Below are 57,671 nucleotides of genomic sequence, written 5' to 3' on the forward strand. Positions count from 1 at the left end.
CGACCAGATTGGCCGCCCGGTTATAACCTATCTTGAATTTTCTCTGTACGGAGGAAATAGAAACCCGACGCCCTTCTGTCACGAACGCAACGGCTTCATCGAAAAGCGCATCACCTTCACTGTCCCCACCCTCAGATAGGGTTGGAACCCCAGGTAGATGTTCGCCTTCAGCGCCGCTAAGAACATCATCCACATAGACAGGCTCACCCCGGGCTTTCCATGCACTCACTACCCGGTGGACTTCATCATCATCCACAAAGGCGCCGTGAACACGCACGGGAAGCCCCGAGCCAGGAGGTAGATAAAGCATGTCGCCATGCCCAAGAAGCTGCTCCGCCCCGCCTTGGTCAAGAACGGTTCGTGAGTCAATCTTGGAGGACACTTGAAATGACATACGGGTCGGAATGTTGGCTTTGATCAAGCCAGTAATCACGTCCACCGAAGGTCTTTGGGTTGCCAATATTAAATGAATGCCTGCTGCCCTCGCCTTCTGTGCAATTCGAGCAATCAACTCTTCAACTTTTTTGCCCACAATCATCATCATGTCGGCAAATTCGTCAATTACTACAACGATAAACGGCAAATGCTCAAGTTCGGGGCGTTCTTGCTCGTCATTCGCCAAAAATTCGTCTGGCTTCCAGAGGGGGTCAAGTAGCGGTTCACCTGCTTCCGCCGCATCTTTTACCTTGCGGTTGTAGCCCGCAAGGTTACGCACGCCCAGACTTGCCAATAGTCGATACCTGCGTTCCATTTCGGCCACACACCAACGCAGTGCATTTGCGGCCTCTTTCATATCGGTAACCACCGGAGCCAGTAGGTGAGGAATGCCGTCATAAATGCTGAGCTCCAGCATCTTGGGGTCTACCATAATGAAACGAACATCTTCAGGCCCGGCCTTCAACAGCATGCTTAACAGCATGGCATTAACCCCGACCGACTTACCGGAGCCAGTGGTACCGGCAACCAACAGGTGCGGCATTTTTGCCAGATTCGCAACCATGGGGTTGCCGCCGATGTCGTTACCCAGCGCCATGGTTAACGCCGAACTGGATTCACTGAACACTCTTGCGCTGAGCACTTCGCTAAGGCGAACTATTTCCCGCTTTTCGTTGGGAATCTCGATACCCACTACCGACTTACCCGGAATAACTTCTACAACTCTCACACTTAAAACCGCAAGAGAGCGAGCCAAGTCTTTGGCAAGGTTGGAAATTTTACTAACCTTGACGCCCGCGGCAGGTTTAATCTCAAAGCGAGTGATAACCGGGCCGGGGTTTACTTCAACTACCTCGGCAGAAACACCAAAATCACCCAGCTTTTCCTCAAGCAGGCGCGACATATGCTCCAAAGCTTCTTCGGAATACCCACTCTCCTTTTGCTCTTCAGGCGGGTCGAGCAGCGAGATAGGAGGAATGGGGCTTTCTATATCCTCAAGAAGAGACGGTTGAGAATTTTTACCAGTCTTTACTTGTCCTGACTGCTCGTCTTTCTTGAAAGGCGATATTTTCAGCGAACGACCTTCCGGTGTTTTACCCTTATCGGCTGACGGCTTCTGATCACGGGTTTTCACGGGCGCCTCATCCCGGGAACTGAAGCTTTCGAGCCGTGCGGGTTCTGGACCACCTCCCGCAGAGAAACCTTCAAGTGCTGGCTCTATGCGCTCATCCGCCGGTTTTGTAGGCTTGGCTTTCGCCTTGTTACCTGACCCGAACCCGGGAAGGCTATGCCACCAGCGTTTATTTGGCGTGTCCGCGCTATTATCTGTACTCGATGAAGCCAATGATGCGGCAGATTTTGCTTTTTGAGCCGGTGGGCTCTGCGAAGGTTCCGGGATCTTCTCGGGGGTGGCCTTTGTTTTATTAGATTGCATTAGGCCTTTAAGATATTGCCCAAACCGCAATGTCAGCCCGCCAAGTTGATCCATAAGCCAGAACCATGAAAGCCCGACCGTCACAGTCAGTGCAAACAAAAAGATGGCAATAAGCAGAAGTGTGGTCGCAGGAAGGTTAAAAAACCGAACCATCGCGTCTGAAACGACAGTACCAAGCACCCCGCCCGAGGAAGCGCCTAAGCCAAAAACAGAATAAAGCGAAAGCAAGCTCGTAGCGGACAATAGGATTAGCAAAAAACCGCCAAAACGCATCAAAAACAGCGGCCAATGCAGATCCAGAGACTCGTTCCGAAGGCGGATAAGCATGATGGCATAGCCTGCGACCATCATCGGAAACAAATAGGCTACGTGGCCGAAAAAATCCATTAATAGGCTTGCGAGCCAAGCACCGGATCGTCCTGCCGCGTTAAGCACACTCGTCTCGTGACCGATGCTGGCCCAACCCGGATCTGCAGGATTGAAGGTAACCAGTGCCATAGCCAGATAAATGCAAAAGGCTATGAGCCCAATTACCGCACCTTCACGGGCACCCTGTGCAGCAAGGCGGCGAAAACGCAGTTGCTTGTCTGTAAGTTGCTGGGGTGATTGCTTCGCTTTTGCAGATTCGGCCATGAATGCTCAAACGTTAAGTGTTGCTTGCGTTCTGAAGAGTCTGAAAACCCCGGTACAAATCTGTTTTCAGATCTTCGACTGCTTCTATTCCCACCGAAACCCGTAAGAGGTTTTCGGTTATACCCGCTCTGGCTTTATCTTCCGGAGACAAGCGCCCGTGGGTAGTGGTCGCCGGATGTGTAATGGTGGTCTTAACGTCGCCCAAGTTCGCAGTAATTGAAATCATCCGGGTCGCATCGATAAACGTCCACGCTTCTTCCCGACCACCCTTCAAACAAAATGACAGCACCCCACCAAACCCTTTCTGCTGTTTTTTTGCAAGAGCGTGCTGCGGATGGCTTTCGAGTCCGGCGTAGTAAACGTGCTCTACTTCCGGCTGCTGCTCTAGCCACTTAGCCAACTCTAACGCATTGTCACAGTGGGCTCGCATACGGATTGGTAAGGTTTCCAAGCCTTTGTGGAATACCCAGGCATTGAACGGGCTCATAGTGGGGCCAGCAGACCTTAAAAAGCCATACACTTCGTCCATAAGCTTGGCCGGACCGACCACCACACCGCCTACACAGCGGCCCTGACCATCCAAATACTTGGTTGCCGAGTGGATAACGATATCCGCACCATGTTCTAAAGGCCGCTGTAATACCGGCGTTAGGAAGCAGTTATCGACCACGAACAATGCGTTATTATCATGGGCAAGCTTTGCCAACGCCGCCATATCGGCCACTTCGCAAAGTGGATTAGACGGGGTTTCAACAAACAGCATACGAGTATTTGAACGCACTGCCGAATCCCAATCTTGTGTATCCGTCAGGCTCACAAATGTGGTTTCAACACCAAACTTAGCCATGTATTTCTGGAACAGCACATTGGTGGTTCCGAATACACCCCGTGAGCAAATCACATGATCACCACTTTTCAGCAGTGCCATACAAGTGCTGAGAATGGCAGCCATACCTGAAGATGTTGCAACCGCTCGATCGCCACCTTCCATCGCAGCTATGCGGCCTTCGAACGCCTGAACCGTAGGATTGGTAAACCGGGAATAGATGTTACCCGGCTCGTCGCCACCAAAACGAGCCGCCGCTTGGGCCGCACTACCGTAGACAAAGCTCGATGTGGGAAAAATAGCATCGCTGTGCTCAAGCTGAGCGGTACGCAGTTGCCCTGCCCTCACCGCCAAAGTATCCAGAGACATACCCTCAAGATCCGATTCGGGAATCTGGACAGTTTCTTCGCGATGAAAAGTCATGAGCGTCTCCTGATAAGGCTCGGTAATCAGTCTTCGTCGTTGTGGAGGTCAATAATGCCGTTATCGCCAGAGACGGATTCAACGCCTCCAGAACGTTTTAAGTCATTTCGAGCTTCATCGAGGCGATTGAGGTATGCCGCGTCAATATCTCCGGTTACGTACTCGCCGGTAAATACCGAACATTCCCAGCCATCGATATTGTCATTCACGTCACTTACACACGTCACCAGATCTTCAAGATCCTGATACAGCAGCCAATCAGTACCTATAAGCTCGCCAATTTCGTCAACAGTCCGGTCGTGCGCAATTAGTTCAGTGGCTGATGGCATATCGATACCGTAAACGTTGGGGTAACGAACCGGGGGCGCTGCCGATGCAAAGTACACGTTTCTAGCGCCCGCATCTCTGGCCATCTGAACAATTTCTTTGCAGGTGGTGCCTCTAACAATGGAGTCATCCACCAACATTACGTTTTTACCTTTGAACTCCAGATCAATAGGGTTCAGCTTCTGGCGCACAGACTTTTTGCGCATGGTTTGGCCGGGCATGATAAACGTGCGGCCGATATAGCGATTCTTAATAAAGCCTTCGCGGAACTTCACCCCCAAACGGTAAGCCATCTGCATGGCTGATGTACGACTGGTGTCAGGAATTGGCATAACCACATCAATATCGTGATTTGGGCGCTCCCTTAGCACTTTATCCGCCAGAGTTTCACCCATGCGCAGTCGTGCTTTGTATACCGAAACACCATCGATTATGGAGTCAGGACGCGCAAAATAGACATGCTCGAAAATACATGGGTAGAGCTTAGGCTGCTGAGCACATTGCTGGGTATAGAGTGTGCCATCAGTCTCAATGTAGACCGCCTCACCTGGAGCGATGTCCCTTACCAGAGTGTATCCGGCAGCACTAAGGGCAACACTCTCAGATGCGATCATATATTCCTTTCGACCGCTTTCAGAGGTTCTCTCCCCATAACACGCGGGGCGTATGCCGTTAGGATCACGGAAACCTACAATGCCGTAACCCGTTATCATGGCAATAGCCGCGTAGGCTCCACGACAACGTTGATGCACGGCGCGCACAGCAGAGAATATTTCCTCTTTTGTCGGGTCAAGCTTGCCCAGTTTTTGTAGCTCGTGGGCAAAAACGTTCAACAGTACTTCCGAGTCAGAATTAGTATTGATATGGCGCAGGTCAGTTCGAAACAGGTCCTGGCTCAACTCGTCGGCGTTGGTAAGGTTGCCGTTATGGGCCAGAGTAATTCCGTAAGGACTGTTTACATAAAAAGGCTGAGATTCTGCAGAACTGGCACTACCTGCAGTGGGATAGCGTACGTGGCCGATACCAACATTGCCTACCAACCGGTGCATGTGGCGGGTATGGAATACGTCCCGTACTAATCCATTATCTTTGCGCAGGTAGAAGCGTTCATCCTGAAACGTAACTATGCCCGCCGCATCCTGGCCCCGGTGTTGAAGTACAGTCAGCGCATCATAGAGCGACTGATTGACGTTGGAAGTACTGACGATGCCGACAATGCCACACATGGATAGAGTAATCTCCGGGTGTTAATTCTGAATGTTAGCGGGATGCAGACGTGGGTTCCACGGCCGTTTGGGGTTCCGGTTCGAGAAAACGGGCAAATTCGTCACCGAATGTTCGCCGGGACCAATCTTCAACTACCGCCAGACGGTCAATCATGACGGACGTCCTCCACCAGGTATCCTGAGCCAGAGGGGTGTAACGGACAAATGCTATCGCGACAATGACCACAACAAGCCCGCGCAACAGTCCAAAGCCCATACCCAAAACCCGGTCAGTGGCCGATAGCCCTGTAGCACGTACAAGATGACCGATCATATTGTTGATAATAGCGCCAACAATGAGGGTTCCGAAAAAGAGAATGGCGAAGGCTGCGATCAGTCGCACTAACGGCGTTTCTACCGTGCTCTCAAGCAATGCTTGCATTTGAGGGTGAAAAGTACGGGCAAGTATGAAGGCGCCCACCCAGGTCACCAGAGACAAGGCCTCTTTAACAAAGCCTCGTTTCAGACTGATGAGAGTGGAAACTGTAATGAGGGCGATGAGGACCCAGTCAATCCAGATCAGCGCTTCCATGAAAGTCCCGGTGAATAAAAGGAAGCGCGAATTCTATCAGGAAACCCCGGTTCGCCAAACCGCCTGAATGATATAAAGCAGAACAAAAACGTTATTTATCGCCGGAGGTGACCAAACTATTGAGGCTGAACGCCTCATCCAGAGCGCGCTTAGCGGCTTCTGCTTTCGACTTTTCGGCGAAAGGCCCACTGAAAACCCGTGTAAGCGTCACATCACCTCGAACAACTTCTTGAAGATGAGAGCTATACCCCTTATCACGAATCTTGTCACGAAGCCGTCGGGCATTGTCGCCATTACCAAAGCTACCTAACTGCACCACCCACGCGCCCTCCAACGACCGCGTAAATTCCGCTCGATCCTGCTCGGCTACGACTTCGGGCTCGTTCGGCTCCGGCGCGGGTGGTTGGATATCCTTCGCGACCGACACCGGGGTTTCTTGCGGGATACTTTCAGCGGGTGCCGGTTGTTCCTCCGCATTTTCGGCTTTGTTGCTCCTGCCCGCCACGGACTCGGTAACTGGCGCATCGCCTTCTAGAATCCTGAAACCCTGATCGTCTTTCTCCTTAGATGGCGAAGCGTTCTGCTGATACGTAGGCGGGGTTACCAGATCAGACTCCGGCGCTTCCACTTCCGGGAAAGGAGGCTCCTCGGGAATGTTGATTGAGGTAGAGGTGCGCTCTGAGTGAGGCTCATCGAAGACCATAGGAACAAAGATAACAGCCAGCGAAATAAGAACCAGCGCTCCAATGATTCTTTGCTTCAGTCCATCCACGTGTCTTGGCTCCTCACTCGTTTTTTCGTAAAACATACTAACTGCCTGCTTGCCATAACTCAAAGCTCTGCAACTTGCTATGGACAAAGTTTAAGGCGGGGCAACTTCGCTTATAACAAGCAACGAGCGCGTCTCGGCAACGGTAAAAAAAGAGCCAAAAACAATAATTATGTCGTTCGAAGCCGCTTGGCCCAGTGCTGCAGTAATCGCAGCTGTCACAGAACCGTGCATGAACACCTCTTTCAATGGACAGGAATCTAGCTTTTCGGCCAAGGCTTCCGAACTTAGCCCACGGGGTACATCAAGCCCTGCAAGATGCCAGCAATCTACAATCGGTGCCATCGTGCGAGCCACGCCTACCACGTCTTTATCGGCGAGCGCCGCATACACTGCGTGAACCTTTCGGGTCCCGCACTTAAGAACCTGCAACTGCGCTGAAAGCCAACGGGCGGCATGGGGGTTATGCCCTACATCAACATACAAGTCAGGTTCGTGCCGAAGGTGTTCGAAACGCCCCGGAACATTAACATTGGTCAGAGCTGTTTCGATTACAGATATTGGCGTGTCGGGCGCAAGGATTCGCATAGCCATAACTGCCGCTGCCACACTTTGAACCGGCAAAGGCCCTCTGGGCATTCTAATAGTCTGTCCCTGAGTATGCAGGGTGACAGATAACCCACCTGCGTCAGGGGTCGTTTCCTCGATAGTGTAGTCTTTGCCGACTCTTTGAAGCACCACCTTCTGGGCGGTTGCCTGCTGAATAACGGAACGAGGCGGGTCCATGTCGGCAACAATTGCCGGTATACCTGGACGAAGGATGCCAGCTTTTTCGAAGCCGATAACCTCACGGTTATCCCCGAGAAAAGCCACATGATCGATATCCACGGAAGTGATAATCGCAAGATCCGCATCAATCACGTTTACGGCATCAAGTCGCCCGCCAAGGCCCACTTCAAGAATCCAGTCATGAACACCTGCTTCAGCAAGAACAACAAACGCTGCCAAGGTGCCAAACTCAAAGTAGGTCAATGTTACGGAACCACGGGCAGATTCAACCTTTTCAAACGCAGAGATGAGAGTCGCATCGTCAACATCCTTGCCACCAATACGGATGCGTTCGTTGTAATTCTGGAGGTGCGGTGACGTGTAGGCGCCGGTGCTTCGCCCTGATGCATGCAAAAGCGATTCAAGCGTAGCTACTGTACTGCCTTTTCCGTTGGTTCCAGCAACGGTAATCACTCGCGCATTAGGCTTACGCCTGAACAGCTTGCGTAGTACCAGAAGCACTCGATCAAGCCCGAGGTCAATTTCGGTAGGGTGAATCGATTCTAGCCAGAACAGCCACTCGTCAAGATTAGCGCCAGCCCCCGGTGCTTTCGGGGACTGTGATTTCGGATTACTCGGCTGGGACATCAGCGTCGGGCTTTTCCGTTATCTCAAATTCAATGGGCTCGTCTGTTCCCGGCCGATCTTGCCCAGTGAACTTCGCCAATACGTGAGCAATGCGGTCACGCATTTGGTGGCGATGCAAAATCATGTCGATAGCCCCGTGCTCCAGCAGGAACTCGCTGCGCTGAAAGCCCTCAGGTAATTTTTCACGCACCGTTTGCTCGATCACCCTCGGGCCCGCAAAGCCAATCAATGCGTTGGGCTCCGCAATATTGAGATCACCCAGCATTGCCAAACTTGCGGACACGCCACCAAACACCGGGTCTGTCATTACCGAGATATACGGCAAGCCTTCTTGCTTCATGCGCTCCAGCACGGCTGCGGTTTTGGACATCTGCATCAACGAGAGGATGGCTTCCTGCATCCGAGCGCCACCACTAGCAGAAAAACAGACCAGTGGTATACGTTCTTCAAGCGCAACATTGGCGGCCTGCACAAACTTCTCACCTACAACCTGCCCCATGGAGCCGCCCATAAAGCCAAACTCAAATGAGCAAGCAACTAACGGAACGCCCAGAGTTTTACCTTTCATAGCAACCAGCGCATCTTTCTCACCAGTGGCCTTCTGGGCTTGCACCAAGCGATCCTTATAACGCTTGGAGTCCTTGAATTTGAGCCTATCCCAGGGTTCGAGATTTTCTCCAATTTCTTCCCGGCCATCCTCATCAAGGAAAATATCTAGGCGGCGGCGGGCAGCCACTCTCAGGTGATGATTGCACTTGGGGCAAACATCCAGATTTTTCTCCAGCTCCGGCTTGTAGAGAAAGGCTCCACATTTGGGACATTTTTTCCAAAGCCCTTCAGGCACACCTGTTCTGCGATTGGATTCCGAGCGAATTTTGCCCGGCATTATCTTGTCCAGCCAGTTACTCATGGTTTCATCCTGTCCTTTGATTCCGGTCTGCCCTCACCCTTCACCTTTCGGCTCAGGAAGCCAGACTATCCAGCGCTTCACGCATAGGGTTGAGCAGATCCGTCAGCGCCCTTTTAAGCGCTACGATATCGGTCTGATTTCCGGCTATTGTATCCACCAGAACACTGCCAACAATTACACCATCGGATACCCGCCCTACGGCTGCCGCTGTTTCTGCATCGCGAATACCAAAACCAACGCCAACGGGCAGAGCTGTCAATTTGTGGATATGGGCTACCTTGGCAGCTACTTCATCCACATTTATTTTGGCAGCACCGGTTACGCCATTAAATGAAACATAGTACACATATCCGGAAGAGTGATCGGCAATTGCCCGAATTCTTTCATCGGTTGTGGTTGGCGCCAGCAAGAAAATCGGATCCAAACCCCGTTGCGCAAATAACGGCGCAATTTGCTCAGCCTCTTCCGGTGGTAAATCCACCGTGAGAATGCCGTCAACACCCGCCTTTACTGCCGCATCTGCAAACGCTTCATAACCCATGGCTTCGATAGGGTTAAGGTAGCCCATCAATACCACCGGAGTGGTGTTATTGGTTTTTCTGAACTCGCTCACCATCGCCAGAACACCGCGTAAAGACGTGCCATGCTTGAGTGCACGCTCACAGGCCAGCTGAATCACCGGTCCATCGGCCATCGGGTCCGAGAACGGCACACCCAGCTCAATGATATCAACACCGGCATCCACCATGGCATGCATCAGTCCCACAGTCTCGTCGGGATGTGGGTCACCGGCGGTAATAAAGGGAATAAGTGCCTTGCGGCCCTGTCCTTTGAGGGTCTGGAGAACCCCTTCGATTCGGCTCATGCCTGCTCCTGTCGGTTAATCAGACCATTATTTACAGTTCGATACCATCCAGCTGCGCAATGGTATGGATATCTTTGTCGCCGCGACCGGATATATTAATTACGACCATCTGGTCTTTATCCATCGTAGCCGCAAGCTTTACAGCGTAAGCAACCGCATGAGCCGTTTCCAGCGCAGGCATGATGCCTTCAACTAGAGTCAACATGCGGAACGCTTGCAGGGCTTCGTCATCGGTGACCGACACATAGTTGGCCCGGCCAATATCCTTCAACCAGCTATGTTCCGGCCCTACCCCCGGATAATCCAAACCAGCACTGACGGAATGCGTGCCCGCGATTTGGCCATTCTCATCTTCCATAAGATAAGTACGATTGCCATGAAGGACGCCTGGTCGCCCGGCACACAAAGGCGCCGCATGCTGCCCGGTTTCAATGCCAAGCCCACCGGCTTCTACACCATAGAGTTGCACAGACTCGTCGGTAAGGAACGGGTAAAACATTCCGATCGCATTAGAGCCGCCACCCACACAAGCAACCAACGCGTCCGGCAGCTTTCCGGCTTTTTCCAGAGACTGGTTACGGGTTTCACGCCCGATAACCGACTGGAAATCGCGAACCAGCAAGGGGTAAGGGTGCGGTCCTGCGACGGTACCAATAATGTAGAAGGTATCGTCAACATTGGTCACCCAGTCACGCATAGCGTCGTTCATTGCATCTTTGAGTGTGCGGCTACCGCTCTCGACAGCGTGAACTTTTGCACCAAGCAGCTTCATGCGGTACACGTTCAACGATTGTCTTTGAACGTCCTCAGCGCCCATAAAAACGTGACATTCCAGACCTAAACGAGCGCAAACTGTCGCTGTCGCAACGCCATGCTGCCCAGCACCTGTTTCCGCAATGATCCGCTTTTTGCCTAAAAAGCTGGCAAGCAAAGCTTGACCAATGGTGTTGTTTACCTTGTGCGCACCTGTGTGGTTTAAATCTTCCCGCTTCAACCAAATCTGCGCGCCGCCGGTTTCGCGGGTCAGTCGCTCGGCAAAGTACAAGGGGCTTGGTCGGCCAACATAATCTGCGAGGTCTTTGTCAAACGTTGCTTGAAATTCGGGATCCTTCTTGAGCCGCAAATATTCCCGCTCAAGGGTCATTAGGGAATCCATTAGCGTTTCGGAAACGAATCGTCCGCCAAAAGCACCAAAATGCCCTTGCGCATCCGGCAGTGCCGTCAACATTTCTTCAGTCAGTTTTACAGACACGATGAACCTCTCTGTTAGACACGGTGAGCCTCTCTGTTAGCCACAATGCGTTCTTGTATCAAACTCGGTGAGCTTCTTTAATAAATTCAGACATTTTCTCGATGTCTTTGATACCTTTGCTCTTTTCAACACCACCACTGACATCAACAGCCCAAGGCCTTACCTTCTTTACGGCGTCGAATACGTTATCAGATGACAACCCACCGGCCAATATGAGGGGCAAGGTGCGCTCAGGCGGAATCAAATCCCAATTGAACGACTGCCCGGTACCGCCAAATCGCACTGGATCCCAAGCATCAACCAACAGCCCGGAGGCAAGATAATAGTCACTGAACGCTTTTTCGATTTGGCCGGCCTGTTGAACTCTCACTGCTTTGATCCAGCGCCGTTCGAACTGCGCGCAAAAACCTGCTGACTCGTCGCCGTGGAACTGCAGCAAATCCAATGGTATGCGCTTCAGAACATCTCTAACTTGCGCTTCCGGAGGATTAACAAACAGGCCAACGAGGGACACAAACGCAGGAATATGTCGTGCAAGCACCTCGGCTTGCTCTATAGTCACGGCGCGGGGGCTGGGCTCATAAAACACTAAGCCTATCGCATCCGCTCCGCTCGCAACCGCCGCTTTGATATCCGAAACACGGGTCAAACCACAAATTTTGACTCGTGTTTTCATGATGCGTCTACCGGCTTCTGTTTCGGGTGAATGTGAGTTGGGCGAACCGGGCTGTTTTCTGACGGGCTGAACCAGGGTCTCAGGAAACCAGGGCCGCATTCAGCGGCAGGTATGCCGAAACCATCGGGATAACCAACATCCACCAGATACAAGCCGTGGGGCGGTGCGGTTACGCCAGCCAGCCTGCGATCCTTTGCAAGTAGTATGTCATGAATCCAGCGTGGCGACTGATTTCCAGCACCTACAGCCATAAGAGCCCCAGCGATGTTCCGAACCATGTGATGCAGAAACGCATTGGCCTGCACATCAATTACGACGAAGTTCGCTTTCCGGGTTACCTTTATTTGCTCGAGGAAGCGTATTGGCGTTCGAGATTGACAGCCCGCAGCACGGAACGACGAAAAATCGTGCTCCCCGACCAATGCTTGGGCGGCGTCATGCATTAGCTCGGCATCCAGCTCGCGAAACGTCCAGCTTACCTGACCTCTCTGGATACCAGGGCGCACGGCGCTGTTATAGATGACGTAGCGGTAGCGTCGGTACACAGCTGAAAAGCGCGCATGGAAATCCTCGCGAGCATTCCCTGCCCAATGCACAGCGATATCAAATGGCAAAGCGGTGTTAATACCCATAACCCATGAACGGAGCGGTCGAACGGCTGAAGTTTCAAAATGCGCGATTTGGTAACTCGCGTGCACCCCAGTATCCGTTCGGCCCGCACACACAAGGTTAACGTCATGATTGGCCACTTTCTCAACAGCTTTTGTAAGCTCTGCTTCTACCGAACGAACGCCGGATTTCTGTAGCTGCCAGCCATGGAAACCCCGGCCATCGTATTCGAAAGCCAAAGCAACGCGCCCGGCGCCGATAGCATTATCCGTTGTGAGTTCCTGAGGATAGAGAAACAAATGTAAATCCGGAAAGTATGTTGCTGTAAAAACAAAGCGCCGACTGCTACCGGGAAACTCCCGGCGTCAGTCAGCGCTTGCTGCCTTAATTATCTGATTATAACGAATTAGGACAGTTTTTTAAGCAGATCCTGAGCTTCGCTTTTCTGTCCGTCATCACCCTCTAGGGCAACTTCTTCCAAAATGTCACGCGCCCCATCACTGTCGCCCATCTCAATATAGGCCCGTGCCAAGTCAAGCTTGGTTGCGGCCTCGTCTGTCCCTGCAAGAAAATCGAAGTCATCATCGTCGCCAATATCATCTTCATCGATATCAGCAAGCGGTGAGCTTGATGCCTCGCCCTTCACTTCATCAGACGCTACGGGCAAATCTTCATCCAGAAAAGAGCCATCAGCGTCCGGAACAGAGTCGTCAACGTCAGGAGCAGAGCCTTCAGCTACTGATAGAGAGGCATCAGCGTCTTCTGAGAGCGCATCGCCAAGGTCCAGCTCGTCATCCAAGTCATCCAAAGACGGCTGTTTATCTTCTAACCCGGCATTGGCTGAGTCGGCTGGGTCCGAGAACTCTTCCATCAGGGCAAGATCTTCATCGGAGACATCCAATTCAAGATCATCCAAAGTGGACTCTTCCATCTCCGAGCCACCAAGCTCTTCCTCTTCGCCCGCAACCTTGTCCAACTCTGCATCGAGTTCATCCAAGAAAGACTCATCCAGAGCACCAAGGTCTGAGCTTAATGCATCTTCAACTTCTGGGTCACTCCCTAGCTTATTATCAGCTTCACTTTCTAACTCGTTCTCTAGCTCATCAAGTGACGTCTCGGATTCAAACTCATCATTTAGTTCGAAACCTGATAGCTCATCAAGCTCACCGAGGGATTCATCCAGCGATTTCTCGGACGACTCGTCCAGACCGAAGCCTTCGAGAGACTCCTCAAAAGAATCTTCCGAATCGTCAAGGTCTATCTCGAGTGAAGAAAAGTCGCTTTCCTCGTCCAACAGATCAGTTGCCGACGTTTGCTCGGAGTCTGTAACGTCCGACTCCTGCGGATCTGCCGCTTCGTCTTTTGCTTTCGGCAGCTCTAACCCTGATAGATCGTATTCGATCAGATCGTCTGACTCGTTCTTTTCTTCCTGATTCGTTTCGTCGTCGGCCTTGGCGTCTGCCGCGTTTTCTGCACCTTCAATGGTATCGGAATCAAAGTCGGACAAATCCGAGTCAAAATCGCCGAACTCGTTCTCAACCTGTTCTTCGCGGCCAGCGTCGTATTGATCTGCCACGAGCTCGTCAGATAAGGACGAACCGGAGCGAAGCTGAGACTCTAGGTCGTCAATGCTCGGCATTGATTCAGCTTCCGCAAGGCGGGTGCGCAGCTCGTTAGCCTGCGCAAGCGCTTCGTCATCTCCTAGTGTCTCGATTTCCCCAAACTGTTTCTCGAAGGAGTCGCGCTCTTGATTGTCAGCGTAGACAGCTAGAAGCTTCAGGCGAAGATCTGTGCGACTTGGCTCGCGGGAGATAGCTGCTTCCAGAACTTGCGTCGCCTGATCATAACGACCGTAGGCTATGTATGTATCCGCTTCTTCCAGAGCGTCGCTATTACCATCGCTCTGCGTTGTCTCATCGTCATCCAGACTCAGATCGAAGGTATCGTCAGGCCCGCCAGATTCACTATTGAGCTGCTCATAAAACTCTTTCTCGCGGTTAGCGTTGCGGCGGGCGAGGAGCAAAAGAACCAACAACAGAATAACCAAACCGCCTCCAAGAGCGATCTGGTACATAGTGTTATTGGCAATCGCGTCAATCACGTTACCTGGGAAGCCCTTGTCAGCAACTGGCTTAGGCGCAGGCTCAGGCTTGGTTTCAGGTGCCTCTGATGCTGCCGGCTGCTCTGGCTGTGCGACTGTCACCGGGGCTGCGTCGCTTCCTGCAGCATTCATATCCTGCTCGGCATCAGTCATGTCGTCAGCAGGCTGAGCCTCGGGAGCCAATTCTGTAGCTTCGGCCTCTTCACCGGCAGTCTCTTCATCAGAGATACCGTCCATACCAGTGATATCCGATTCGCCAGACAGGGCCTCTTCAGTGCCGGGCTCGGCGGGCACCTCTGCTGACTCCGCGACTCCATCTTCAACAGAGGGGTCACCAGTCTCTTTCGGTTCCGTCTCTGCCATAGGATCCGCAGTATCGGGAGCGGCTTCCGCGAGTTCAGAGTCTGTAGTGGCTTCACTTGTACCCGCAGTGGAATCAGCAAGTTCAGAATCCGGAGTTGCTTGATCAGGTGCTGTATCGCCAGCCGCAGCGCCTTGCTGCATCTCTGCTAACTGGCTGTTTTTGAGCTCTAGTAAACGTTGCAGCGTTTGTACCTGATCCTGAAGATCGTCAACCCGAGTGTTGAGTTCTTCGTTCTCACGCCGAGAGCTTTCAAGCTCTTCCATAGCAACGGCGGTGCCGGCATCGACACCGCCAGGAAGCTTGCCGTCGCCACCAGCAGAGCCACCATCGGTCTCACTGCGGCTGCCAGTATCATCGGCAACCAGCAGTTTGAGCTCGTCGCCACCAGAGGAAGTTTGGCCAGCAGCGCTGGTTTCAGACGGCTGGGCGGGCGTAGCATCTACTGTGCGCTTGGGCTGCTGGAATTCTTGGTTCTGCTGGGCTACCGCACGGGTTGCCTCTGAACGACTACGGTTGCGGATCTGATCTGCGGTTGGAACACGCAGTACCTGACCTCGTTTGAGCCGGTTGATGTTATTGCCAATGAACGCATCGGGATTCAGGTCTTGCAATGCCAGCATAACCTGCTGCATTGAGAGACTGTTGTCCGGCCTAACGGCGGAAGCGATGGTCCAAAGCGTGTCATTTGCACCCGTAGGTCCAAAAGTATCAGACCCGTAGCCACGACTCTGAGCCCGCTCTGCCCTAGCCTCTCGGCGACCAGAGTCGGCACCGCGGTCCGGTGCAGTTGTTCGGGCTTGTGCTGAAGGGGCACGCACCTCTTCAGACACACCGGACTCTTCGGCGTAAACGGGGGGATCTACTAAAACTGCGTATTCACGCATTAGCCGACCATTGGGCCAGGTTAGTTCCAGCAAGAAGTTAAGATATGGCTCTCGCAGGGGCTCCCGGGAACTCACATTCACCATCAGGCTGCCATCGGCGCCCGTAACCACGTTAAAACGGAGTTTGCCTACAAATGGGCTTCGCTGCAGGCCCAGTCTCTGATAAGCCATGTCCGGAGCGATGTTCACGAACACATCACCGGGATCTACGCCCCGACTTTGCGGCAGAACAATCTCTGCTTCCATGGGTTCATTCAGATAGGACTGAAGTTCAATTTCACCCAGCCCAAGGGCCTGAGCAACCCCGGATCCGAGCCCTCCCGCCAGAGCCAGTGCAACCGCAAGCTTGCGTACCTTCATGCTTTTTCCTTTCCAGTCTCCGTTATCCGATACCGTTTTTTGCACAGCACCGAACGAGGTGAGGTGACTTTCGTCTGGATACTTCAGATTTAATATGTCGAAGCTGTCGAAACTTTAACGTTCAGTTCGGCAAGTATTGTAGATAAAACCTCTTTTATCAATCAATCAGCCGCATTCCTTGCACCATTTTTTTATTAGTTGCACGGAACTCCCTAGTGTTCCTGAAAATAACAGGGGCGGAGACTGAAATCAGCCTCCGCCCCCTAACCGGCTTTCTGAAACCGGACACAGTTGGCATTAATTGCCTCCGTGTAACATTTCTTAACGCGCTTGCAATATCCGTAACATACGCCGTAGAGGCTCAGCAGCGCCCCATAGCAGCTGATCACCCACGGTGAACGCAGAGATGTACTCTGGCCCCATAGCGAGCTTTCGAATACGCCCTACGGGCACGCTCAGGGTGCCTGTAACCTTGGCAGGCGTCAGCTCTTCGATGGTTGCATCACGATCATTAGGTATGACTTTCACCCAGTCGTTGGCTTTCGCCAGAATCGACTCGATTTCTGCAACCGTTAGATCTTTCTTGAGCTTGATTGTGAGCGCCTGGCTGTGGGAACGCATGGCGCCAATCCGCACACAGATTCCATCAATTGGAATCGGATTGTCTGAGCGACCAAGAATTTTATTGGTCTCAACACCCGCCTTCCACTCTTCTTTACTCATGCCGTTATCAAGTTGCTTATCGATAAACGGTATCAGGCTACCAGCCAAAGGAACTTGGAAGTGCTCGGTGGGAAATCCATCAGAACGCATGGTTTCAGTAATCTTGCGGTCGATGTCCAAAATCGCAGAGGACGGGCTGGCCAGCTCGTCATTAACACTGCGGTTCAGCTCACCCATCTGGTTCAGCAATTCGCGCATGTTTTGCGCACCGGATCCAGAAGCCGCCTGATAAGTCATGGGCGATACCCACTCGATCAGGTCTTGCTCCAGCAGACCACCAAGAGCCAGCATCATCAAACTTACAGTGCAGTTACCACCGATGTAGTCTTTAACGCCTTTATCGAGCGCCGCATCGATCACATTGCGGTTCACCGGATCCAAAACAATAACGGAATGATCCGCCATGCGAAGCGACGATGCCGCATCAATCCAGTAACCTTGCCAGCCTGCGTCACGTAGCTTCTGATAAACCGCGCTTGTGTAATCACCACCCTGACATGTCAAAACCACATCCAGAGTTTTAAGGGTTTCGATATCGAAAGCATCCTGCAAAGGCGGCACGCCGTCTTTACCCACATCCGGAGCTGGCTGACCAGCCTGAGATGTGGTGAAAAATACTGGTTCGATATCAGCGAAATCATTTTCTTCGCGCATGCGCTGCATGAGCACTGAGCCCACCATGCCGCGCCAACCTACAAGTCCAACTCGCTTCATGTGCGACCTTTGAACCTCGCGTTATGCCCGCCCACAACCTATATCGCTGGCTGGGACAGGATGAATGATCCCGCAGCAACCGCGTCGTGTTGCTGTCGGGGATTATCGTAATTTACAGAGCAGCCAGTACCGCATCACCCATTTCGCGGGTAGAAACCCGGGTACCGCCTTCCGACATAATATCTGCCGTGCGCAGCCCCTGATCCAGTACCTTGTTCACAGCCGCCTCGATGGCCGCCGCAGCCTTTTCTTCATCAAGGCTGTACCGCAACATCATGGCAGCACTGATAATTGTAGCGAGAGGGTTGGCAATACCTTTGCCCGCTATATCTGGCGCCGACCCGTGGCAAGGCTCATACATACCCTGCTTTTCCGAATTCAGCGATGCTGACGGCAACATGCCAATAGAACCTGTGAGCATGGCTGCTTCGTCTGAAAGAATATCACCAAACATGTTTCCAGTCACAATCACGTCGAACTGCTTGGGTGCACGGACCAGCTGCATAGCCGCGTTATCCACGTACATGTGAGAGAGCTCTACGTCCGGATACTCACTCTTCAACTCATTCATGATTTCACGCCACAAAACGGTCACTTCAAGAACATTGGCTTTATCGACGGAGCACAGTTTCTTGCCACGCTGCTGCGCCGCCTCAAACGCAACCCTGCCGATTCGGCGAATTTCAGATTCCGTGTAGGCATAGGTGTTATAGCCCTGACGCTCGCCGCTTTCGAGCTGACGAACACCGCGCGGCTGGCCAAAGTAAATCCCGCCTGTGAGCTCACGTACAATCATGATATCCAGACCCGAAACCACCTCGGGCTTGAGAGAGGATGCAGACGCAAGTTGCGGATAAAGAATAGCCGGGCGCAGGTTAGCAAACAGCTCCAGATTCGAGCGCAAGCCAAGCAGCCCTTTCTCAGGGCGTTTTGCCATAGGAAGAGCGTCCCACTTTGGACCACCTACGGCGCCCAACAAAATCGCATCAGCCTTGCGGGCCATATCCAGTGTGTCGTCCGGCAAGGGATTGTCAGCTTCATCCAACGCAGCTCCACCAACGAGGCCGGTATCAAACGTAAGCTTCAGATCAAATTTTTCATTAATGGCGTGCAGGATTTTTTCGGCTTCCGCAACAATTTCAGGACCTATGCCGTCACCCGGCAGAAGAAGTACATTTCTGGACATGATGAGCTTCCAAATTTTGGTAAACCGGGCCACTTTGGCACGGTGAATTAACTATCGCCAGGTGAAGATTCACGCACCCGGCTTGTATGGGGCCTATGTATCTCAGCTGTTCACCGAAACGCAGACTACCGGCCAGCGCCAAATAGCCAAGGAGCTGTTTGGCGGCGCTGATCTTCATAGGATTTGATCAGCTCTGCGTCTTCGAGAGTTACGCCGATATCATCGAGACCATGCAACAAGCAATGGCGACGGAAATCATCCACATCAAACCCGAAAGACTCACCAGACGGCGTGGCCACGGTTTTCGCCTCCAGATCTACTGTCAGCTTGTAGCCTTCCGAAGCCTCAGCCTCTTGAAACAACTTATCGACAATTTTTTCTTCGAGAACAATAGGTAAGAGACCATTCTTAAAGCAATTGTTATAAAAAATATCGGCAAAGCTCGGAGCGATAATAACTCGAAAACCGTAATCATCAAGTGCCCAGGGGGCATGCTCGCGACTTGAACCACAACCAAAGTTGCTTCTGGCCAAGAGTACGCTAGCACCCTTGTAGCGGGGCTGATTGAGCACAAAGTCCGGGTTCAGAGGGCGCTGAGAACTGTCTTGATCAGGCTTGCCTTCATCGAGATAACGCAACTCATCAAACAGGTTGGGGCCAAAGCCCGTGCGTTTGATAGATTTCAAAAACTGCTTGGGAATAATCATGTCCGTATCCACATTGGAACGGTCCATGGGGGCGACAATGCCTTGGTGTTGCGTAAATGCGCGCATGGTTCTGTTCTCTCCTGTGGCTCAGTTCAGCAATTCGCGAACATCAACAAAGTGACCGGCGATTGCGGCGGCGGCTGCCATGGCAGGGCTCACCAAATGCGTCCGACCCCCAAAGCCCTGACGGCCCTCGAAGTTACGGTTAGACGTGGAAGCGCAGTGCTCACCCTGCCCCAACTTGTCGGCGTTCATAGCCAGGCACATGGAGCAACCCGGATCACGCCACTCAAGGCCAGCCTCAATGAAAATCTGATCAAGACCCTCAGCTTCCGCCTGTGACTTCACCAAACCGGAACCCGGCACAACCATCGCCTGCTTCAGGCTTTTCGCAACCTTACGCCCTTGCACCACAGACGCGGCCTCACGCAAATCTTCAATGCGGCTATTAGTGCAGGAACCGATAAAGACCCTGTCGAGCATTATATCTGTGATCGCCTGATTTGCCTGCAAGCCCATATACTTAAGAGCACGTTCGATGCCTTCGCGCTTAATGGGGTCTTCTTCTTTAGCTGGGTCAGGCACATTACCTGTAACGTCTGCAACCATCTCCGGAGACGTACCCCAACTTACCTGCGGCATAATTTCCGCACCGTCCAACTCAACAACCTTGTCGAACTCCGCATCCAAATCACTGTGCAACGTGCGCCAGTATTTAACCGCGGCATCCCACGCATCGCCCGTGGGTGAGAAAGGCCGACCTTTCACATAATCGATGGTCGTGCCATCTACAGCCACCATACCCACCCGAGCACCGGCTTCAATGGCCATATTGCAAATGGTCATCCGACCCTCCATGCTCAGATTCTGAATCGCCTCACCACCAAACTCAATAGCGTGTCCGGTACCGCCTGCAGTGCCGATTTTACCGATGATCGCCAACACGACGTCTTTACCGGTAACACCCTTTCCAAGCTGGCCATTTACCGTCACCAGCATATTCTTCATTTTCTGCTGCACCAAACACTGGGTTGCCAGCACATGCTCAACTTCAGACGTACCTATGCCATGGGCAAGGCAACCAAATGCACCGTGAGTAGACGTATGGGAATCACCGCACACAATGGTCATACCCGGCAGCGTAGCACCCTGCTCTGGCCCAATAACGTGTACAATACCCTGACGCTGATCCATGATCTTGAATTCAAGAATACCGAACTCATCGCAGTTCTTACCCAGCGTTTCTACTTGGATACGAGATACCGGATCAACAATGCCCTCAACACCCTTCGCTCGATCTGTAGTCGGAACGTTGTGGTCTGGGGTTGCCAAATTAGCATCAATGCGCCACGGCTTGCGATTAGCCAAGCGCAGACCCTCAAAGGCCTGCGGTGAAGTTACTTCGTGCAACAACTGACGATCAATGTAAATCAGCGCAGAACCATCGTCCCGCTGCTTGACCAAATGATCGTCCCACAACTTATCGTATAAGGTCTTACCCGCCATGATTCTCTCTCACTCTCTGGAGGTACATTTTTTTAGTGCTATCTATGGCTATTCAGCCCGAATCTCGCACCTATCATACAGCCACAAAAAACATAACCGCAATTCATGTTTATCATTCATCGCATTCCTTTCGGTTATACGATAGCCTTTGCTGACAAACACTGCAGGAATACAAACCGTGGACTCAAACGCCCTCAAAGCCTTCATTACAATTGTCGACCAAGGCTCCTTTTCTGAGGCTGCCGAGCTGTTACACCTAAGCCAACCCGCCATCAGCAAACGCCTTGCAGCTCTAGAAAACCAACTTGGCGAAACACTCATCGACCGAAGCCAAAGACAAATCCGCCTCACCGACTCCGGAAGCCGACTACTACCCCACGCACGCAAAATCCTGGACGAAATCCACAACGCCCGCATCGCCCTATCGCCAAACTCCGGCGTACTGGAGGGTGAGCTACACATCATCGCCAGCCACCACATAGGCCTTCATCACTTACCGAAATGGCTAAGACGGTTCAAACGTGAACACCCCCAGGTAACCATAAACCTTCAGTTCATGGAATCCGACGCTGCCTACGAACAAATGCGTAAACGCAACGCCGAATTGGCCTTCGTAACACTCAGCGACAGCATGCCCGCAAGCTTCCACGTATTCGCCCAATGGCCAGACCCCATGGCCTTTGTCGTGGGCACCGACCACCCACTGGCTGCAATAAAAACACCAAAGCTCGCTGATCTGGCACAGCACCCGGCCCTACTTCCGGATACCTCAACATCAACCTACCGCGTAGTAAGCCGCTTATTTCTGGAGGCAAACCTACCCCTGCACCCACAAATGCCCACCAACTACCTAGAAACCCTCAAAATGATGACCAGCGTCGGCCTCGGATGGAGCGTATTACCACTGCGCATGGCAGATGAAAGCCTGAAAGTGCTTGAAGGCGTACTAGCGAAAGGAACGGAAACTGGAAACTCGGTTACACGGGCTCTTGGCGGCATTGGACTAACCGGCCGGCAACCGGGTAACGCCGCGAAGGCGATGCTGAGGATTGTTCAAGAAGAAGAGGGAAATCCGAGCAAGAGTTAGCGAGTGCCAACCCAGCATAGTCGGGTAAACCACGGCCTGTGGTGATCCGGTCAGGTAAGGCTGTTCAAAAATCTGGAGCGCCAAGGATGGCGCGACGAAGCCCTACATGGATGTATTTACGGGCGTTTTTTGAACAGCCTTACCTGACTGGATCGCTACACCTAAGCTATCAGGTTCAAAGCTGCCCAATAACCGGCGTAGCAACAGAAACATCACCATTCTGACCACGATGGCGCAAATAATGATCCATCAACACAATCGCCATCATCGCCTCAGCAATCGGCGTAGCCCGAATACCCACACAAGGATCGTGCCGCCCAGTCGTAATAACCTCCACCGGATTACCGTGCACATCAATACCACGCCCCGGCAAACGCAAACTCGACGTCGGCTTCAGTGCAATACTCGCCACAAGTGGCTGCCCTGACGAAATGCCCCCAAGCACACCGCCAGCATGATTCGACAAAAAGCCCTCAGGCGTCATCTCATCCCGATGCTCCGTACCCTTTTGAGTAATGCACCCAAAACCCGCACCAATCTCAACGCCTTTCACCGCATTGATACTCATCAAAGCATGCGCCAAATCCGCATCCAAACGATCAAACACCGGCTCACCCAACCCCGGCGGCACACCTTCAGCTACCACATTAATCCGTGCACCAATAGAATCGCCTTCCTTGCGAAGAGCATCCATATAGGCCTCCATCTCCGGCACTTTATCGGCATCAGGACAGAAAAACGGATTTTGATGCACTTGATCCCAATCGAGCTTCTCTGCTCGCACCGGCCCAAGCTCCGACAAATACCCACGGATACGAATACCCAAACGCTCCTGCAAAAACTTCCGAGCCACCGCACCGGCTGCGACACGCATAGCCGTTTCACGGGCCGAAGAACGGCCACCACCACGGTAATCCCGCACCCCATACTTATGCATATAGGTGTAGTCGGCATGAGCCGGGCGGAACTGCTCTGAAATTTTTGAGTAATCTTTCGAGCGCTGATCTGTATTTTCAATCATCAGCCCAATGGGCGTGCCCGTAGTTTTACCCTCGAACACCCCGGAAAGAATGCGAACCTCATCCGCTTCACGGCGCTGGGTAGTATGCCGGGAAGTGCCGGGCTTACGGCGATCTAGATCTGCCTGCATATCGGCTGCCGAAAGCTCCAACCCCGGTGGGCAGCCATCAATAATACAGCCCAGAGCAGCCCCATGGCTCTCGCCAAACGTTGTAACGGTAAACAGTTTTCCGAAAGTATTTCCTGACATAATTCAATATCTTGTAAAAGTGATGTAAGAAATTAGATTAACGATTGCTCTGCCACTGACGGAGGTCCTGCTCGGTAATCGCAAAAACACCGTCGCCGCCATTATTGAACTCCAGCCAAGTGAACGGAAGTTCCGGATACGCCTCATCCAGAGCTACCCAGCTATTCCCAACCTCGACTACCAGCAGGCCGCCGGGCGTAAGATGCTCCGCTGCTCCGGCAATAATCCGATGGGCAATATCCAAACCATCATCGCCTGCTGCAAGCCCTAGCACCGGCTCATGATGAAACTCATCTGGCATATCACCGATATCTTCCGCATCAACATAGGGCGGATTACTGACAATGATATCGTACTGACCGGTGATATTCGCGAACACATCCGACTCTACCGTGCGCACCCGGCCATGAAGCTCATGCAAATCAATGTTGGATTCTGCAACTGCCAGAGCTTCAGGCGAGATATCCGACAAATCAACGGCGGCATTCTCAAATACCCAGGCCGTTCCTATGCCGATACAGCCGCTTCCGGTGCAAAGATCGAGAATTCGCTCAACAGGCTTATCGCCAAGCCAGGGCTGGAATCCGTTTTCAATCAGCTCCCCAATTGGCGAGCGTGGCACTAAAACCCGTTCGTCCACATTGAACGGCATACCCATAAACCAAGCTTCACCCAATAGATACGCTAGGGGAACACGCTCGTCGATGCGACGACGGAGGCGCTCAAGAATAAGCAAGCGCTCTTCCCGGGTCAGCCGGGCATCCAGAAACAGGGTGTTGTTTTCTAGCGGTAGGTGCAGGCTGCGCATCACCAATTGCACGGCCTCATCCCACACGTTATCCGTGCCATGGCCGAAAAAAACCGGCGAAGCGGCAAACTGTGAAGACGCGTAACGAAGATAATCGCGAACGGTGTGAAGGTCGTCAATCGGGCTGGTCACAAGCACTGCTTCCTGTCATGTCGGATTCAGCGCGGATTATACGCTGTTTCAAGGCCTTGCTGCAGCCACCAAATTAGGGTTCAGCCTTATAGGCTCATACAGCCAAAGGCCCGGAGCTGTTCCGGTTTTCTTCAAACCGGTCCAAAGCCGCAGTCATGCGCTCACGCCCCAATTGAATCAGTTCCGGAGCCTTATGGAAGTCATAAATACGGCAGGAGTTTTTAGGGATGTTAACCAGCAAATCTGGTGGGTAACCAGCAAGCTTGTATTGCACCAGAGCGCTCTGCATGGTTTCAATGGTCAAGTTCACAACGTCGAACTTGCCGAGGCCCAGCTTGTCCCAGTTGATTGTTTCGTGTTCTTCCTGACGTTTGTTATTGTCTTGTTTATTCCGGCTCTTTTTCTGCACTTCTTTCGAGATTTTATCCTCAGGGCTTTCCTCATCACCCGGCTTTCCCGCGCTCAGGGATTTTAACGTGTCCCAGTCAAACCAGCGGGTGGCTTTATCGCGAAACCTATCCACCCATTCATCCGGGTTCTCGTTAGCAGCCTCATCCTCACTGTGCATAAAGGCGGCATCGGGCAACCTTTGCCGCCGATCTTCTTCACCGCTGAGATTCACTGCAAACACGAGATCAGCATGGGCTGAAATGGTCGGAATAATAGGCAGCGGATTTAGCAATGCCCCATCAACCAGAACTCGGCCATCCAAAACCATGGGGGTGACAACGCTTGGAATAGCGACGGATGCCCGAATGGCCCTGTCTAAAGGGCCCTCTTGAAACCAAATTTCCTTATGAGCCAACAAATCCGTTGCAACGGCGGTGTAATGCAGGGGCAGATTTTCAATTCGAGTATCTCCCAGCATCTCCCGCACGACTGAGAAGATCTTTTCCCCTCGAATCGCACCAACTGAGTTGAAGGTTAGATCCAGCAATTTGAGCACATCAAATTGGCCAAGCCCAGTTACCCAGTCTTTGTAATCTTGCATCTTGCCCGCTGCATACATACCGCCCACCAGAGCACCCATGGAGCAGCCGGAAATAGCCACAATGTTGTAGTCGCGCTCGGCAAGAACTTCGATAGCACCTATGTGGGCATAGCCTCTAGCACCGCCACTGCCCAAGGTTAAGGCAACAGTCTGGCGTTTGCGTTCAGGAGGCTTAGGCTCAGCGCTGGCGTTCGACTCTACGGCCGATAGGTCTGAACTCTCCAGAACCTTGGATGCATCATTATCAGGCACTTGACTACCTCGTTAAGGCTTCTTCGTTAGATCTACTGCGTTACAACCATTACTTCAACCCGATCGCCTTGGCGGGTAGGATCCGAAACAACCACCGACGGTCCCACAATAACCAATTCCTGCTGTTGTCTGGAAACACCGGTTTTCGCCAAAACCTCGGAAAGCGACTCTGCCGCCTTGCGGGCTCGCTCCATGGCGCGGATGAAAGATTCATTCTCACCAAGTGCGGAGTAACCAACAAGAATCACCTTGGCACCCTCAATCCGGGCAAGATCGCCAACTTTTCTGCGATCCGTGGCCTGCCAGTTAAACCGGTAGGTAACGCCGCCCTGCCAAGGTACAACCACCGGCCCCACAATACGGTTATTAACCGAGCCAAGACCCGGAACTGAAGCGCCAGCCGCAACCTTCATGTGCTCTACCCAAACGTACTCTCTAAGATTACCCCGGGTAACTGTATATACAGACGTCAGCCAACGACTGCCATCGTCGGCTACGACACCTGCCACCAAATAATCTTGGGTGCCATCCCTACCGTAGAGAACTGGTTGATGAAAGATCTGGTTTGCCCACACGTTGCTGCGGCCACACCGAATGCCCGAGCACTCGAACAAGATTTGCGCGCCACGATCACGCAGCAGCCCAAGGTAGTGTTCCAACGCTTCCCGGCGGTTGGCATCCCGTGAAATCTGGTAGAGGCGACCCTCCCCAGACACCGGTAACCGGGCCATGGTTTCTGAGCGAATCTCGTTGTTAACCTCCCGTACCGGGCTGAACAATACAAGGTGGCCGGACGACTCGATAGGCGCCGTCTCTTCGAGCGTGGACTGAGCAAATGGCTCCGGCGCAGATTCCGGCAACGCAGCACTGGCAACAGCCGAAGCTGTTGATAGCAGCACAGAAGTCATAAAGCTCAATACAAATAACTTTGGCAAGGTATTACTCATTCTCAAGAAAGTGTCTGACAGCATCGACAACCGGGCGAGTATGCCCATCAAGGTGACAATGATGCCCGCCAGGCACATCAACCGTGTGCAAATTTGGCATGGCGTCCGCACGGCTATCAAGCCCTTCTCTATTAGCCAGCAGCCCTTCCTGAGCACGCACAAACAGAGTTGGTGCCTTAACAGCCTTTAGCGAAGCCAAGACTTGCTCCTCTGTCATCATCAATGGAGACGGGTGCCTTAACCGCGCATCTGTGCGCCAACCGTAACCGCCGTCTTCAGGCTTCAGGTTCCTACGAATCAACGCCAGTGCCGCTTCGTGGCTTAGCGGGCTTAACCCGCCCTCACGAACCTTAGCTGCCGTCACAACGTCCGGATAAACCGCTGGCCGACCGGAACCTGCGATGCGTTTTTTGATGGACTTACGAAGCTGTGGAACCGTCTCACTGACTGGTCGACTAAGTGCGCCGAGACTGTCGATCATAACCAGCTTGCGCACCCGCTCCGGAAACGCCGCAGCGTAGAGTGCACCCACAATTCCGCCTAATGAATGGCCAACCACATCCACCTGTTCGAACTGCCCGGATTCGCAGAAGTGCGTTTCAATCAGTTCGGCAAGGTCCGCAACGTAATCCATTAACTGGTAACTTTGCCCAGCCGGGCGATGGCCGGAATGCCCGTGACCTGCCATATCCACAGCATACAGCGACGACCACTGCGCCAATTCCGGCGCTATTTTGGAGAAAGTCAGACTGTTATCCAGCCAACCATGAAGCATAATCACGGGCAACTTGGCAGGTTTCGGAGCATCCGGTACTGGCCAACTGAGACCTGCAAGCGTGATGTGCCTCAGCGGCCACACCATCTCACACGCCCCTACCGAACTACCCGCATCAGCGGTCGAAAGGGCAAGATCGTTCATCTGGGAAGCGGGCCTCACATTGTGTGTGTCGGGCGGTCAGAGCTGAGCGAGCCTGCAAGATAGGATTCAATCTTGGTCTTGGCGCTTTCATCATCGCCATTGAACTGAACACCAATGCCAGCCGCACGATTCCCCTGCGCGCCTTTAGGCGTAATCCAGATAACCTTGCCTGCAACAGGCAGCTTTTCGGGCTCATCCATCAGGTTTAGTAGCAGAAACACTTCATCGCCGAGCTGGTATTGCTTTTGGGTAGGTATAAAAAGACCGCCCTGACGAATGTATGGCATGTAAGCGGCGTACAAAACCGCTTTATCCTTAATCGTCAGGGTAAGAATGCCGCTGCGCGCACCAAATCCGGGCCCCATATCTGACACCTTCTAAAAATGAATGTTAAAACGTTAAACAAATCGTGCGGGAGAAAAACACCTGATCATGCGTTATAACTTCAGATGATAGCAGGTGTTCCTGCTAAACGCGCAATCAGGACGCCCGACGCTTGGTGGGCATCAGCTCCCGCCAAGCAATTAGCAACCGACTGGCCTCGAGCTCAGGGTTGACGTTATATACGCCAGCCGCCCGGGTCTCGCGAACCTGATCCAATAACTCATGGGCACGCCAGGCCGGGTTTTTACTCGCCAAAAAAAACAGCATTTCCTCAGCTTCGTGATCGTTTGCTGTACCTCCGGCACATAACCGGGCCAAGTCCGAGGCCCAGCCTTCAAACAGCCAAAGCATGTCTTCCAACCCCAATGCTTTAAAAGCCTTTGCAGCCTCAGCTACCGCGACCTGACCTTTCATAAACTGACGAAACTTGTCGAACGCCTCATCACGCAGTGCCGGAAACTCGCCTGTGGCGTATTCCAGCGCCAAACGCGGTGCATTACCCGCCAGCATTAGCGACTTGGACATAAGCTCTGGAGAGGGCTGCTTGCCACCTTCAAGCTTCGCCACCTCGCTAACAAGCCACTGCTCGGCCTGCTCAGCGGAGGGAACAGGAATGGACATTACCTGACACCGAGAACGTATGGTTGGCAAAACAGGCCGACCACTCTCCTGCAGAAGTATAAGAACAAAATCGGGTACCGGCTCTTCGAGGGTTTTCAACAGAGCATTGGCAGAGTTGATATTAAGTTGGTCCGCGCGGTCGATTACGGCAATCTTGCGACTGGCAACTTGCGGAGAGGATACGGCAAAAGCCGAGAGCTGCCGTATCTGCTCAATTTTTATCATCCGGGACTTTTCCGGTGCATACACCCGAACATCCGGATGACTGGATGCCGCGATCAGCTGGCATTGGCGACACTGGCCACAGGCAACCGGCGTACCGGCTTCCTTATTCAAGGGCGCAGCACACAACAGCAAGCTTGATACTGCATCCGCCCAGGCTCGCTTACCCACACCACACTCACCGGTCACCAAGAGCGCATGGGGCAGTCTACCTTCAGAAAGGCGATTTTGAATCGTCTGCCAGGGCTTTTGAAACCAAGGCATTTTAAAAGTTATATCAGTCACTGTGCTTTCCTGAATGGGCAAGGCTCCGGGAGTTTGAACGCTGGGTTTTACTAGCTTTGCGAAGCTGTCGCTTCATGGTGGCAAGCAGTCTGCGCATGCGCTGTACATCATCACTGCCATCCCGAGCCGCGGCCGATTTGGATTGCGGTCTATAATAGTGGCTGTTGACCATCCGAGCAAAAAGCCGTGCGGCATCTGCCACCGCCGGTTCTGCAGCCGCCAGCCGGGAGGCCAAAGCAGACGGTGTTTCGCCACTCCTGACAGGCACCCCTGCGCGCTCACATAGCTGATACCAAGCGCCCAAAACACGGCCGTAACGATCCCGGCTTGCACCCCGGCGCATTTGCAGCGCCGATATCAAACCAGCTATAAGCAGCCCCACTCCGACAATACCGGCGGTAATATACCCAAGCTCCTTGATACCTAAGCCGCCGGGCAGCCGGGACATTAGATCCATCTGGCTTTGACCCTGATAGCCAACTACCCAGCGCTGCCATTGATAGTTAATCCGATCGAGCTGCTGACTTGCCCACCGAATAAGCGCCACATCCCCATACCGTTGGGCAGAAGCCCACTCGTTCTCGAGGAATGAGCCTTCCTCGGCCACGGCATCCCGTAAACCGGATTCAATTCTGTTTGGCGCAATTGCAGCGGTAGGGTCAATACGAACCCAGCCTTGCCCTTCTACCCAAGCTTCGACCCAAGCGTGGGCATCGTACTGGCGCACTACAAGGTATTCGTCACCCGCACCACTTTCACCGCCCTGATAGCCAACCACAACCCTTGCAGGAATGCCTGCCGAGCGCAGCACAAACGTTGTCGCGCCAGCATAATGTGCGCAGAACCCGCGCATGTCGTCGAATAGCAGGCTGTCGATGCCGTCATTGGGCATTTTAGGCGGGCGCAAGGTGTAAAAATAAGGTTGCTCCCGGAACCGGTTAAGGAGAGATCGAATGACGCCCACATCACTATTGGAGTGCCGCAGGTCTGCTGCCAATGCACGCGCTCTCGGGTTTCCGTAAGCCGGGAGTTGCAGATACCGGCGGGCTTGCCCTGGCTCTAACTCGGGCACTGTTTGCTCTGGCGAGTTGTCACGGGCCAGCCTATACCGGACCGGACTATCCGCTGGGCGGCGGAAGCGGAACAGATCGTCTGCTTCTTTCCCAACGTTGTCTGAAACCGCCACTGAGCTTTCGAGTGCAAATGCCCAGCGCTGATCGGTGGGCTCCATCAAAACATCGTATTCTTCCGGTTGCAGTTCACCAACACCACCATCCACATTCACCCGCCCCGGTCGACGGTAAGTCTCATAGCCGCCCTGACGCCAGGTTCCATCATCAAGGGTATCCAGAATAAGTCCTCGCCAGTATCTATCCCGGTAGGCGGGCATGGGGCCACCAAAGGTTACCCGAAAAGCCCGGTCACTGCTTTGCGCGAGGCTGGATATGTCTCCAGGGCGCATAGTGTCGCTTATACCCGTACGCGCACTGCCAGACACCAAAGGCACGCTCCACAAAGGCTCCATACGGGGGAAAAACACAAACAGCAATACAACAATCGGCAGGACTTTTAACAGCATGACACCTAACCTGCGCCACCCCGCCTTCATACCACCGGGAAGCTCCGGTGCATTGAGCACCTGCAACCCGATTAACAACAAACCAATGGCGGCAATGTTCACTAGCGCCCAGTGAATTTCCTGATGGAACAAAAAGTTCACCGTCGCCAGATACACCAAAATATAGAACAGCACATAGAAATCCCGGGCAGTGCGGGTTTCGAGCCACTTCAAGCCAACCGTCAGTACAAAAAACGAAGCCGCTGTGTCTACGGTAAAACTGCCTTGAACGCGAAGGAGATAAACCGCAATCAGTGACAGCAAAATGCCCGTGCGCAGCCAACGCCCCGGCAAGCGCACACGGCCCTGCTGAGTCAGCCAGCGCCAGCCAGCCAAAACAACACATATCGCCACCAACCACACTGGAAGCCGATCAAGCTGAGGCGTCAATAGCAACGCAAAGCTAACCATCAGCCACAGCAGCGCGCGCGAAGGCAGCGTGTCGCTTTGCGTTTCTGGCTCCTGCTTAGGGCGATTCCAAAAACTCATATCACGGCTCCCGGCTTCACTCTTCTACCTGAATCTGTCTTCCGGCGGGTCCCATAGGGCGCACCCAAAGCCTCCCGTGGTTTTTCTTCACCCCATACCGCCAAAGCTCTGAGGCAGCGGGCTGCATGGGCTGGGCCAGAATCCGGTTCTATCACCTGCCCCGGCAAGTTTAGACCGAAGCGGGCTCCGTTCTTACCGCGTTCAACCACCAGCCAAGCTAGGTAGCTGAGTCGAACCTCATGGTCAGTGCCAGCAAAGGCATTGAAATCCAGCCAATGGGGGCTGCCTTTATCGGCCTCCCAGTCCGCCACCACCATTTGCCCGCTGCGGGCAAAACGCTTCCACATGACACGCTGACTCATATCCCCATCGCGCCACGGGCGCAGCTCAGCATGGTCGTTCCCTTCCGGAGATCGCGAGCTGGCTGTTTGTTCACCATCATCAACCGAGCTGGCCACGTCAGGAGCCGCAATGGGTCGGGGAAACACCACAGCTGCGGAGACCGGACGCATCCAAGACCATGCCTTAAGCAAACCAAAGGGGAAACGGGTTTCAATTCGGATGCTGTCTGGGCGGAGATACCCCCGAAAAGCAGAGTTTACTGGCAGAGCAACATCGGCAGACTGCCCCGAGGATACATGGCCGACTCGAACCGAACTGTCACCGTCAGACAGAGTGACGGCTATGGCGTCGTCTTTGCCTGCTGCCGCCCGTAAGCGGAAGAGAATATCATCGCCAGCGAACCCCTCGCCTGCTTGAACAAGTGTTAGCTCAAGGCCCGCAAGGTTTCGGTGGGTTTGGTGCATAGCGCCTACAAATACAGCGCCTAGTAGAAAGGTTACGAGGTAAATCAGGCTATTTTGGTAGTTAATACCGGTAATCAGCATGATCAACAATAGTACGCCGAACACCACACCGGGCGCCGTTGGCAAAATGAAAAGGTTTCTCTGGGTGAGTAACTGGACATCAGAGCGCGGAATCCGACGGTTTATCCAGCGCTGCCAGCGGCTACGAATTAGTCTGCTCATCATGCCCCTAAGGCCGTAAGATTTAAGTAAAGTTCAACACGAAACGATAGCCGCCATGGTAACCCTCTTCGCAAGGCTTTTATAACTGTACGGCAAATCAAGGATGCTGATCACAAACTAGCACTCACACGCTTGAAAAGCGGCGAAACAACCTGAATACTGAAAATTAGCACCGGAATTCGGTCAGATAGAGATGCGTACTGATTGCTGTAACCTCAGACACACCTCGTACCTGAGCTCATCGCAGCAAGAGGCCAGACTATGAACCACCAAAACTTGCCTGCCGGGTACACCTCCCGCGCAGCGACCTTCACCAAGAACACCACCAACATTGCAGCAGCGATTGCCGCAGTACTTGCCTCAGTGGCTTCAGCTCCAACTGTCGCAGGCGTCCAGACCATGACCTCCGATGAAATGGTCGACACCTACGTGAAAGATTCTGCAGTTATTGTAGTACCAAGAGAAGGCCGAAAATCGGAAGCTGACCGCCAGCGCATTATCCGAGCTCTAACTATTTCCCCCGGCGAGCCGGTTATTACCGAAGCGGAAGAAGAAGCTTACCGGGAAGCACTGCAACGATTGACCGAGGAAGGTAATTCAGACGCCCTCGCAAACGCAGAAGAAGAATTCCTGCGCCGTGCACTGCTACTCCCTCAGGACGAGCTAGCCAGAGCCCAGCCTCCCGCAGAGTTTACGCCCAACCTTCCACCGCTTGTTTTTGGGCAGCAGATGCAGATTCCGGATGAGCCTTTTACACAGTCGTTTCTGAACGATCAGTTAGGCATAGGCTTTGATGGGCAGAATCTGAATTTCTCGATTGGCACACCGCCAGGTATAGACCGGATACAGCTGCCGCAAGGGATTAACGAAGGCCCGATTCAGCTAACGCCAAGACCGGGTGGTGGGTTTGATCTATCAATCAAGGTGCCGGATCAGTAGAGAATCGAGCACTTTATAAGATAAACCCCGAATCAAAAAACGGCAGCTTGAAGATTCAAGCTGCCGTTTTTTATTGCTGCCCGGACTACCTTTTCCGATTGTGCTCTACCGGAACGAAAAACGCCCCGCAATGCGGGGCGTTTTAACACTACTGGTGTTCAGGTCAAATTAGTGACCGTATACAGCCAGCTTGGTGTCGGTTACAGCCAAGTTATCGATGGCCAGTGAACCGATGGAAGTACCACCGATTTCAACAGCACCGATAGTTACGTCCATGTAGACGTTGTTCACGTCGATACGCAGAACGTCAGTTGCAGTGGATGCACCCAGACCAGCACCTTTGTAGATATCTAGATTTACATTAGCAAATCCTGCGAGTACTTGGGCTTCCTGTGAAGTTGGAGCAAGTCCAAATTCACCGTCAGCGTCAGCAGCCATTACAGATCCGTCGCCATCGTAGTCGAAGTTTCCGCCTGCACCGCTAATAGTGAGATCACGGATGCCAACACCCATAAACTCAACGTCGAAGTCCATGTCGGTAACGTCAAACGCTGCTACAAGGTTCAGGTGGTCAGTTGCGGTATCAACCTGAATATCCAGCTGCGCCAAGTTACCGTAACCACTCAAATTAGAGATTAGCGTTGTGCTGTCTGAACCGGTGCTGCCAGCTAGCAGCTCCATGCTGCCAATTTCCAGACCCCAGTCGATCGGAGCGCCGTCAAGAGTGCTAACGTGGATTTTAGCGTCGCCGTCATCAAGAACGTCGATATCAATTTTCAATTGGTCCAACAGGTCACCGTAGCCAGCTGCTGCGCCGTCAGCGGTGACACCAGCACCACCAAGTACGATGTCGTTTACTGCGAAGGAACCTTCGTCCGTATACTTGAACTGACCAATGCTTACTTTGGTTTCCAGCTCAATGGTCACACCGGCCTGACCGGTTACGTCGCCCATTGCGGTGTCGTTCATAGCTTGCAGTTCAGCGTTGGCTGCAAGAGGTGCTGCAGCAATAGCTGCTACTAGAGCAATTTTTTTCAGGCCTTTCATTTTGTTCTCCTTAATAAACTCATACTTATTATTGGTTGAGTTTTTAATTTTGGGTGTGAAGTCCGTTACTCCACGATTCCATTTAAGATTGTTTTACAGTCCTAGTCCGTGACTCCATTCACACTTCCTTAACACAACCTTTACACCCCGTAACAAACCACGATTGCGTCTCAAATCAATTTTCGCTTCTCGCACCAGCCGGTTTGCTGTCATGGAAAATTTGAAAAGGCTTTTCACTCGTCACCGGCTCTGCATACGAGACATTGCCGTTATCTACTTGATATGGAATAACCTTGTTACCCGAGATGCCCAATCGATGCTCGAACTCCACAACGAGTGCTTCGTCTTCGCTGCCCTCGCGGATTTTCCCAGTGTATAAGATAACTGAGGCATGAATTTTCCCGGGACGCGCAACGGATTTTAAAGCGGCGCGATACATAAGAATTCGTATCTGCGCGGGTGCACCCTCGGCCTGCTCATCGATATTGATGCGCTTAACTGTTTTGCCGTCTTCTAAAAGCATCCATGCAGCGGGCATATTGGGTTCTGAATCCGTCAATGTCTCCGTATACTCATCCGTCGCCTGCTTCGTTAAATAGAGTATTTGCTGCTGACCGAGGACTGCGTATTTAGATAGTTCTTTCTTAATCGCCATCTCCTGCTCCTCAGTCAATTCACCCGAAGGCGCCGTCTGTGCGTTAGCCATAGGCGCACCAATGGCAACAATCAGCAAAAGAGCGCGTAGCAGCGGGTTTCCAAGATAAGGCATGATTCTTGTTCCTGTTGTATTTGCGTTAATGGGTACGCTAAGGCTGGCTAACTCGGCTAGAATGCGGTTTTCCGAATCCGGGCTGGTAGCTGGTCGTTTTGTGGTTCTCCATTAGACCAGCGGCCTGCGGGAGCCGACAATGCCCGTTTTGTGGCCTAAGTATCATTCTTCTAATTAACCGGAGTTAATTTGCCGCTTTCTGTTTCTTCCCTGCTTAGTCGTGAAGCCTACGAACAATTGCTTGAGAACGCCGCCAACGAGCCGGACTTTGCCCATCTGGGCAGCACGGGAGCAGGCCATGGCCGCGGGTTGTTTAGTGGCTTTACCGCCTGCGCGATTACAACGAAGCGCGTAGATGCTAAGCCCAGTGAGCCAATCAATACGAGACAGCTTTCCAGCGAAATGGAAAGTCTGATTACACGTTACGAGGTTCCAGTTCAGGAGCCACAAGGCTTTTTAACGGGCGGCTGGGTCGGTTTTTTGAGTTACGAATTTGGGTACATCAAAGAAAGCCGGCTTTCCCCACTGTGCCCTTCTCCAGCAACTCCCTTGCTCTTCGCTGGCTTCTACCTTTGGGCCGCCAGCCATAACCGGGCTACCGATACTTACCATCTTTGGGTTCATCCGGAATGTCCGGAAGATACCCGGCGTGCCCTTGAGTCTTGGCAAAACCAGATTCAGCCAGAGCCGAACGAGAACGCTAAACACTGGCGCATGATTTCACCGTTTAAAGCGCGCCAACCAGCTGAAGCGTTTACTACGGGTGTGGGGGTGGTTCAGGAATACATTAACGCAGGTGACTGCTATCAAGTGAACCTGTCTCAAGAATTCAAAGGCTGCTACAAAGGAAATCCTTGGCAGGCATTTCAAGCACTGGCAGAAGCTAACCCCACCCCTTATAGCGCATTCTTAAGAGTCGGGTCGGGGGCCGTGCTCTCTATTTCCCCCGAACGTTTTCTGGAAATTCGTGGCAATACCGTTAAAACCAGCCCGATTAAAGGCACTCGACCAAGAGGTGAGACAACTTTTGAAGATGTGGCCCTTGCCGCTGAGCTGGAAGCATCAGAAAAAGACCGCGCCGAGAATCTGATGATTGTAGACTTGCTGCGCAATGACCTGAGTGTCCACGCTGCGGCAGGATCGGTTACGGTAGATAGCCTCTTTGCGCTCGAGTCTTACCGCAACGTTCACCATCTGGTCAGCCACATTCGAGCCGAGCTGGCGGAAGATGCTTTACCCATGCAGGTGTTATTCGATGCCTTTCCCGGAGGCTCTATAACAGGCGCGCCCAAAATCCGCGCCATGGAAATTATTCGTGAGCTCGAACCCCATTGGCGTGGCCCGTATTGCGGATCGGTGTTTTATCGCAGCTTAGATGGCATTTTAGACAGCAACATTGCCATTCGCTCCATGCTATGTGAAAGCGGTGAAGCTGAACCGGGAATTGAAGAACTAGGAAGCATCCGCTGCTGGGGTGGCGGAGGAATCGTTGCAGATTCCGACCCGGAGAGCGAATATCAGGAAACGCTCACAAAAGTGAAACCCTTGATGGATTTTCTGGAGAATCTGAACCGAAGCGACTGACTGCCGCTTCGGTTCAAGAGCCCCTACAAAACAGGGCTTTAATTTGTGCAGTGTGCTATCAAACGCTATGAACAGCACTCGCCTTCAGGAATTCCTTTTTCAGTTCCTCAAACTCCTGCACAGCTGGGTACTGAGGGAACTCGTCAATTACGTTCTGGGGTGCGTGGAATAGAATGCCCGCTTCAGCCTGTCCCAGCATGGTGGTGTCGTTGTAGGAATCCCCGGTTGCGATTACACGGTAGTTCAACAGCTGGAAGGCCCGCACTGACTGTCGCTTAGGATCTCTCTGACGCAGCAGGTAGTTGGTAATCTGGCCGTTGTCTGCAACTTCCAGCTTGTGACACAGCAACGCCGGGTAACCTAGCTTTTTCATCAAAGGCATGGCGAATTCGTAGAAGGTGTCCGATAGGATCACCACCTGAAACCGCTCGCGCAGCCAATCCAAAAACTCCCGTGCTCCCGGTAGTGGGTCCAGTGTGCTGATCACCTCCTGAATGGCTGGCAAACCGTAGCCATGCTCATCCAGAATACGTAGACGCTGCTTCATCAGCACATCGTAATCAGGAATGTCGCGGGTGGTCGCCTTGAGCTCTTCAATACCGGTTTTTTCTGCAAATGCGATCCAGATTTCCGGGATCAATACACCTTCAAGGTCAAGACATGCCAGTTCCACAGTAATCTCCTGATTCAATGTTGCGAGTTAGAATTCTGAAAAGGAGCAAGGCCCGCTCCCCGTTTATAGACGCGATATCATAAGAAAAACACGCGGAGAATGCATCGTGCATTGCAACAAATCAAAGGATTCACAGCCTAAAATCACCCAATCAGGCATAACCATATAGATTGTCATTACTTCATGGAATTAGGCATTTAATGCTAACCTGCCACCAAATACGCATCAGGTAGTGATTTTTATGAGCAATATCCACGATCTACAGAGCGAACTGAATGGCGAAAGCCCAAGGGCTATTCTGAAGGCTGCCTTAAAACGCTATGACAACATCGCTATTTCTTTCAGTGGCGCCGAAGACGTGGTGCTCATCGAAATGGCACATAAGCTGACAGATAACTTAAAGGTGTTCACTCTCGATACCGGCCGCCTGCATCCGGAAACCTATGAGTTTGTTGAGAGCGTTCGCAAGCATTATGGCATCGATATCGAGGTGCTATTCCCGGATACCGGCGACGTTCAAGATCTGGTCAACAAAAAGGGACTGTTCAGCTTTTACGAGGACGGCCACAGCGAGTGTTGCGGCATTCGTAAGGTAAGCCCTCTCAAGCGCAAGCTTGCAGGCGTCGATGCCTGGATAACTGGCCAACGTAAAGACCAGAGCCCCGGTACCCGCAACGAAGTTCCAGTTGTACAGGAAGATGCAACCTTCTCTGGCCCGGATAGAGCATTAGTAAAGTTCAACCCACTGGCCAATTGGACATCAAAAGAAGTTTGGGACTACATCCGCATGTCAGAAGCTCCCTACAACAAGCTACATGAAAAGGGCTTTGTCAGTATTGGATGCCAACCCTGCACTCGCCCGGTGTTGCCCGGGCAGCACGAACGGGAAGGCCGCTGGTGGTGGGAAGAAGCTACCCAGAAAGAATGTGGCCTGCATGCGGGCAACCTGATCGCCCGCCAGTAAATACGTTTGGCAATTGAGGCTATGTGGAATGCCGACCGTTTAAAAGGTCGGCAGTTCAACGTCTTTAAACAAAGCTTCGATTTCACTGCGATTGCTCTGGAGCGCCACGGCCTCATCAACCGTTTCTTTGGTTAGGTGGGGAGCAAAGCGCTGGATAAACTCGTACATATAACCGCGCAAGAAGGTGCCCTTGCGGAAACCAATCCGCGTAACACTTGGGCTGAACAGCTTCTTCGCGTCCAGAGCGACCAAATCCGGATCGGCTTTGGGGTCAAATGCCATGCTGGCGATTATTCCAACGCCTAGGCCCAATCGCACATAGGTTTTGATAACGTCGGCATCCGCTGCTGTAAACACCACTTTGGGTGTTAAGCCTTTCGTTTTAAACGCCTCATCCAGCTTCGACCGCCCGGTAAAGCCAAACACATAAGTTACCAGCGGATACTCAGACAAAGCCTCCAGAGTCAGCTCTGGCAACTGCGTAAGCGGGTGGTCTTTGGGCACTATCACCGTGCGGTTCCATCGGTAACAGGGCATCATAATAAGATCGTTAAACAACTCCATAGCTTCTGTCGCAATGGCGAAATCAACGGCACCGTTTGCGGCCATTTCAGATATTTGCATGGGCGTGCCCTGGTGCATATGCAAAGACACATCGGGGTAGGATTCAATAAAGCCACTGATAACCGGCGGGAGAGCGTACCGTGCTTGGGTATGGGTGGTGGCAATGCTCAGGTCGCCCTTACGTTGATTACTAAACTCCTGAGCAATCTTTTTAATCCCCTCAGCCCGGCGTAGAATTTCCCCGGCCTCGCGGACGATGATTTCACCACCCGGGGTGATGCGAGTAAGGTGTTTTCCGCTACGGGCGAAAATCTCAAGCCCTAACTCATCTTCCAGAAGCCGAATTTGTTTGGAAATACCCGGCTGAGATGTGAAAAGGCTCTGAGCGGTTGCCGACACATTGAGATCATGGTGCGCAACTTCCCAAATATAGCGCAACTGTTGTAGTTTCATTGACTCTGTGGCTCCCTGAATGTCCGACCTTAGGCGGGCTGCATGTGGATATAAGCGGGCAAATAAGGGTCAAGAATACGCATAAAAGGCCCACTTTTCATTCTTTTTTAATATAGATGAACTCTTTGATTCAGTTTAGACCAAAATTGCATATCCGCAGCCTAAAACACCCCGTTTGTTTCTGCAGCCATTGACTTGCCGGAGACAAAGCACACAATTCGACATTATTCTTTTATTCGGTTCGCAGGACACCCATGCTGTTAACAACCAAATTCCTTAGGCCCGCCTCTGATTCAAGAGCCGTGCAGCGTGAACGGCTAAGCTCTCTGTTAGCGTCAGGCCATCCAAAGCGCTTGAACCTTGTAGTAGCGCCAGCAGGATTCGGTAAAACAACGCTGGTAAGCCAGTGGTGCGCACGCACCACTGGGCCAATTGCATGGTTATCTTTGGATGAGCACGACGACGACCCCCAGCGCTTTTGGCAATATGTTGCAAGCGCCTTCGAGCACGCGGGCCTTACCGGTTTAGAGTCTTGCCACAAGAACCTTTCTAGCAATACTGACGACAGTCTAAGCAGCGCCATAACCGCACTGGTGAACGCACTGGCAACAGATGGCAGCCCATGGATTTTAGTGCTGGATGATTTTCAGTTTGCTGCCAACGACCGGATTCATCGCCAGTTCGGGTATTTTATTGATTACCTGCCAGCAGGGGTTACCGTTACTTTGGTCTCCCGCACGGAACCTCCCCTGCCTTTGCCCCGCTGGCGCGTGCGCCGATGGCTGCAGGAAATTCACCCGGCATTGCTGGCTTTTTCCGAAGACGAATGCCGCGAGTTTTTTCACAACACCATGGGGCTTAGCATCTCAGAGAAGGATGTACAGGCTATCTGTCGCCGTACAGAGGGTTGGGTCGCAGCTATGCAGCTGTCTGCGCTTTCCGGAAGTGACAGCGGCTTCGAACAAAACAACCCTGCCACTGATTCAAACAGCCCACAGGCTGCCCTCAGCATCAATGAGCGGCACATTAGTGATTATGTTCTCAGCGAGGTGTTGGACAAACAGCCAGAAGATACCGTGGCCTTCCTTCTGGACACTTCGTGCTGCCCACGTTTGTGCGCCTCTTTGTGTGACACCCTTCGAGACACGAACGACAGCCAGGAAAAGCTAGAGCACCTGCTGTCACAGCACCTTTTTCTGATTCCGCTGGATAATCACAATGAGTGGTTCCGCTATCACGATTTATTTCGTGATGCTTTGCTACAGAGAATTCGCCACACCGACCCGGAGCGTGCTCATGCTCTCTGGCAACGGGCCGTGGAATGGTTGCTCAATCATGGGCAGGTCCAAGGAGCCATTGCCCAGATTGTGCAGGAGGAAGACTGGCCATGGTTGGCAAAGGTTCTCGCAACCCACGGTAACAACCTGATTCACGGAGGCTACCATCTACCGGTTCTAAACTGGCTCGATGCGCTGCCCGCAGAGCAGGTCGAGGAAAGCGCTCAATTGCAGATGTTGCGTGTATGGGGGCGTTTTTTCGCAAACCGGCTTGATCATCTTGAACCCTTACTCTCCAACATTGAAGACTTGCTAGACCGCCGCGTTGCCGATTCGGCTCCGGATGCTGAGGGTGCGCTTGGCCTGCAGAGCGAAGTATCTCTTGTGCGCTCTTACCTCGCCCGCTCTCGTAGCGATGATAAAAGCGCAAGCGACCTAACCAAACAAGTTCTTGCGGACATAGACCACACGCGAATTCCGCTGAAATCGGTAACCTATTACGGCATTGGATTGGACGATTATGGCAAAGGGGACCTACCCGGTGCCGAGAACACGCTGAAATCTGCCGTTCATTACGGACAGGTTGAACGCAAACCAAGCACAGTTCTCTCCAGCGGAGGCCTGCTGGCATGGATACAGTACAACCGGGGCGATATGGATCTCGCTCTGGATACTTGCACAGAGGTGCGCAAGTGGGTTGACCAGCATTACTCAGACCCGAGCCAACCAAGGCTAATCTCATGTTGGCTTAGCGCCGCATTGACCGAGATTTTCCGGGAGCGCAGCCAGCTTAGGGATGCAGCCGCTCACCTCGAACCTTTGCTAGAGCATGTCAACAAAGGCGCTGAGCCAGGGCAGCACATTATTATTCAGCATGTTCGCGGGCACCTCGCCTTCAGCGATAGCCGCTATCAAGACGCCATAGGTTATCTTGAAGACGCCGAGCAAGTGGGGCGAAAGCGCAGGGAACACATTGTCTTTGAACCGCCCGCCAGCTCTGCTCTCCTAGCCCGATGTTTTCTGGCAGAGGGCCAACCCGGCGAGGCCCGGCGGATTCTAGAGTCGGTAGAAAGCCAAACCATAACCAACCCACTGAACCGAGAACAAAATAGCATCAGCTACGCCCGGCTTCTGGTTGCCGAGGGCAGGCCCGAACAGGCCCTGAAGATTTTGGAAGCGCTTATATCAGATACCAAGCGAAATGAGCATAACCGGCACTTGGTTGAAGCGCTGCTGGTGTCCGGCGAAGCTTTGGCGCAGCTAAATCGTGATAAAGAGTGTCAGGATCGACTGGCGCAAGCTGTTGGCATGGCAGCCGAGGCGGGCTTTCTGAGACTTTTTGCCGAGGAAAGCCCCCGGCTGCAAGAACTGTTGCTCGCCTCCGCCACGGTGAAAACTGGCGGCAGCTGGCATACAAGCCTAACCGACATGCTCTTGAGCCCGAAAACTGAGAGCGCTAGTGATGAAAAGGACCAAACAGCTGCACCAAATACTCAGCCGGACCAGCGCCAAACCGTCGCAGACGATTCTGTCAGAAAGCTTGCAGAGCCTCTTAGCCAACGTGAGCTGGAGGTGCTGGAACTCATTAACGCTGGATATTCGAACAAGGATATTGCGGCCAGTATGGGCGTGGCACCTGCAACAGTTAAAGCGCACATAAGAAATCTCTATGGCAAACTCGGTGTAGGCAGGAGAACTGAAGCGCTTGTCCGGGCCCGGGAACTGGGCATCCTCACGCATTAAGGTGTGAGAATTATGTGATACGCATCACACTTTATCGGAAATTATTACCCAGACTACGCCCTTTGGACGATTCGGCTACGCCCCCTACTCCCTTATTATTGTTACCACGGTGAGGCAAGCCCTTACTATTGATTTCTGAAACTTCAGGCCTTCAGACTTCTTATTGCGTTTTATCTCTACGCACGGGTTCTTTCAGAACCCTTTGTAAAAGCCAGCCCACGGGCTGGCTTCTTTTTTATGCTTTTACCTTTTTGTTTTCTTGCTGCTCGCTTTTCCTACCGCTCAATAATACGCCGAAACGGTGGCAACGAATCCAGCAGCAACTGCCCGTAACGTCTTGAGACAATACGACGATCAAGAATGCTCACTCTGCCCGTATCGTCTTCCGTTCGCAGCAGCCTACCCACCGCTTGCACCAACTTAATGGACGCATCCGGCACGGTAATTTCCATAAAGGGGTTACCACCACGCTGGCTAATCCACTCAGCCAAACCCGCTTCAATGGGGTCGTCTGGAACCGAAAAAGGTAACCGGGTAATCACCACGTGGTGCAGATACTTGCCGGGCAAATCGATACCCTCTGCAAAGCTGGCCACGCCAAATAAAACGCTGGCCCTGCCTTCATCAATGCGGCTCCTGTGTTGGCGCAGCACTTCACCCCGGGACATATCGTCCTGAGTAATGATCAAGTCTGGATATTCCGGGGCCAGTGCATCTCGCACTTGGTGCATCTGTCGGCGAGAGGTAAACAACACGAGTGTGGCAGTTTCACCGGCCCATACATGCGGTAAACGTTTAATCAGCTCGTCGGCAAAGCCATCATCGGTAGGTATACACGCCATGGACGGCACTTCAACCGTGGCCATTTCTGCGTAACGGAAGGAGCTGGGCACGACCAGCAAACGGCTTGCCTCCGGCAACCCGGCTCTGGCCTGAAGCCGGTCAAAACGGCCAAGCGCTGTCAGTGTGGCACTGGTAAGCACGGCGCCGTAGGCTCGTGACCACAGCCTTGAATAAAGCAGATTATTAGCCAACACTGGCGAACTATACAACGTGATATCTTCTGCATGGTCCCAACGCTGCCGCACGCTCCAACGGGCCGGAGGGGGACTTTTGTGTGATGGGCTTTTGGGTTTTGAGTCGCTGTTGGCTTGCTCGCTGTCCTCAGGCACCTTCGGGCCGCCAACCTGTTCCGTCCAAGCTGTCCACAGCCGTAATTGGTCCTCGGAACGGCTGTGAAAGGCACCGATTACCGGGTACCAGGCTTCTGCCGTATCCCGGTCAATTTCATGCTGCTTCCGTTCGTCAAACGCACCTTGCAACTCGTCGGCTAGCGCACCCAAGTGGCGTACCAGATTAGCAGTGGCAATACGGCTTTCGGCCGCCAGTTCAGCCAAGGCCTCCGGCAACTCACCTTCAGGATAACGCCACTGTGCTGAACGCCGTTCCTCATTAAACTCCCACCCGGTATTCTGCTCTGCTTCTTCGTAAACGCGGGCCAACACCAAATCCACATCGCGGGAGGCCGAGCTGATTCGGTCAACCGTTTTAGCGGCTTGAGTTGCGGGCGCCAAATAGGGCTGCATTTTGGCAAGCGCCTGAGATAGCTGCTTAAGCCATTGTCGGGTAGAGTTTATCGGGACAGCCGCCGCGAAGTGATTTAACGCCTTGTCTGGCAGATGGTGAGCTTCATCGAAGATAAACAACGCGTTTTCGGGCTCTGGCAGGATAGCCCCACCACCTAGAGCCAGATCGGCAAGAACAAGGTCGTGGTTTGCCACCACTATATCTACTTCATCCAAGTCTTTTCTGGCATCAAAAAATGCGCAACTGTCGAAGTAGCTGCAGTGCCGGTTAGTACACTGGCGATGATCAGTCGTTACCTGCCGCCAAATCTCGTCCGGTATCTGCTCCGGCCAGTGGTCTCTGTCTCCATCCCACTTGCGGGAACCATAACTTGCCAGCATTTCCTCAAAGAATGCGCGGGTGCCCGGCTCTTCTGTGCCGGGGCTATCCAGAAGAAAAAGCGGCATGGTATCGCTGTCGCCGTTCCCTTCGTCGTGCAACCGGGATTCCAAACGGGACATGCACAAATACCGGCCCCGGCCTTTGGCCAGCGTCCAGCTAAAATCCATTTTGCTGTGCTTTTTCAGATCCGGAAGGTCTTTCAGAACAATCTGGTCTTGCAGTGCTACAGTGGCAGTTGAAATCACCAAGGTTTTGCCCAGTGCCCGGGCCACGGGAATCGCTGCTATCAAATAGGCCAGAGTTTTACCGGTACCTGTACCAGCTTCAACCACACAAGCTGCAGGAGGCGAGGTACGCTGACCATCGTTTTCAGTGATCTCACCCATGTATTTGGCAATTTCGGCGATCATTAAGCGCTGACCGTAGCGGGCACGCACGCCCTTGCCTGCGAGTACTTCCCGATAACTTTGCTGTATTTGCTGTTTTATACCCTCGGTTAATGCCATTAGCGCGGGCTCACCCAGTCGCGAACAACACCTACGCGGAAGGTTCTACCCTGTTTGCTGAGTACAACGCCATTTTCTGTGACCTCTTTTACCGTAATACCGGAAAAGGATTCACCTTGGCTAAGATAGTGGCCGTTGATCATCACCCGGCTGGCGTAGGGGTCTGTTGAATAGATATGACTGTTGAACACCAAGTCCGGGATACTCTTTTGAAACGAAAGGGGTAACTCCACCAAGTGCGGGACCCGTGGCCTGACGCCGCTCTGGCTGACAGCGGGTATCGACCGCTCCGGACGCAAAGACGGCGTAATAATAGTTGGCCGTTCGCGGACAGGTTCGATTATGGGCTCAGCCACTAGCTCCGGTTGCTGGACGACTTCGGGCTCTTTCAGGGGCATGGGTTCAGGCTTTGATTCAGGCATTGGTTCAGGCTTAGCTGCAAGAACAGGACTGGCTGCTTCACTTACGGGCACTTGCGTTGCTTCAAGCCCTGGCGTGGTTGGCTCCGGCCAGAACACAACCGCCAATACTCCGGCGTTTACCATTAGCGCCAGTGCGACCCAAACCACGGGCGACGTTCGCCGTTTCTTGGGGCGGTGTATCAGTTGTACCTGTTGCCCGAGGTCCGGCGCTTTGCCCTGACGGCGCTCTGTTTCCGATTTCCTGAGAGCATCAAGAATATAGGACATAGTCTAACCCTTGCCTTCGGGCAAGGTGCCCATAAGTCTAGGACCCTCTGCATCAAGATCGTTGTTGATCTGAATAACCGTCATGGCACCCGCAATGCCGTCAACGGTTAGCCCCCGCAACGACTGATACCAACGCACCTGTTGTTGGGCAGAAATACGCTTTATTCTAGCGGCGTCAGCGGGCGATTCACCGTAGGTATCTGCAAGCTCCATCATGCGAACCCCAATCCAAAGTTCCTCGCTGGTAACATCGTTTTTATCCACGCTGGTATTCACATAATCTGGCAACCGCCATAGCACCCGGTACTCCCCAAACCAAAACGATTCGAGACTGGAAAACGACACCCTAATCAAGCCCTCAGGTAACGCAATTTGAGCAACATCGCCGTCAACATGCCGCAGCACTGCGTAGCCTCGATTACCCGCCTCATCCTGTAGCATCAGCATGGCTGGCCTGTTGAGAAATTCCAGACTTCGCCGACTACCTTGTCGCTCTAAACAATCAAGGCCGGAGGCTCGGGCAAACTCACAAGCAATCGGCGATTCCAAAGGGCTGTACGCAAGGCCCCATATATCAAACAACTCTCGAAAGGCGGCGGGCAAACTCAACGCCTGTTCTGGGAACCGGAAAGGGCTTAGGCTTGGTGCTTTTCCTGGAGGGGTGTCATCCGCCACAACCGGGTGTGGATCTTCGTCTTTTGCGCCCAACATATCGTCACGCTGCACGGTTCCAACCAACTCTACCGGCGCTGCGTCTACCTGCGTTATCACTTCCGGTGCCGACCATTGCTGGTACACCCAATAGGTAATGATGATCGCCAATAGCACAGACGCGGCGAGCACAAGGTAGCGGGACAAGTCCGGTTTAAAACCCGTGCCGGAAGGCTTCGGCCCTTGGTTTTTGTTGCCCGCGACTTCTTTTGCCGCCTGCCGGATGTGGGCGGCGCCTACCTCGTGCTCCCCTTCTGCGTAGGCGCCGAGCAGGGCACGGTCACTGATTAGGTTAATCAGACGAGGTATACCATTACTCAAACGGTATAGCTTTCGGATAGCAGCAGGCGTAAATACATCACCGCGCATACCCGCAACCCCAAGCCGATAGCTTAAGTATAGCGGTAGCTCATCACTGCTGATGGCATCCAGATGGTATCGGGCGGTTACCCGCTGGTTAAGTTGGCGTAGCTTAGGCAGCGCGAGTATTTGCTGCAATTCTGGCTGGCCCAGCAACACAATTTGAAGAAGCTTCTTTTCAGCAGTCTCAAGATTGGTTAAAAGGCGAAGCTGCTCAAGCACATCTGCAGACAGGTTCTGGGCTTCGTCAATCATCAAAACCTTATGCCGACCCGCCGCGTGAGCTTTCAGCAGGTTCTGGTTTATCAGATCCACCATCTGTTTGATGGTGGCCCCCGAAGGGTGGGCTATTTCCAATTCATCACAAATGGCGGAGAGCAATTCCCGGGCAGACAGCCTAGGGTTGAGAATCAGGGCAATGTCGACATGAGCCGGAGCGTTTTCTATGAAACAGCGGCTCACAGTGGTTTTACCGGTGCCAACTTCTCCGGTAATAACAATAAAGCCGCCCTGCCCCTGAACGCCATACATTAGGTGCGCAAGCGCCTCTTTGTGGCGTTCACTCAAATAAAGATAACGGGGGTCGGGAGCAATCGAGAACGGCGGTTCTCTGAAACCGAAGAAGTCGTAATACATGGGCGTCCAGTCTAATACTCAGGCGCCGGGCTAATCGGCCAATTACCGGGCCAGGCTCTTTAGCAGCGTATCATACCGCCCGCCTCGCGGGCCTGTCATCTCACGATGTTCCGGAATCAGCGCTGTTTATCAGCCTGAGGTCTGCAACACTGCGGCGATTTCGCTGTTTCAGGCGGCGCACACAGCGTTCTAGGGTTTTGGAGATGCGTGCATGGGAGCGGATCATGGAGATTTTTGGCCAGGTTGCACGTTCACCCGCCAGAGTCATTTCACGCACGTATTCCGGCTTAGGGTCAGCTAGCATTCGGCTATAGTCTTTGAAGCCATAGCTAGGCGCAATGGTTACATCACCTGAATACCTCTGGGCCATAATGGTATACATTTGACCCGAGATTTGCCGAAGCATCTCCGGGCGGGCACGTTTGCGAAGGTAATCGAATACTCCCCGGCCATGAAACTGTATCTCGGATTTCAGAAGGTGCATGGGCAGGTTGGCCAAGGACAACTTCTCATCCTTACCCCTGTCATTCAGAAAAGGAACAACGTGGGGGTTGGTTTGGCTGACGATGGTGAAATTTACATCGTAAAGATGCATCAAGCGCTCAATGGGCAGGTCGCTGACAACGGACCCATCCACAAATTTGAGTCTGGGCATGTACGGCAAAGCATGCCCTTGAAGGTCTTTTTTCATCAAGGTAACCGGCGGGAAAATACCGGGCACGGCTGCGCTGGCTAGAGCCGCACTCCAAACCATCAAATAGGGTGACGTATAGCCGGATAACAACCGAGCCTTTTGATGTGCCTGCACAGGTGAGACACTCATGTTGATCGAGCGCCCCGTGCGTTGGTAGGCCTCTTCGAACGTGTATTCGCCAATATTGGTTCTAAGGCATGAGCGCAGCTGTTCCTGATCCATTAAACCTTCACCGCGCATGGCACTGATCAAGCCGCGCCATTTCCACGCGCTCAGGTTATGGTTTTCCGGCACCAGCATCTCGGGAATTTCAGCATCTGTGTGTACGCCCAACATACCCGCAACTATGGCACCTACGCTTGACCCTGTAACAACCTGAGGCAGCAGTCCTCGTTCCCAAAGGGCTTTGATAACCCCAAAATGAAACATGCCTAAGCTAGCACCGCCGCTCAACAGGAGTGTTGGCCGGCCATAGCTTGTGAGGGTGTCGCGGAAAAACTGTAATTTATCAGCCACCGGAAAATCAGGGATCGGCTGATCACACAGAAAATCCAGAGCTTCACAGGCCTGAGCAATGTATTCCTCAATCAGATGCTTGGTGCCAACCCGCGAACGGGTATATAGGGCGGGATTTCCCATGTTGCCAAGGTCGTGATGAAGGCCTTCGCGCAGCGCCCGTTTAAGACGCTCGAAATCGTTCTGCTCGCGATACTGCTTGATGCTGCTGAGGCGGTCATACAGCAACTCGTAGTGGTAATGCTCGGAGGCAAAATCTTCTTTCCATTCGGCGTTGCCTTCAAGAAAATCCAGCTCCAAAGCTGCGGCCTTCCACACCTCGTAATTCGGTGCCTCGGCCAGCATTTTGCGGAATTTATGGATCTTTGGATCTGCAAGCACCACGTGTCCCTCTTGGATGACGATAAAACTCAGAAGTCATCCAGCATTAGGTCATCGTTATCGTCACTGGCGAACGGGTCTTTGGTTACCTTGCCATCGTTAATCAAAAACTCTCTTCGTTGCAGGAAGGCATTGCGAACGAACGTATAAGCGTCTCCGGAAATAAAACCCTCTGCTGGTATTAAATCGGCGCGTGTGTCCACAACTTGAAGCCCTCTGGCATAGTAGGTTTCAGGGCTATGGACTTCGTCCCAGGCAGACGGGAAGGCAAAGCCGTCGGCGCCCAGACCTGTTAGGTGTCGCGGGCTGGACGGCCCAAGAAAGGGCAGCATTAGATAGGGGCCGGACCCAGCGCCCCAGTAACCAAGCGTCTGACCGAAGTCTTCAGGCCTTTCCGGCAAATCAAATGTTGTTGCAACATCGAACAACCCACCAAGGCCGAACACTGTGTTGAAAGTGAACCGGCCAAATGCAACAACGGCGGACTCCCCCTTCAGCTGTAACACGCTGTTGGTGAAATTCCGAATCTCCGAAAGGTTGTTGAAAAAATTGGTGATAGCGCGATCGGCAAAGTTTGGCACCACCGTGCGATAGGTCTTGGCTACAGGCTTCAACGCCCAACGGTCAATGGTATCGTTGAATGCATAAACCTTTCGGTTCCAATTCTCATACGGATCCTGCGGGTTGACTGCGGGTGCGCCCTCGGGGACAGGCTCTGGTGCGTTCTGAGCCAACGCAGGCGCCGTTGAAAAAATCACTGCCAACATGACCGTGAGTGGCATGACAGCAAGCCAGCCCCGGGGTGAAATTTTTGTCATGCTCAACTCTTGGGTTGTTGGTTTTCGCTATCAGCGTCGGCGCACTACAACACTGCCAATGGAATACCCGGCACCGAAGGAACAAATAACCCCCACGTCGCCACTAGTAAAATCATCTTTGTGTTTATGAAAGGCAATAATGGAGCCCGCGGAGCTGGTGTTAGCGTATTCATCAAGAATCACCGGGGCCTCGTCTTCAGTTGCGTCCCGGCCAAGCACCCTACGGGCGATTAGCTGGTTCATATTCAGGTTGGCCTGATGCAGCCACATTCTGCGTAGGTTGTCCGGCGCTAGCGACAGGCTCTGGAGATGGCCCTGAATAGTTTCAGCGACCAACGGCGACACTTCCTTGAATACTTTACGACCCTGTTGGATAAATAGTTTATCGGGTTTATCAATACCAGACTCGTCGGCCCGGTTCAGAAAGCCGAAATTGTTGCGGATATTGTTCGAGAAGGTCGTCTTTAGGCGAGTGCCAAGAATTTCAAACCCTAGGTCTGGCTTAGTGTTTTCTTCACGCTCCACCAGAATAGCGGTGCAGGCATCACCAAAAATAAAATGACTGTCGCGCTCTCGGAAGTTCAGATGGCCAGAGCAGATTTCCGGGCTAACCACCAACACGGCGCGCGCAGCACCGCTTTCAACCGAGTTAACCGCTGCTTGCAACCCAAACGTTGCAGAGCTGCAGGCCACGTTCATATCGTAGGCGAAGCCGTCGATGCCCAAAGCGCTCTGCACTTCAATGGAGACGGCCGGGTAAGCGCGTTGCATGTTGGAGCAGGCAACGATAACTGAATCTACATCACTGGCTTTTTTGCCTGCCTGCGCCAAGGCTTCGTTGCAGGCGATAACGGCCATATCACACTGAACCGAAGGCTCATCGTTGCTCCGCTCAGGAATGTACGGAGCCATGCGTTTAGGGTCAAGAATGCCGGTTTTGTCGATAACATGTCGGCGTTTGATTCCCGAGGCCTTTTCGATAAACGACGAGGATGACGGCTGCAAGGCTTCCGTTTCACCGCGCTCAATGGCATCGGCATGTTCGGAATTGTACATCTCGACAAATTGGTTAAAGGCTTCAACCAGTTCATCGTTATCGATGGTTGCTGGAGGTGTGTACAGACCGGTTCCGCTAATGACGGCTTTTATCACGCTAACCCCACGACATGAATATGAAAATAGAAAGAAAGGAATATCGCACTTTCAGAAATACTAACACAGTCCATAGATTTTGCCCGCCCGCAGAAACCCTACCAAAGGCGAAGACTACGCGGTCAAATTCTCGTTAACTGCCATTGTTTATCGAGGCGCTTGGCGGACACCGTCATCACCGTTCCCAGTTGCTGGGCAAAAAACGATACGCGAAACTCTTCAAGCATCCAGCGATAAACAACCAATTCCGGATCGCGAACGCCCTGTTTTTGCTGCTCATCTCGCTTTTTTGCATAACGGGTCCACAAGGGCTCCATAAGGTGCAGGAACTCCCGCTCACGGCCCATTTCTCTAGACATTTTTTCCAGCCTAACCAGAGCAGCTTCAAAATAACGCCCAAACTCAGTCAGCCATTGAGGCGGCGTTTCGACCAAAAAACCGGGATAAACAAGGTTTTGCATCTGAAACTTTAAGTCCGACATGCTGTTTGCCAAAGCCAGATTAATCTTACCTTTGAGCTGTCTGGCAACTTTCTGATAACCCACCATGGCTTGGTAAAGCCGCTCATCAGCCTGTTCAAGGGCGGGAATAAAATCGCCCCTATGTCGATCGACGAGCGTATCAAAGGCCTCACGGGTATAAGGCATTTGGTCCTGTAAAAAATGCTCTATTGCCGTAGCAAGGAGCAAATCGTCCAGAAGCACTTTTGCCTGCCCGATAGGCGCAAACATCAGGGCCGATTGTTTAAAGTGCGGGAGTTTGCGTTCAAGATCATCCAGCGTATTACCAAAACGGTTCAGGATAAGCCGCGCAATACCTTTGCGGGTTGAACTTACTGCTGTAAGGCGGTCAAGACACCGGATTTCTTTCACCCGTTTACCCAGATCTTCCAGCGCCGGGTAAACCGTGATTTGCATACCGCCCTTTTCGGTCTGAACCTGCTGCGATAACTCGCCAAATTCCCAATCTGTGAATTCGCCAGCGGGTTCCTGATCCGTGCTTTCGCGGGTTGCCGATGCCAAGGCCTCCTCGGCTCGTCCTTCAAGTTGATCTTGAAGCTCGCCGGCCTCCCTGCTTTCTGCAATCACTTTACCGCCATCCCCAAGCACTCTCAGGTTCATCCTTAGGTGGCGGGGCAGTTCATCTTTTGGCCAGGTTTCAGGGTCAATTTGTACGCCCGTCATCTTGCGTAGCTGTTCACCAAGCTGAAGCGCCAGAGGCTGGTTTGACGGCTGGAGGTTGGCAATGGCAGCGTCTACAAAATCCGGCACGGGTACAAAATTACGCCGTAGGGCTTTCGGTAGCCCTTTTACAAGCGCAATGCACTTTTCCCTGAGCAAACCAGGCACCAACCACTCCAAACGCCGGGACGGAATCTGACGCAGCGCCATAAGCGGCACTTGCAGAGTAACGCCATCGCGTTCGCTTGTTGGTTCAAACTCATAGCTAAGCGGATAACGAACACCCTCCCACTCCAGAAAGTCCGGATAAAGATCTGCCGCCTGAGCGTCAAGCGGCCGCTGGAGCACATCCGCTTCGGTCAGCTCAAGATTTCGCAGTTCTTCGGCGGCTAGGCTTTTCCACCAGCTTTCAAAATGGCGACCACTAACGATGTCTTCAGGTAAGCGCTCATCGTAAAAGCTAACCAGCACCTCATCGTCCACCAGTAGATCGCGACGGCGGGTTTTCTTCTCAAGATCCTCTACACTGACCAACATCTCGCGGTTGCGGCTAATAAACGGGGCTTTTGAGCGATAGTCGCCCTCTACCAATGCATGGCGGATAAACAGATTACGGCATTCAACCGGGTCGATCTTACTGAATGCGATGGGCCGCTTGGGCACCACATCAAGGCCATAGAGGGTAATCTTTTCATACCCCATCACCTGAGCTCTTTTCTGTTCCCAGTGCGGTTCAAAATAATGGCGCTTCACCACGTGCCTGGCCAAAGGCTCTATCCATTCGGGCTGGATGGCGGCCACCATGCGGGCGAATACCCGGCTGGTTTCCACGATTTCCGTAGCTACTATCCACTTAGGACCGGTTTTGGATACTTTTGAGCCGGGAAAAATCATCACCTTGCGGTTGCGCGTGGCCAAATACTCTTTTTTTTCTACCTTGGTCGCCACCTGACCCAACAGCCCGGCCAGAATTGCCTTATGCATGGCTTCATAGGACGCAGCTTCTTTGTTGAACGATAGCTTCTGATCACGGCAAATCAACGTAAGTTGTCGGTGAATATCGCGCCATTCGCGCATGCGCATCCAGCTTAGAAAACTTTTTTGGCAGACTCTTTTCAGCTGGTTCTGGGACAACTCCTGCCTTTGCTCTTCGTAGAAGTTCCAGATGTTGAGCAAAGTGACAAAGTCAGATTCTTTGTCATTAAACGGTGCATGGGCTTGATCGGCAGCCTGCTGTTTGTCCTGCGGACGCTCTCTCGGATCCTGAACACTCAAGCCAGCAATAATGGTTAGAGTTTCTGCCAAACTACCATGGTCGGCAGCCGTTACAAGCATTCGGGCCAAGCGCGGATCCAAGGGCAGCTTCGCCATGGTACGCCCAAGCTTGGTTACCCTGCGCTGGCCGTCCACAGCGCTTAGTTCTTCTAACAGCTTATAGCCGTCGTTGATCATTCGCTTATCCGGCGCTTCCAGAAACGGGAAGTTACGAATTTCGCCAAGACCGGAGGTGGCCATTTGCAAAATAACGGAGGCTAAATTGGTGCGCAGTATTTCCGGGTCTGTGTACTCCGGCCTATTAAGAAAGTCGGTTTCATCGTAAAGACGAAAACAAATACCCGGTGCAACACGACCACAACGCCCTGCCCGCTGGTTGGCACTAGCCTGAGAGACAGGTTCGATGGGTAGCCGCTGTATTTTAGAGCGCACACTGTAGCGACTGATTCGAGCAACACCGGTATCGATAACGTAGCGAATACCCGGCACCGTGAGCGACGTTTCCGCCACGTTGGTTGATAGTACAATACGGCGGCCACGGTGGCTCTGGAATACCCGATTCTGTTCCTGATTACTCAACCGGGAATACAGGGGTAATACTTCTGTATGCAGAAGCTCAGCATGGCGTAGCACTTTGCTCAGGTTGCGAATTTCCCGCTCACCGGGCAAAAACACCAGCACATCACCCGGAGGCAACTTCCCTCTGCGTTCGTGCTGTTCAATTTCATCCAGAGCGGCCAGCACGCCATCGTTCCACCCCTGATCACGATCATCTTCATCACCCACGAGCGGGCAATAACGTATATCGACAGGAAAGGTTCGCCCACTAACCTCAAGCACCGGCGCTTTGTCAAAGAACTCGCTAAAGCGATCCACTTCGATGGTAGCGGAGGTAATGATAACTTTGAGATCAGGCCGCTTGGGAAGCAACTGCCTGAGGTAACCCAGCAGGAAATCGATGTTCAGGCTGCGTTCATGGGCCTCATCGATAATCAGCGTGTCGTAACGGTCAAGAAAACGGTCATGCTGGACTTCAGCCAGCAGTATACCGTCGGTCATAACCTTGACCCGGGATTGCTCGGAGGTGTTATCCGTAAACCGCACCTGATAGCCAATTTGCTGGCCAACCTGTTCGCCCAGCTCATCGGCAATGCGGGCAGCCACGCTGCGGGCAGCGATGCGCCTTGGCTGTGTGTGACCAATCAAGCCCCGAATACCGCGACCCATGTTCATGCAGATTTTGGGTATTTGGGTGGTTTTACCGGAGCCGGTTTCGCCAGCAACAATTACAACCTGATGGTTTTCAATCGCTTCGCGAATATCGTCTACGCGATCGGAAACCGGCAAGCCTTCAGGAAAGCTAGCTGGCTTATGCAGAGCTTGGCGCTGTTGTACCTTTGCAAGCCCCCGCTCAAGCCACTTGGCCATCTTTTCTAAGTCTTTCTGGCCAGACTTTCCCTTGGTTCTTGCAACCAATTTAGCGATACGGGCAGCTTCCTGCTGATTGCAGACATCCAACTGCTCCGTCATCGCCTTTATTGCGGCTTTTACTGAAAACCTATCATCGGATTGCGAAGTCAAAGTAATTACTTATTACTCGGTTCGTCGCGCAGCTCACGGCGTAGAATTTTACCTACGTTGGTTTTCGGCAGCTCATCGCGGAATTCAAAGAAACGAGGCACTTTATAGGCGGTGAGTCGCTCGCGGCAGAACTCTTTCAGTTCGTTCTCGGTAACACCGTCAGCGGTAGCGACCAAATACACCTTAACGGCCTCCCCACTTTTGGCATCGGGAATACCCACTGCTGCGCACTCGACCACTTTCGGGTGGCTGCTCACAACATCTTCGATCTCGTTCGGGAACACGTTAAACCCGGAAACGATGATCATGTCTTTTTTGCGATCGACAATGCGAATGTAGCCATCTTCCTGAATTACGGCAACATCGCCGGTTTGGATGTAGCCGTCTTCAGTAAACGATTTGCGAGTATCTTCTGGGCGCTGCCAGTAGCCACGCATAACCTGCGGGCCTTTCACACAAAGCTCACCCGGATCGCCAAGCTTGGTTTCGTTGCCGTCATCATCAATTGTCTTGACCTGAGTTGATGGCACGGGCAAACCAATGGTTCCCAACTGTATCGCGCTGCGAGGGTTGAAGGTGACCACAGGAGAGGTTTCCGTCATGCCGTAGCCTTCGGAAATTGGGCAACCGGTAACACGCTCCCACATTTTTGCGGTATCGCTGGTCAAGGCCATGCCGCCGGAGGACGTGAGCTTGAGGTGGCTGAAATCGAGATCCTGAAACTCTTCGTTGTTGCACAGAGCTACGAACAGCGTGTTGAGGCCCAAAAATGCTGTGAATTTGTGGTTCTGCAACTCTTTTACAAAGCCGGGAATATCTCGGGGGTTGGGGATCAGAATATTGTGGCCACCGGCCTCAAGCATAATGCCGCAATTCAGGGTAAAGGAGTAAATGTGGTAAAGCGGTAGGGGCGCAATCACTATTTCCTGCCCTTCTACAACGGTGTCTTCCATCATCGGGCGAACTTGTAACAGGTTAGCTACCAAGTTGCCGTGGGTAAGCATAGCCCCCTTGGCAACACCGGTTGTACCGCCGGTGTACTGAAGCACAGCGATATCATCCTGCTTGCACTCTACAGGCGTAAACTTCTCCCGCGCACCGGCGCTGAGAACCGCTGGCAGTTTGTGGGCCTGAGGGAGATTGAAAGGCGGAACCATCTTCTTCACGTGCTTGACGACAGCGTTCATGAGCGTGCGCTTGATGGGCGAATGCATGTCGGCAATTTCGGTAACAATTACGTGCTCAATGCTGGTATGGGGCAAAACCTTTTCCGCGTTTTCCGCCATGTTCGCGAGCACTACCAATGCTTTCGCACCCGAATCGTTAAACTGGTGTTCCATCTCGCGCGTGGTATAAAGCGGGTTGGTGTTCACCACAATCAAGCCTGCGCGCATGGCCCCAAAAACCACAACCGGATACTGGGTTAAGTTCGGCATTTGCACAGCAATACGGTCGCCGGGCTTCAGGTCTGTTTTATTTTGCAGCCAGGCAGCGAAGTTTCGAGTTTGGGTATCCAGTTCGCCGTAAGTGAGAGTGGCACCAACAGCGCTAAAGGCGGGACGATCTGAGTATTTTTTTACCGCCGTTTCAAATACATCCACCATGCTACTGTATTTGTTAAGGTCAACATCACGGGGAACACTGGCAGGGTATTTGTCTTGATAGAACTTCTCGAAATCCATCACCATCTCCTGAACTGGCACTTCTATTTATAATGATCTACAAACACCGAGCGACGTATGGATCAACCCGACATAAGTATCAGCCTCAAAAAGTGGTGAGAGAATAGCAGTTTTGTTAACGATGAGGTAGCTTCAGCCCGGAAGGAAATCGATTGGAAATCTTACTTTCCGGGTTTCGACATTCGCTGCACCAAAGTTAAACAAGCGTACGCGCATCGCGATCTTCTGCTCCAGCGCTGGGCTTTCAAGCTCGGAGCTAACTACCTTGCAGGCAGACACCGAACCGTCTGACTCTATTACCAACTCAAGCATTACCCGGCCCACCAAAGTCGGGTCTTTACGCAACTCTCTTTGATACAGCGAATACAGCGCCGTTTTACTTGAGTCGAACACCTTACGGATGTTGCTCATTGCGCGCTCGCCACCTGACGACTTTTGGGTTCCGGCGGTCGTGCCCGCGGTAACGGGTTCGGGCTGCGCCACGGCTTCAACTTCTCTCACATCGTGCCCGGAAACGTCAACCTCGGTGCGTGGTGCCTGCGCATCCTTCACACCACCACTGTTTTTGAGTGCGTCACTAGCTTGTTGGGCACTGAAGCGGGCACCACTTGCGAGCTCAGCCACATTATCGGCATTGGCCTGAAGAACCGGAGCCGCAGTGAGTGCGGGTTGGCGCATGGAGGCCAAGCGGTCTCTCATATTCAAAAGTCCAGAACGGGACGCCCTCTCCCTCGCCTGCTCTACGGTCTGCTTGATGGGTTTCGGCGTTTGTTCAACCGGTTGAACCGGTGGAGGTGGGGCTGGCTTGGATACCTCAGGCTCCGGAATCGGTTCCGGCTTTACGGGTTCCGGCTTTACGGGTTCCGGCTCAGCGGGTATCGGTTCTGGCTCCACAACCTCCTCGATGGGTTCCGGCACCGTCTTTTCAACCGGCTTCGGCTCTACAAGCAATTTGGCGAGTTGAGGCGGTAGGCTCTCCATGTGTTCCCGAGCAGGCTCTGGAACATCAAGGGTTGGGATCACAATGGCTAGGGGCACAAAAAACAAAAGTGCCAGCACAGTAATCACAAACATTCGCAGGCGCTCGCCCTCTTCCCTGCTCCAGGACAACGAAGACACAACCGCCCTGCCCAGCCCGTTGGTCAGGTCAAAATCACCATTAGTAAGCCTAGCGTTCATAGCTGTCATCGCCGAGCTCCCGGCTGCGGGCCGTGATGAGAACCGCCAAGGCTTTGGCGGAAAACCCTATGACGTTCGAGCACAATGGCATCTAACGGCTGAACAAGATCGGAAGCACTACCTTTCAGTTCCGCGCTCGGTCGACGCGGTAGAGTGGGCGCACGCCAGGGTAGAATATTCAGCACCCGCGGCTCGTCTTCGCCCACGCTGGCAGAGATTCCCTCTATGCTGAGGCGCACCGAACTTTCTCGGGCGTCATCAGCCTCCGCTTCGTTAGTGGATTCGGCTGCACCCCATGAAAAAGCAGCCGCAAAGGCGAGAATAACAGTCAGGCAAAAGCCAGTGAGAAAACGAAAGG

The 57,671-nt window shown here is 52.8% G+C and carries 44 protein-coding genes (2 of these 44 running past the window's edge); 5 read left to right on the forward strand and 39 right to left on the reverse strand.

Annotation, left to right across the window (positions count from 1 at the left end; all coding sequences use genetic code 11):
* The 16 genes from KO508_RS14245 to leuC form a co-directional block, all read right to left on the reverse strand.
* A protein-coding gene (locus KO508_RS14245) for a DNA translocase FtsK (RefSeq protein ID WP_216008984.1) crosses the window boundary here: on the reverse strand, nt 1-2,503 show its 5' portion. It extends 86 nt beyond the left edge of the window; 2,503 of the gene's 2,589 nt are visible here — the first part of the coding sequence; it begins with the start codon at nt 2,501-2,503; its stop codon lies off the left edge, out of view.
* Between the two features lie 13 nt (nt 2,504-2,516).
* Complete coding sequence (locus tag KO508_RS14250) at nt 2,517-3,752, reverse strand: O-succinylhomoserine sulfhydrylase (protein ID WP_216008985.1); 1,236 nt, start codon at nt 3,750-3,752, stop codon at nt 2,517-2,519.
* 26 nt (nt 3,753-3,778) lie between these two features.
* On the reverse strand, nt 3,779-5,305 hold the full coding sequence (gene purF / locus KO508_RS14255; RefSeq protein ID WP_216008986.1) for an amidophosphoribosyltransferase: 1,527 nt from the start codon (nt 5,303-5,305) through the stop codon (nt 3,779-3,781).
* A gap of 34 nt (nt 5,306-5,339) precedes the next feature.
* Nucleotides 5,340-5,876, reverse strand: coding sequence for a CvpA family protein (locus tag KO508_RS14260; protein ID WP_216008987.1), 537 nt, complete (start codon nt 5,874-5,876; stop codon nt 5,340-5,342).
* 91 nt (nt 5,877-5,967) lie between these two features.
* Complete coding sequence (locus KO508_RS14265; protein WP_216009767.1) at nt 5,968-6,648, reverse strand: SPOR domain-containing protein; 681 nt, start codon at nt 6,646-6,648, stop codon at nt 5,968-5,970.
* 90 nt (nt 6,649-6,738) lie between these two features.
* On the reverse strand, nt 6,739-8,061 hold the full coding sequence (gene folC, locus KO508_RS14270) for a bifunctional tetrahydrofolate synthase/dihydrofolate synthase (protein WP_216008988.1): 1,323 nt from the start codon (nt 8,059-8,061) through the stop codon (nt 6,739-6,741).
* Nucleotides 8,045-8,971 carry an acetyl-CoA carboxylase, carboxyltransferase subunit beta gene (accD, locus tag KO508_RS14275; RefSeq protein ID WP_216008989.1) on the reverse strand — a complete coding sequence of 309 codons (927 nt, stop codon included), beginning with the start codon at nt 8,969-8,971 and terminating at the stop codon, nt 8,045-8,047. The genes folC and accD overlap by 17 nt, the downstream gene beginning before the upstream one ends.
* A gap of 52 nt (nt 8,972-9,023) precedes the next feature.
* Complete coding sequence (gene trpA, locus KO508_RS14280) at nt 9,024-9,836, reverse strand: tryptophan synthase subunit alpha (RefSeq protein WP_216008990.1); 813 nt, start codon at nt 9,834-9,836, stop codon at nt 9,024-9,026.
* 31 nt (nt 9,837-9,867) lie between these two features.
* Nucleotides 9,868-11,076: a tryptophan synthase subunit beta gene (gene trpB, locus KO508_RS14285; protein WP_436836627.1), complete on the reverse strand. Its 1,209-nt coding sequence runs from the start codon at nt 11,074-11,076 to the stop codon at nt 9,868-9,870.
* Between the two features lie 70 nt (nt 11,077-11,146).
* On the reverse strand, nt 11,147-11,764 hold the full coding sequence (locus tag KO508_RS14290) for a phosphoribosylanthranilate isomerase (RefSeq protein WP_252738142.1): 618 nt from the start codon (nt 11,762-11,764) through the stop codon (nt 11,147-11,149).
* A complete protein-coding gene (truA, locus tag KO508_RS14295; protein ID WP_216008993.1) occupies nt 11,761-12,672 on the reverse strand; it encodes a tRNA pseudouridine(38-40) synthase TruA in 912 nt (303 codons plus the stop codon). Before truA ends, KO508_RS14290 begins: the two co-directional genes overlap by 4 nt.
* Before the next feature lie 107 nt (nt 12,673-12,779).
* Nucleotides 12,780-16,082, reverse strand: a complete 3,303-nt coding sequence (locus KO508_RS14300; RefSeq protein ID WP_216008994.1) for a FimV/HubP family polar landmark protein — start codon at nt 16,080-16,082, stop codon at nt 12,780-12,782.
* A 321-nt stretch (nt 16,083-16,403) separates the two neighbouring features.
* On the reverse strand, nt 16,404-17,519 hold the full coding sequence (gene asd / locus KO508_RS14305) for an aspartate-semialdehyde dehydrogenase (protein WP_216008995.1): 1,116 nt from the start codon (nt 17,517-17,519) through the stop codon (nt 16,404-16,406).
* A 112-nt stretch (nt 17,520-17,631) separates the two neighbouring features.
* The gene (gene leuB, locus KO508_RS14310; RefSeq protein WP_216008996.1) at nt 17,632-18,705 is read right to left on the reverse strand and encodes a 3-isopropylmalate dehydrogenase; all 1,074 of its coding nucleotides are present in this window, start codon (nt 18,703-18,705) and stop codon (nt 17,632-17,634) included.
* Nucleotides 18,706-18,830: 125 nt separating this feature from the next.
* Nucleotides 18,831-19,478, reverse strand: a complete 648-nt coding sequence (gene leuD, locus KO508_RS14315; protein WP_216008997.1) for a 3-isopropylmalate dehydratase small subunit — start codon at nt 19,476-19,478, stop codon at nt 18,831-18,833.
* Nucleotides 19,479-19,499: 21 nt separating this feature from the next.
* Entirely contained in the window at nt 19,500-20,918 is a 1,419-nt protein-coding gene (gene leuC / locus KO508_RS14320; protein WP_216008998.1) for a 3-isopropylmalate dehydratase large subunit, read from the reverse strand.
* A gap of 178 nt (nt 20,919-21,096) precedes the next feature.
* Here leuC and KO508_RS14325 point away from each other — a divergent pair, with 178 nt between their 5' ends.
* On the forward strand, nt 21,097-22,005 hold the full coding sequence (locus KO508_RS14325; RefSeq protein ID WP_216008999.1) for a LysR family transcriptional regulator: 909 nt from the start codon (nt 21,097-21,099) through the stop codon (nt 22,003-22,005).
* 175 nt (nt 22,006-22,180) lie between these two features.
* On the opposite strand, the gene aroC is transcribed toward KO508_RS14325, so the two are convergent.
* From aroC to KO508_RS14370, 9 genes are all read right to left on the reverse strand, one after another.
* The gene (gene aroC, locus KO508_RS14330) at nt 22,181-23,275 is read right to left on the reverse strand and encodes a chorismate synthase (RefSeq protein WP_216009000.1); all 1,095 of its coding nucleotides are present in this window, start codon (nt 23,273-23,275) and stop codon (nt 22,181-22,183) included.
* A gap of 37 nt (nt 23,276-23,312) precedes the next feature.
* Nucleotides 23,313-24,215: a 50S ribosomal protein L3 N(5)-glutamine methyltransferase gene (prmB, locus tag KO508_RS14335; RefSeq protein ID WP_216009001.1), complete on the reverse strand. Its 903-nt coding sequence runs from the start codon at nt 24,213-24,215 to the stop codon at nt 23,313-23,315.
* A gap of 94 nt (nt 24,216-24,309) precedes the next feature.
* On the reverse strand, nt 24,310-25,458 hold the full coding sequence (locus tag KO508_RS14340) for a patatin-like phospholipase family protein (RefSeq protein WP_216009002.1): 1,149 nt from the start codon (nt 25,456-25,458) through the stop codon (nt 24,310-24,312).
* Nucleotides 25,459-25,490: 32 nt separating this feature from the next.
* On the reverse strand, nt 25,491-26,393 hold the full coding sequence (locus KO508_RS14345; protein ID WP_354668039.1) for a DUF4892 domain-containing protein: 903 nt from the start codon (nt 26,391-26,393) through the stop codon (nt 25,491-25,493).
* A 4-nt stretch (nt 26,394-26,397) separates the two neighbouring features.
* Complete coding sequence (locus KO508_RS14350) at nt 26,398-27,324, reverse strand: alpha/beta fold hydrolase (RefSeq protein ID WP_216009004.1); 927 nt, start codon at nt 27,322-27,324, stop codon at nt 26,398-26,400.
* A gap of 14 nt (nt 27,325-27,338) precedes the next feature.
* The gene (locus KO508_RS14355) at nt 27,339-27,689 is read right to left on the reverse strand and encodes a PilZ domain-containing protein (RefSeq protein ID WP_200200787.1); all 351 of its coding nucleotides are present in this window, start codon (nt 27,687-27,689) and stop codon (nt 27,339-27,341) included.
* Between the two features lie 115 nt (nt 27,690-27,804).
* On the reverse strand, nt 27,805-28,836 hold the full coding sequence (gene holB / locus KO508_RS14360; RefSeq protein ID WP_216009005.1) for a DNA polymerase III subunit delta': 1,032 nt from the start codon (nt 28,834-28,836) through the stop codon (nt 27,805-27,807).
* A complete protein-coding gene (locus KO508_RS14365; RefSeq protein ID WP_216009006.1) occupies nt 28,829-30,943 on the reverse strand; it encodes a transglutaminaseTgpA domain-containing protein in 2,115 nt (704 codons plus the stop codon). Before KO508_RS14365 ends, holB begins: the two co-directional genes overlap by 8 nt.
* Entirely contained in the window at nt 30,940-31,974 is a 1,035-nt protein-coding gene (locus KO508_RS14370) for a DUF58 domain-containing protein (RefSeq protein WP_436836622.1), read from the reverse strand. Before KO508_RS14370 ends, KO508_RS14365 begins: the two co-directional genes overlap by 4 nt.
* 258 nt (nt 31,975-32,232) lie before the next feature.
* Here KO508_RS14370 and KO508_RS14375 point away from each other — a divergent pair, with 258 nt between their 5' ends.
* A complete protein-coding gene (locus KO508_RS14375; RefSeq protein ID WP_252738143.1) occupies nt 32,233-32,910 on the forward strand; it encodes a hypothetical protein in 678 nt (225 codons plus the stop codon).
* Nucleotides 32,911-33,078: 168 nt separating this feature from the next.
* On the opposite strand, the gene KO508_RS14380 is transcribed toward KO508_RS14375, so the two are convergent.
* Nucleotides 33,079-33,957 carry a DUF6160 family protein gene (locus KO508_RS14380; RefSeq protein ID WP_216009007.1) on the reverse strand — a complete coding sequence of 293 codons (879 nt, stop codon included), beginning with the start codon at nt 33,955-33,957 and terminating at the stop codon, nt 33,079-33,081.
* A 175-nt stretch (nt 33,958-34,132) separates the two neighbouring features.
* A complete protein-coding gene (locus tag KO508_RS14385; RefSeq protein ID WP_216009008.1) occupies nt 34,133-34,726 on the reverse strand; it encodes a hypothetical protein in 594 nt (197 codons plus the stop codon).
* A gap of 189 nt (nt 34,727-34,915) precedes the next feature.
* On the opposite strand from KO508_RS14385, the gene pabB reads away from it, so the two are divergent.
* Nucleotides 34,916-36,310 carry an aminodeoxychorismate synthase component I gene (gene pabB, locus KO508_RS14390; RefSeq protein ID WP_216009009.1) on the forward strand — a complete coding sequence of 465 codons (1,395 nt, stop codon included), beginning with the start codon at nt 34,916-34,918 and terminating at the stop codon, nt 36,308-36,310.
* 58 nt (nt 36,311-36,368) lie between these two features.
* Here the strand turns inward: pabB and thrH are convergent, their stop codons facing one another.
* Nucleotides 36,369-36,983 (reverse strand): bifunctional phosphoserine phosphatase/homoserine phosphotransferase ThrH, encoded by a 615-nt coding sequence (gene thrH / locus KO508_RS14395; RefSeq protein ID WP_216009010.1) that lies wholly within the window; start codon nt 36,981-36,983, stop codon nt 36,369-36,371.
* A gap of 241 nt (nt 36,984-37,224) precedes the next feature.
* Between thrH and KO508_RS14400 the strand changes: the two genes are divergently transcribed.
* Nucleotides 37,225-37,947, forward strand: a complete 723-nt coding sequence (locus KO508_RS14400; protein ID WP_216009011.1) for a phosphoadenylyl-sulfate reductase — start codon at nt 37,225-37,227, stop codon at nt 37,945-37,947.
* 39 nt (nt 37,948-37,986) lie between these two features.
* On the opposite strand, the gene cysB is transcribed toward KO508_RS14400, so the two are convergent.
* On the reverse strand, nt 37,987-38,964 hold the full coding sequence (gene cysB, locus KO508_RS14405) for an HTH-type transcriptional regulator CysB (protein ID WP_216009012.1): 978 nt from the start codon (nt 38,962-38,964) through the stop codon (nt 37,987-37,989).
* A 254-nt stretch (nt 38,965-39,218) separates the two neighbouring features.
* Between cysB and KO508_RS14410 the strand changes: the two genes are divergently transcribed.
* Entirely contained in the window at nt 39,219-41,984 is a 2,766-nt protein-coding gene (locus KO508_RS14410) for a LuxR C-terminal-related transcriptional regulator (protein WP_216009013.1), read from the forward strand.
* A gap of 275 nt (nt 41,985-42,259) precedes the next feature.
* Here the strand turns inward: KO508_RS14410 and dinG are convergent, their stop codons facing one another.
* The 10 genes from dinG to KO508_RS14460 all read right to left on the reverse strand — a co-directional run.
* Nucleotides 42,260-44,458, reverse strand: coding sequence for an ATP-dependent DNA helicase DinG (gene dinG, locus KO508_RS14415; RefSeq protein ID WP_216009014.1), 2,199 nt, complete (start codon nt 44,456-44,458; stop codon nt 42,260-42,262).
* Nucleotides 44,458-45,147, reverse strand: coding sequence for a general secretion pathway protein GspB (locus KO508_RS14420; protein ID WP_216009015.1), 690 nt, complete (start codon nt 45,145-45,147; stop codon nt 44,458-44,460). Before KO508_RS14420 ends, dinG begins: the two co-directional genes overlap by 1 nt.
* Before the next feature lie 3 nt (nt 45,148-45,150).
* Nucleotides 45,151-46,854 carry an ExeA family protein gene (locus tag KO508_RS14425; RefSeq protein ID WP_216009016.1) on the reverse strand — a complete coding sequence of 568 codons (1,704 nt, stop codon included), beginning with the start codon at nt 46,852-46,854 and terminating at the stop codon, nt 45,151-45,153.
* A gap of 100 nt (nt 46,855-46,954) precedes the next feature.
* Nucleotides 46,955-48,448: a DUF3336 domain-containing protein gene (locus KO508_RS14430; protein ID WP_354668040.1), complete on the reverse strand. Its 1,494-nt coding sequence runs from the start codon at nt 48,446-48,448 to the stop codon at nt 46,955-46,957.
* A gap of 26 nt (nt 48,449-48,474) precedes the next feature.
* Complete coding sequence (locus KO508_RS14435; protein WP_216009017.1) at nt 48,475-49,263, reverse strand: MlaA family lipoprotein; 789 nt, start codon at nt 49,261-49,263, stop codon at nt 48,475-48,477.
* Between the two features lie 30 nt (nt 49,264-49,293).
* Nucleotides 49,294-50,415, reverse strand: a complete 1,122-nt coding sequence (locus tag KO508_RS14440) for a beta-ketoacyl-ACP synthase III (protein ID WP_216009018.1) — start codon at nt 50,413-50,415, stop codon at nt 49,294-49,296.
* Nucleotides 50,416-50,537: 122 nt separating this feature from the next.
* A complete protein-coding gene (hrpA, locus tag KO508_RS14445) occupies nt 50,538-54,401 on the reverse strand; it encodes an ATP-dependent RNA helicase HrpA (protein WP_216009771.1) in 3,864 nt (1,287 codons plus the stop codon).
* A 56-nt stretch (nt 54,402-54,457) separates the two neighbouring features.
* Entirely contained in the window at nt 54,458-56,134 is a 1,677-nt protein-coding gene (locus KO508_RS14450) for an AMP-binding protein (protein ID WP_216009019.1), read from the reverse strand.
* Between the two features lie 132 nt (nt 56,135-56,266).
* Entirely contained in the window at nt 56,267-57,322 is a 1,056-nt protein-coding gene (locus KO508_RS14455) for an AgmX/PglI C-terminal domain-containing protein (RefSeq protein WP_252738144.1), read from the reverse strand.
* A protein-coding gene (locus KO508_RS14460; protein ID WP_216009020.1) for a hypothetical protein crosses the window boundary here: on the reverse strand, nt 57,319-57,671 show its 3' portion. It continues 37 nt past the right edge of the window; 353 of the gene's 390 nt are visible here — the last part of the coding sequence; its start codon lies beyond the right edge, outside the window — the gene reads right to left on this strand; its stop codon occupies nt 57,319-57,321. Before KO508_RS14460 ends, KO508_RS14455 begins: the two co-directional genes overlap by 4 nt.

Source organism: Marinobacter salexigens (genome assembly GCF_018860765.1).
GTDB lineage: Bacteria > Pseudomonadota > Gammaproteobacteria > Pseudomonadales > Oleiphilaceae > Marinobacter > Marinobacter salexigens_A.

Bases quoted from the DNA above. Each gene is read 5' to 3' on its own strand.
- KO508_RS14250 (WP_216008985.1), bottom strand. From the start codon at position 3,752: ATGACTTTTCATCGCGAAGAAACTGTCCAGATTCCCGAATCGGATCTT.
- purF (WP_216008986.1), bottom strand. From the start codon at position 5,305: ATGTGTGGCATTGTCGGCATCGTCAGTACTTCCAACGTCAATCAGTCG.
- KO508_RS14260 (WP_216008987.1), bottom strand. From the start codon at position 5,876: ATGGAAGCGCTGATCTGGATTGACTGGGTCCTCATCGCCCTCATTACA.
- folC (WP_216008988.1), bottom strand. From the start codon at position 8,061: ATGTCCCAGCCGAGTAATCCGAAATCACAGTCCCCGAAAGCACCGGGG.
- accD (WP_216008989.1), bottom strand. From the start codon at position 8,971: ATGAGTAACTGGCTGGACAAGATAATGCCGGGCAAAATTCGCTCGGAA.
- trpA (WP_216008990.1), bottom strand. From the start codon at position 9,836: ATGAGCCGAATCGAAGGGGTTCTCCAGACCCTCAAAGGACAGGGCCGC.
- KO508_RS14290 (WP_252738142.1), bottom strand. From the start codon at position 11,764: ATGAAAACACGAGTCAAAATTTGTGGTTTGACCCGTGTTTCGGATATC.
- KO508_RS14300 (WP_216008994.1), bottom strand. From the start codon at position 16,082: ATGAAGGTACGCAAGCTTGCGGTTGCACTGGCTCTGGCGGGAGGGCTC.
- asd (WP_216008995.1), bottom strand. From the start codon at position 17,519: ATGAAGCGAGTTGGACTTGTAGGTTGGCGCGGCATGGTGGGCTCAGTG.
- leuB (WP_216008996.1), bottom strand. From the start codon at position 18,705: ATGTCCAGAAATGTACTTCTTCTGCCGGGTGACGGCATAGGTCCTGAA.
- leuD (WP_216008997.1), bottom strand. From the start codon at position 19,478: ATGCGCGCATTTACGCAACACCAAGGCATTGTCGCCCCCATGGACCGT.
- leuC (WP_216008998.1), bottom strand. From the start codon at position 20,918: ATGGCGGGTAAGACCTTATACGATAAGTTGTGGGACGATCATTTGGTC.
- aroC (WP_216009000.1), bottom strand. From the start codon at position 23,275: ATGTCAGGAAATACTTTCGGAAAACTGTTTACCGTTACAACGTTTGGC.
- KO508_RS14350 (WP_216009004.1), bottom strand. From the start codon at position 27,324: ATGAACGATCTTGCCCTTTCGACCGCTGATGCGGGTAGTTCGGTAGGG.
- KO508_RS14355 (WP_200200787.1), bottom strand. From the start codon at position 27,689: ATGGGGCCCGGATTTGGTGCGCGCAGCGGCATTCTTACCCTGACGATT.
- KO508_RS14365 (WP_216009006.1), bottom strand. From the start codon at position 30,943: ATGAGTTTTTGGAATCGCCCTAAGCAGGAGCCAGAAACGCAAAGCGAC.
- KO508_RS14370 (WP_436836622.1), bottom strand. From the start codon at position 31,974: ATGATGAGCAGACTAATTCGTAGCCGCTGGCAGCGCTGGATAAACCGT.
- KO508_RS14375 (WP_252738143.1), top strand. From the start codon at position 32,233: ATGAACCACCAAAACTTGCCTGCCGGGTACACCTCCCGCGCAGCGACC.
- KO508_RS14380 (WP_216009007.1), bottom strand. From the start codon at position 33,957: ATGAAAGGCCTGAAAAAAATTGCTCTAGTAGCAGCTATTGCTGCAGCA.
- KO508_RS14385 (WP_216009008.1), bottom strand. From the start codon at position 34,726: ATGCCTTATCTTGGAAACCCGCTGCTACGCGCTCTTTTGCTGATTGTT.
- KO508_RS14400 (WP_216009011.1), top strand. From the start codon at position 37,225: ATGAGCAATATCCACGATCTACAGAGCGAACTGAATGGCGAAAGCCCA.
- cysB (WP_216009012.1), bottom strand. From the start codon at position 38,964: ATGAAACTACAACAGTTGCGCTATATTTGGGAAGTTGCGCACCATGAT.
- KO508_RS14410 (WP_216009013.1), top strand. From the start codon at position 39,219: ATGCTGTTAACAACCAAATTCCTTAGGCCCGCCTCTGATTCAAGAGCC.
- dinG (WP_216009014.1), bottom strand. From the start codon at position 44,458: ATGGCATTAACCGAGGGTATAAAACAGCAAATACAGCAAAGTTATCGG.
- KO508_RS14420 (WP_216009015.1), bottom strand. From the start codon at position 45,147: ATGTCCTATATTCTTGATGCTCTCAGGAAATCGGAAACAGAGCGCCGT.
- KO508_RS14425 (WP_216009016.1), bottom strand. From the start codon at position 46,854: ATGTATTACGACTTCTTCGGTTTCAGAGAACCGCCGTTCTCGATTGCT.
- KO508_RS14435 (WP_216009017.1), bottom strand. From the start codon at position 49,263: ATGACAAAAATTTCACCCCGGGGCTGGCTTGCTGTCATGCCACTCACG.
- hrpA (WP_216009771.1), bottom strand. From the start codon at position 54,401: ATGACGGAGCAGTTGGATGTCTGCAATCAGCAGGAAGCTGCCCGTATC.
- KO508_RS14450 (WP_216009019.1), bottom strand. From the start codon at position 56,134: ATGGATTTCGAGAAGTTCTATCAAGACAAATACCCTGCCAGTGTTCCC.
- KO508_RS14455 (WP_252738144.1), bottom strand. From the start codon at position 57,322: ATGACAGCTATGAACGCTAGGCTTACTAATGGTGATTTTGACCTGACC.